The sequence below is a fragment of the Nocardia citri genome (genome assembly GCF_054065835.1).
This window is the reverse complement of sequence record NZ_JBSUQM010000030.1, coordinates 1-57,671: the sequence shown is the minus strand read 5'-3', so window position 1 is coordinate 57,671 and position 57,671 is coordinate 1. Positions and strand designations below refer to the sequence as shown.

Below are 57,671 nucleotides of genomic sequence, written 5' to 3'. Positions count from 1 at the left end.
GGGGTCGCTCGAGCGGCGGCCCCATTCGGCTTTTTCGGACAAATCGTGCTCTGGACCACATCTGTTCGGAACCCGTTGCGCGCCAAGGATTTCCGAAAGAATCACGCGGCCGAGGCGTTCCCGTGCTGCCGATAGGGCTTGGTGCGCCGTGATTTCGGTGTTAGCTTTGATCCCATGTCTTCGAGCCGTCTGACCGCCCTGCGGGTCACCTATGTGACCGCCGCATTGGGGCTGCGACTGCCGTTGACTCGCGAACTGTGTTGTTCCTGCTGCAGCTGAGCCGCTCCTTCGGCTCGTGCGCTGCCCCGCCGCCGCACGTGTATGCACGTCCCGTGCAACGGGACCTCAGCAAGGAATCTTCATATGTCGCTTCCCACCCTTGATCGATCCGCCGCCAGGGTCGTCACCGGTCGTGTCCGTGCCCAGCGTCCCGTCATCGCACCGGAGCTCCGCATCGCCGATAATCCGGCGGCAGCCGTGCTGCGCGCCGCGACCGGCGGTCCGGTTTCTCGTGACAATGCCGCGCGCACAACGGGTTTGAGCATCGCGACGGTCAACCGCCAGGTGTCGGCGCTATTGGCCGCCGGACTGCTGCGCGAGCGCCCTGATCTCACCGCATCGGGTGCGGTCGGACGCCCGCGGGTGCCGTTCGAAATCGACCACGAGGCCTATCTGACCCTCGGCATCCATATCGGTGCCGCGGTCACCAAGATCGTCGCGGCCGACCTGCGCGGGCGCATCCTCGGTGGACTGGCGATCGCGACGCCGCAGACCGGTCAGGACTTCGCGACCATGACCGTCGCGCGCAGCGCCAAGGCTTTCCTGCAGCGTTGGCATCGGCGCAAACCGCTCTGGGCCGGTGTGGCCATCGGCGGGCGGGTCGATACCGCGACCGGTGTCGTCGATCACCCCAAGCTGGCTTGGCAAGGCGCGCAGGTCGGTTCGGTGCTCGGCGAGGTGCTCGAGCTGCCGGTTTCGGTCGCGCCGCATGTCGAGGCCATGGCCGCATCGGAGTTGCTGTTGCCCACCGGCGAGCCGCGTGATGCGGAGCGCGATGGTGTGCGCACCGGTGGTCCGGGTAGCAGCCTGTATTTCTATGTTCGCGAAACCGCCGGTATCGCAGTGACTTTGGACGGTCGAGTGCATACGCCCAGCAGCGGTCCCGGTTCGATCGCGCACTTCCCGACCGGCTCCGATGTCGAATGCACCTGCGGACGGCGCGGCTGCCTCGAGGTGACCGTCGGTGATCGGTCGCTGCACGCCAGAGCCGTTGGGCGCGGGATCATTCCGGCGCACAAGGGCACCGGCGGCACCACCATCGCCGACCTCTATCGCGCCGCCGAGGCGGGCGCGGCCGATGCGCAGGAGTTGCTCGCCGAGCGCGCCACGATCCTCGGGCACACCGTCGCGATGGTCCGTGACATGCTCAATCCGGACCGGGTGATTCTCGGTGGCCAGGCCTTCACCGGCTACCGCCCCGCCATCGCCCACGTTGCCCGCGCCTTCAATCAGTCCTCGCAACTGCCGTCGACAGATATCCGGATCAGTGGGTTCGGCGGCAAGGTCCAGGAATTCGCCGCAGTGGTCACCGCACTCAGCGCCATTTACGCCGATCCCCTCTCCGCCATCCGCCGCACCGCACTGTCCGACTAGCTCTGTCGCGCCGACCGGTCTCCGGGATGACCCCGGCGGCCGGTCGATTGCGTTGTGCCCCTACGACTGCTGGTTCCCATGCGGCCCGGTCGCTCGTGCTGCCGGTCGATTGTGTTGTGCCTCTGGGTATGCTGCTCGCTTTGCCGGCCGCGGCTCGGCCTGTCGGTCGATCAGGTTGGGCCTGCTGTTGATCGTTGTGCTGGGCTTGGCTGGGGCGGCCGCGCTGTTGGTCGATTGCGTTGTGCCCTACCGCTGTTGGTTGCGCCGGTTTCGGCGCGGCCGATCGTGGCGTCGGTCGATCATGTCGTGCCTCTGTGCATGCCGCTGCTTGCGCAGGTCTCGACCCGACTGATCTCGCTGCTAATCATCGCCTCTGTGCCCGCCGCGACGAGCGTGTATCAGGTGGACAGCGCATCGTTCGGATGACCCGGGCCGTCCAGAATGAACGGGGCACCGGATTACCCGAAGAGCGCTTCGAGGGCGGTGATGAAGTAGGGGAAGTGACCGGCGAAGCGTTGCAGGTTTCGATCGCGTTCGAAGGTGCCGAACCAGTAGAGCCCGGGTTGGGAGTCGGCGGCGAGGTCCAGGTCGCGGAAGGCGCGGATCCAGTTGTCGGCGCGGCCGCCGATCACCATGAACGGCAGCGCTCGAGAGAAGACCAATTCCTGCTCGGCGGGCGGGATCTGGTCGCGGGTGGTCGCGTCGAGGCCGCGTTGCAATGCGCGGATCCGGCCGACGAGTTCGCGGCCCTGGGCCGTGCGGACGGGGAGGAATCGGGGCAGCAGTACGGTCGCGATCCCGGCGAGCAGAATCGCGACACCCACCAGGGCGCTGCCCGAGGTGAGCGCCAAGGCGACGGTCGCGGCGATACCACCGACGATCAGTGCCCCACCCGACAGAATCGGTGGTCCGATGCGGGCCCGGTCGATGAAGGCGCCGCGCTCGACCGCATCGGCGAGCATCGCAGTGCGCACCGGCTGGGACTGCACACGGCCCGGCGCGCGCAACTCGCCGACGGTCACCGAATCGGTGCCATCCGGCAGCAGTGCGCGGTAGACCGCCTTCTCGTAGTCGCGCAGTTGGTCATCGGGTGCGTTCACCCGGTCGATACGCCAATCGGTATCGCTGACCGGCGTGATCCAGACATACCGGCGCACCGCGAGGTCGATCACCGTCGCGGCGATATCGCTCGAATCGACATGTTCGTCGAGCAATACGCCCGCCTCACCGGGCAGAATGCCGTCCGGGGAGGTGAACTGAACCTGCTTGCCGTCGCGCAACAGTGGGTCGATCGTCTCCGAACCGGTTGCGGCGGCTGCGTTTTCCCGCCGGGTTTTGAACACGTAGGCCGCCATTGCGGCCAGTGCGAGCAGCAGCACACCGAACGCGACGAGCACCGGAGTCGTGAAGGAGAAGGCACCGACCTCGCGGTTGTCGCGGATGTCGGCATTGGCGGGCACCGTGCCGGGCGGCAGCTGCAGGGTCAGGTCGATGTTGTCGCCCTTACGCAGGTCGGTCTGGCGCCAGTAGAGCACCCCGTCCGCCTCGATCTGCAGATCGGAGCACTGCCGCAGATTGCTGGGCGGGCCCAATTTGCAGTCCACTACGCCCATTTCGTAGCTCGGGCTGATCAGGGACGCGTCGATCGATGCGACATCGGCATTGATGGTGCCGAGCCAGCGGAAGACCTGGGTGCCGGGTGCGTCGCTGACCGTGTTGTGGATCGCGTAGGTGAAGGTCGATTCGCCCGGCTTGGCGTCGATCGTGAACAGATCGTTCGCGACCGTCGCGGTGCCGGTGCCCTTGGTATCGACATCGGTGACCTTGAAGACCCGTTCGACATCGTCGCCGACCTTGAGGCGCAGCGGCAGTGTCATTTTGAAGCCGCCGTCGGCGGGGACGACCACCTTTTCGGTGACCTCCAGCACGCCCTCGCGGCTCAGTTTCAGATCCGCGACAATATCGACGCCGGCGGCTGCGGGCTCGGTGTGGGCAACCGGTGCGGCGGCCAGCATTCCCGCGGCGGCGAGAAACAGCGCGCTCGCGGCGCCCCCCCGTAAAGTCAGCATGACTGCCCACTCTAGACAAGTTGCTAAGCTGCGTCAGCGGCTGTAGGCGATCATGAGATGAGGGGGTGCGGGGGACGTGACTCAACCACCGTACGGCTACGGGCCGGTTCTGCCTGGTGGACAACCGGTTCCGCCGCGTCCTGGATTCGGTTCGCCATATGGTCAGCCCGGATATGGGCCCGCGCTCGGGCAGCCCGGGTATGGCCAGCGGCCGGGTTATCCGCCCGGTTACGGCCAGCCCGGTTATGGCCCGCCGCCTGGTTATGGCCAGCCGCCCGGGTATCCGGCGCCCGGTTACGTCCAGCGCTCACCGATGCCGCCCACTCCCTACGGCCCACCCGGACGTCCACCGCGGAAACGCAAGAGTGGTGGCGGATGGCTCGCGCTGCTGTTGATCATCGTCTTCGTGGTCGCGGGTGGCCTGGTGCGCGGCGCGATTTCGCAGGGCCGGGTCAGCAACACCTCGTCAGGCCCCGGACCGAGCATGACCTACACCCCGGATTCGAATGGCGGCGTCTCGGAGACCGGAACGAATCCGCTGCTGACCGATCCGAACACCACCTTGATCCCGGCGAGGTGCTCATACTCGCCGTGGAGCACGCAGGTGGAGACCGCGCGCAAGTTCTTCGAAACCGCCGCGGCCTGCCTGGAGTCGGCGTGGAAGCCCGTACTGGCGCAGAAGAATCTGCCATTCCAGTCGCCGACGCTGAACGTGAGCGCGACCACAGACGGCATCACAACGCCGTGCACCGGATCCACCAGTAATTTCGCCGCGTTCTACTGCCCGGCGAACAAGACGATCTACATGCCGCTCAGCCAGCTGCAGACCGATCTGTTCAAGGACAACTGGATCGTCTACTTGTCGGTTTTCGCCCACGAGTACGGCCACCACGTACAGGCTATGGCCGGAATCCTGCGTAAGGCCAACAGCGATCGCGTCGACGCGGGTGTGCGCAGTGACCGAGGTCTGGAGCTCTCCCGCCGAATCGAGTTGCAGGCCAACTGCTTCGACGGCATGTATCTCGGCTCCTCGTCCAACGGCGGTTCGCTGACCACATCGCAGATCACCCTCGCCCGCCGCGACGCACACGGCCGCGGTGACCAGCGCGGCGATATGCGCGATCACGGAACCGCGGAGAACGGTGGTACGTGGTTCGAGATCGGTGTGGACAAAGATCGTGCGGCACAATGCAATACGTTTACCGCGTCGGCCAGTGCGGTGTCGTGAGTAGATGACGCAGCCGCCCTACGGCTATGGTGCGCCGCCCACGTACCAGTCGCCGCCCGGCTCTGCGCCTGCCCCCGGAGCCCAGCAGCACGGGTATCAACCTGTACCGGGGTACCAGCCGCCTGGATATCAACCAGTACCCGGATACCAGCCGCCGGGTTATGAGGTGGGATATGGCTCGCCGCAGGGTTATCAGCCCAGCTATTGGGCATCGACCGCGCCGTATGGACCGCCGCTGCCGTACCAGCGGCCGGGTTATCCGCCGCGTCCGTACCCGCCGCGTCGGCGGAGTTCACGTGCGGGTCTCAGTGTCCTGTTCGGCCTGTTGACGGTCATCGTTCTGGTCGTCGGACTGTTTGTCACATCAGCGATTTCGGCCGACAACGCGAAGCAGCGCAATCGCCCGTCGGCCTACACCCCGCCCACGCCGAGTTACACCTATACCCCGCCGACGTCGTCGCCGACTTCATCGCCCAGCCCGACATCACGCGCCGCGGCTGCGACCACAACGCGTGCCACCGCGCCGACCACGACGAAACCCGCTGGGCCGCAACCGGTTGCGAAGCTCGGAGACAATCCGCTGTTCAGCGATGCCGACAATGGGCTGATCAATGACGCGTGCGACTATCCGTCCTGGGCCGCGACGGCCGCGGCGGCCCAACGGTTCTTCGAGGCCGCCGCGGCGTGTCTGGACAAGAAGTGGCGGCCCGCTCTGCAAGGGTCGAATCTGCCGTTTTCCAGCCCGAATGTTCGGGCGCCCGCCCGAGCGGAGGACGAGTCATCGCCGTGCACCTCATCCGGTGGCAACTATGCGGCGTTCTACTGTTCGGCAAACCATACGATCTACATGCCGCTCGATCACATCCAGGTCGAGCGGTACGGCAATGATGTGGTTATCTACCTGGCGGTTTTCGCTCACGAGTACGGCCATCACGTGCAGGCGATATCCGGGATGACACAGCAGATGAATACCGAACGCAGCGCGGCGGGCACCCGCAGCGCCCGCGGGTTGGAGTTGTCACGGCGCTTCGAGTTGCAAGCGCAGTGCTTCTCCGGAATGTACGTCGGCACATCGGTCCACGACGGCGCCTTTACCGATGCGCAAGGGGCTCGGGCCACGCAGGACACGTATGGGCGCGGCGACAAGCAGGGTGACGCGCGCGATCACGGAACCGGGCGCAACGCTGGGGACTGGTTCGCACACGGCTACCAGACCGACCGGACATCCCAGTGCAACACCTGGCTGGCATCCTCGGACGACGTCGCATAGCCGTGTCGTGGGCCGCGACGGCCGCATCCAAACCTCGGGCGCAGCCAGGTGCCGTGGCACCGTCAGTGTTTCGTATCAGTGGTCGCCGCCGTGCGACTGCCCGAAGTGCCCTTCGCCGGGCCGCCGCGGCGCATGTCCGTGCACGCCTTCGGCGTATGCGGTTTCCGCATGCAGTGCGAAGTCTATGCCCGTGATCTCGTCTTCCTTGCTGACCCGGAACCCGAGGAACCGGTCGATGGCCTTGCCGAGCACGAAGGAGACGGTGAACGCGTACGCCGAAACCACCAGCACGCCGACCAACTGCTTGCCGAACTGCGCGAGTCCGCCGCCATAGAACAGGCCTTCGACTCCGCCGGTCATCACCTGGTTGGCCAGCAGCCCGATCAGCAGTGTGCCGACAATGCCGCCGACGAAGTGCACACCGACCACATCGAGCGAATCGTCATAGCCCGCCTTGAATTTCCAGCCGACCGCGAACGAACACACCACGCCGGCCACCAGACCGACGATGAGCGAGCCGAGCGTATTCACCGAACCGCACGAAGGCGTGATCGCGACCAGGCCGGCCACCACACCCGAGGCCGCACCGAAGGTCGTCGGCCGACTGTCGCGGATCTGCTCGACCGCGAGCCACCCGAGCATGCCGAGACAGCCCGCCACCAACGTGTTCAGGAATACCGCTGCGGCAACTCCATTCGCCGACAGCGCCGAACCGGCATTGAAACCGAACCAGCCGAACCACAGCAGACCCGCGCCGAGCAGCACGAACGGCAGGTTGTGCGGACGCATCGCATCGGTCTTGAAGCCGATGCGTGGGCCCAGCACGAGGGCCAGCGCCAGCGCGGAGGCGCCGGAGGCGATCTCGACGACCATGCCGCCCGCGTAGTCGAGCGCGCCGAAGGAGGCCAGCCAGCCGTCCGGACCCCATACCCAGTGCGCGATCGGCACATAGACCGCCAGCGCCCACAGCGGCACGAAGACCATCCAGCCCGCGAATTTCGCGCGGTCCGCGATCGCACCGCTGACCAGTGCCGCGGTCAGGATGGCGAACGTCAGCTGGAAGGTGGCGAACAGCAGTTCCGGAATCGTGCCATGTACCGAATGCGGATCGATGCCCGCCATCCCGAAGTGGTCGAGATTACCGATCAGGCCGCCGCCGGCGTCTTCGCTGAAGGCCAGGCTGTAACCGGCAAGTAGCCACACCACGGTCACCAGTGGAATCGCGATGAAGTTCATCATCAGCATGTTGAGCACGCCGGTCGAGCGCACCATCCCGCCGTAGAAAATGGCCAGCGCGGGCGTCATCAGCAGCACCAGGGCGGTGCTGATGAGCAGCCAGGCGGTAGCCGCGGGATCGATGGTTGGGGACACGGGTAACTCCTTCCAACGCGCGCATGCGTTGCGAAGAAGTTACCGAATGATCACAGCGTCCCGAGCACCGCTGTGGCTATCAGCCCAGACAGTTCAGCGCCGCGCCTTCTTGGCCAAGGCGCGCAGACCGCGTCGACCGGGCACCGGAAGGTCGTCGCGCTCGGCCATCCAATCGGCGGTGGTGAGCCACCTGCGCTGGATGCGCGCGTCGGCGGTGTCGTGAAAGAGCCGGCGGCCGCGGTCGTCGCGCAGATCGTGTGCCAGGGTGGACCAGCGCGGCGGGCGGTCGTGTTCGGCCAGATAGTCGCGCAGGTACATGGCGACGATCGTGCCGATGGTGTTGACCGGTCGCAGCGAGACTCGGTTGCCGTATTTCGCGGAGTAGAAACGTCTTGCGGCACAAAGAGATCCGGGATTGGCATTGGAGGCGATCCAGCCGGCGCGCTGTGCGCGTTCGACCAGCCAGAGGTGCTTCACCGCGGACGGCGCGATATTGTCGATCCGCTCTCGGATCAGTGTCATCACCGGTTCGGACTGCAGCACATCACGCCGGGTGGGGCCGGTGCCGTGCGCGATCCAATGGTCCTCGGCCAGCCGAGCCAGAATGCGGCCGAAATCATCGATGCTGCGTTGGGCGCGGCGGCCGAGGCGTTCGATGCGCTCGGCTTCCCGGCGCATCTCGTTCTGCGCCGTGAGAGTGCGGATCGCGGCCATAGTCGGCACCTGGCCGCGCTCCAATAGTTCGAGGATGGCGGCGGCGGTCGACGGATCGGCGGCCGCGGCCACCGGTAGCGAATCGCGCTTGATCGCGAAGTCCTGGGGACTGATCGCCCGGCTGAGCAGGTCGACGGCGGCATGGTCGTCGGCGAAATCGGTGCTCGAAAGCCAGGCGGCGGCGATGTCGTCACGCGACGGCACGGTGGAAATTTCCTCCGATGGAAGTGGTGTGCGTTCGGCGAAAAGCGCCGGGGAACTGGTGGATTTCAGGTTGTGCCCCGGTCGGGATGAGGGACCGGCCGGGGCCACCAACCTGATGAAGGTTTGGCTACCGAAGTTGCCGATAACCACGGTAGCCAGGCGATTGCGTCGATGTCATGCCGGTTGATTGATTCGTTATCTCCGGGAATAGATCTCGAACCAGGGCGCGAGTTCAAGTAATCGGCGCCAAGTGCACTGGACGGGCGCCAAAGTTACGCATTCGTCCGCTCTCGATCTTCGATTGCTCCGACTTTGCCGCCTTCGGCGCTGAACAGTGGGGGCTAACAAAGATCTGAGCATCTTGTGATATGCATCACAGTTCTGTCGTAAAACGCCCGAAAGCACGCCGCGCCCAGCCTGTCGGTCGAGGGGAATGCGCATTGTCGGTGGGCGCCGGTAACCTCTGGCCGTGGCTCTGTACCGGAAGTACCGACCGGCAACGTTCGCTGAAGTGGTGGGTCAGGAGCACGTCACCGACCCGCTGAGTACCGCGCTCGACACTGGTCGGATCAGTCATGCCTATCTGTTCTCGGGTCCCCGGGGCTGTGGCAAGACCTCCTCGGCGCGCATCCTCGCGCGCTCGTTGAACTGTGTACAGGGCCCGACCTCGACACCGTGCGGTGTCTGCCCGTCCTGTGTTGCGCTCGGTCCGGGTGGGCCGGGCAATCTCGATGTGATCGAACTGGACGCCGCGAGTCACGGCGGTGTCGACGACACCCGCGAACTGCGTGATCGGGCCTTCTACGCGCCCGCGGAGTCGCGCTATCGGGTGTTCATCGTCGACGAGGCGCATATGGTCACCACGGCCGGGTTCAATGCGCTGCTCAAGATCGTCGAGGAGCCACCCGCCCACCTGATCTTCATCTTCGCCACCACCGAGCCGGACAAGGTGCTGCCCACCATCCGCTCCCGCACGCACCACTATCCGTTCCGGCTGCTGCCGCCCGCGACCATGCGCGGACTGCTCGGCAAGATCTGCGAGCAGGAGCAGGTGCCGGTCGAGGAGGCGGTGTACCCGCTGGTGATTCGCGCCGGCGGTGGGTCGCCGCGCGACAGCCTGAGTGTGCTCGACCAGTTGCTCGCGGGTGCCGGTCCCGAGGGCATCACCTATTCGCGGGCGGTTTCGCTGCTCGGTGTCACCGATGTCGCGCTGATCGACGATGCGATCGACGCGCTCGCCGCCGGCGATGGCGCCGCCCTCTTCGGCACCATCGACCGGGTCATGGAGGCGGGTCACGATCCACGCCGCTTCGCCGTCGACCTGTTGGAGCGCCTGCGCGACCTGATCCTGTTGCAGGCCGTCCCCGACGCCGCCGACCGTGGCCTGGTCTCCGGCCCCGGCGATGTCCTGGAACGGATGCGCGAACAGGCCGAACGCACCGGCCCAGCCACCTTGGCCCGGCATGCCGAACTCCTGCACGAGGGCCTCGGCGAAATGCGCGGCGCCACCGCGCCCCGCCTCCTGCTCGAAATCGTCTGCGCCCGCATGCTTCTCCCATCGGTCTCCGACGCCGAATCGGCGACTTTGCAACGCCTGGAGCGCCTCGAACGCGGCATAGCCACCGCAGCGATCACCCCAGCCGCCGCCCCCGCCCAGCCTTCCGACGCTGCACCCGCCACGGCTCAGCCAACGGCGGCCCATTCGACCCCGCCTCGTGCCTCCAACGAACCCCCACGCCGCCGAGGCGCGGAACTCCTCGCCGCCGCCCGCCGCGAAAAGGACGCCAACCGCGCGGGCGTGAGCCCGGCGAGTGCCCTGACGCAGGCGGATGCGCAGTCCGGTGCGCCCGCGCAGGCTGATGGCTCCACACACTCGGATGCCTCCGCGCCGACCGGGCGGGCTGGTGATAATCCTGGGCAGGCGGGTGCCCTCGCGCAGGCCGGTGGCCTCGGGCAGGATCGCGCCGCTCGCCACAGCGCAACCGTCGAGCCCGACATCGACAGCCAAGACTTGGCTGGTGGAGAGGATCCAGCGGTCGCGCAGAGTGCTGCGGCAGCACAGAGTTCGGCGGCGCAGGCCGCGGCCGAGCGTCGGCATTCGGCGGCCGGGCGAGGCGCGGGGCAACTCGATGCGGAGGAGGCTGGATTCGCCGTCGTGCCGGGTGATGCGACTGCGGAGCGTGGTAGCACGCAGACGGGTGCGGCGCGTACGTCCGCCGACCAGGGGGCGAACACCGGGCAGCTCGGTGCGACCGAGCTTGCCGGGGTTGATGCCGCGGCCGGGACGAGCGGCGCACCGGTCGCCGCGGCGCTCGACGGAGAAGCACGTTTTACTGCTGTGTCGGAGCCTGGCGCTGCGCCGGTCGATGCCGCGCGCGGTGCGGCTCCCGCCTCGTCTTCGGTCGTCGAGTCTGCGGATCGAGCCGCTGTGCTCGGTCGGGGTGCGGCCGAGTCCGCTGGTGGTTCAGCTGCCGCTGCTGGTGCCATTGCGCACACGGGTGAGTCGACAACCGGGGCGGGCTCGGGTGATGCGGGCGGGGGTCCTGCCGCCGTGCCGCCGAGTGGTACTGCGCAGCCGGGTGGTGCGCAAGTTGCTGCGGCGGACCAGAGCGGCGCGGACGCGGGGGCGCGGCAGGGTGATGCGGATCTGTTGCGGGCGGTGGAAGGGGCCTGGGGGGAGATTCGGGCGAAGGTTCGGGAGTTCGGGCCTACGGTGCAGGCGTTGTTGTCGGGGGCGTCGGTGGCTCGGATCGAGGGCGAGGTCATCGTATTCGCGCACCAGCATGCGCCGCTGGCGCAGCGGCTGTCGGATCCGCGGAATGTGGAGGCGGTGCGGGCGGCGGTGCGGGCGGTGCTCGGCGGCGATCATCCGGTGCGCTGGGAGGCGGGTGGGGCCGCGCCCAGGCCTGCGGCCGCCGTGCCGAAGAAGAGTCGGGGGCGTGGTCAGGGCGGGCAGCAGAGCGCCAGTGCGGCGGGACGGGAATCCGACAACCCCGGCGCAAGCGGTTCGGATGCGCCCGCGCCACCGCGGTTCTCACGGCCGAGTCAGGCCAGGGCGGCCGCCGATCCGGCGGCGGGCGCTCGGCAGCGGTCCACACCGAGCGGTGACGCACGGTCGTTCCGCGACGGCGACGATATTCCACCGCCCGATTACCCGGATCTACCGGATGACCCGGGACCGATGGATTACGTGCCGATAGATGGCGTCCCGCCGCCCTCCACGCCGGAGGAGGAGCAGGAGATGCTGGCCGAATCCCAGACCCCGGTGGCGCCTGGGGACCGGCGTGACCCGGATGAGGTCGCCTTGGAGTTGCTGAAAAGTGAGCTGGGTGCCACGCGGCTCGATGGTTGACAACCCTCGTTCACAAGACGTTAAGTTAACCGGAGTTCGCACACGACGGTAGTATGAACGGGTGGCCGCGAACTGCGGTGTCACGACGTTTTATCGTATGCCCAGGGCTACTGGCCGGTAGGACTCGCTGTCGTCGCTGCTTATCGGCATTTGTGCAGCGTTAGGACGATCGGGTTCCGGCTCGGTCGGCGAGGTCCCCCGCGGCCACGCCGCAAACGTGGTGTCGCTGCACAACGCGCTCGAACGGATGACGTTCGGACGCCGCATCGAGCGTGGATGGACATACGTTCGCCCCCGCTGCACCCCAAGGAAGGAAACACTCCGATATGACCACAGAGGCCTACATTTACGAGGCCATCCGCACTCCGCGCGGACGCGGCAAGAAGAACGGTTCGCTGCACTCGGTCAAGCCGATCGATCTGACTGTTGGTCTGATCCAGGAGTTGCGCGGCCGTTTCCCGAACCTCGACGAAGACCGGATCTCCGACCTGATCCTGGGCGTCGTCTCGCCGCTGGGTGACCAGGGTGCCGATATCGCCCGTACCGCCGTGACGGTGGCCGGCCTGCCCGACACCGTCGGCGGCTTCCAGCTCAACCGCTTCTGCGCCTCCGGCCTCGAGGCCGTCAACCTGGCCGCGCAGAAGGTTCGCTCCGGCTTCGACGACCTGGTCATCGCCGGTGGTGTGGAGTCCATGTCCCGCGTGCCGATGGGGTCCGACGGTGGTGCCTGGGCAATGGACCCGGCCACCAGCTACGACACCTACTTCGTGCCGCAAGGTATCTCCGCCGACCTGATCGCCACCATCGAGGGCTTCTCCCGCGATGACGTGGACGCCTACGCCGTGCGCTCGCAGGAGCTGGCCGCCAAGGCCACCACCGGCGGCTACTTCGCCAAGTCGATCGTTGCGGTCAAGGACCAGAACGGCCTCGTCGTCCTCGACAAGGACGAGCACATGCGTCCCGGCACCACCGCCGAGGACCTGGCCAAGCTGAACCCGTCCTTCGCCGTGATCGGCGAGATGGGCGGCTTCGACGCGGTCGCACTGCAGAAGTACCACTTCGTCGAGAAGATCAACCACGTCCACCACGGCGGCAACAGCTCGGGCATCGTCGACGGTGCCGCGCTGGTGCTGGTCGGTTCGGAAGAGGCGGGCAAGGCCTCCGGCTTGACCCCGCGTGCCCGCGTCGTCGCGACCGCCACCAGCGGCGCCGACGCCACCATCATGCTGACCGGTCCTACCCCGGCCGCCAAGAAGGTGCTGGCCAAGGCGGGCCTGGCCCTCGACGACATCGACCTGGTGGAGATCAACGAGGCTTTCGCTTCCGTGGTGCTGAAGTTCCAGAAGGATCTGCAGGTCCCGGACGAGAAGCTGAACGTCAACGGTGGTGCCATCGCGATGGGCCACCCGCTCGGCGCCACCGGTGCCATGATCACCGGCACCATGGTCGACGAGCTGGAGCGCCGCAACGGCCGCTACGCACTGCTCACCCTCTGCATCGGTGGCGGCATGGGCGTCGCCACGATCATCGAGCGCGTTTAACCCAACCGACAGCTGAGAATTCGCGCGGCACGAGCGTCAGGCCCGCAGCAGGCAGCTTGCGAAACCACGCAGGGCCAGCGAGTGCCGCCATTGAACAAGGAGACACAGAGCAGTGAGCGAGCGCAGCGAGCGAACCGAAGACACAGCGCGCGTCGCGAACGGCGCAGCCGTTGGCGAAACCAACATGATCGGTTGGGAGCAGGATTCGGACGGCATCGTCGTTTTGACGATGGATGATCCGAATCAGGGCGCCAATACGATGAACGAGCTGTACAAGACGTCGATGACCGCCACCGTCGACCGGCTCGAGGCCGAGAAGGACAACATCACCGGCGTGGTGCTCACCTCGGCGAAGAAGACCTTCTTCGCCGGCGGCGACCTGAAGAACATGATCCAAGTCGGCCCGCAGGACTCCCAAGCCCTGATGGCGGAACTCGGCACCATCAAGTCGGCGCTGCGCAGGCTGGAGACACTGGGCAAGCCGGTTGTTTCGGCGATCAATGGCGCCGCGCTCGGTGGCGGCCTGGAGATTACCCTCGCGACCCATTACCGGATTGCCGCGGATGTGCCGGGCGTACAACTCGGCATGCCCGAGGTGACCCTGGGCCTGCTGCCCGGCGGTGGCGGTGTCGTCCGCACCGTACGCATGTTCGGCCTGCAGGGCGCGCTGCTGCAGTTCCTGCTGCAGGGCAACAAGTACGGCCCGGGCAAGGCCAAAGAGATCGGCCTGATCAACGAGGTCGTCGGCTCGGTCGAGGAGCTGGTGCCCGCCGCCAAGGCGTGGATCAAGGCCAACCCAGACGGTGGCGTGCAGCCGTGGGATAAGAAGGGCTTCAAGATCCCGGGCGGCACCCCGTCCAGCCCGGCCTTCGCCGCCAACCTCCCGGCCTTCCCGGCCAATCTGCGCAAGCAGCTCAAGGGTGCCAACATGCCCGCACCGCGTGCCATCATGTCGGCCGCGGTCGAGGGTTCGCAGGTCGATATCGACAATGCGTCGCTGATCGAATCGCGCTACTTCGTCTCGCTGCTGACCGGCCCGGTCGCGAAGAACATGATCCAGGCGTTCTTCTTCGACCTGCAGTCGATCAACAATGGCGGTTCGCGACCCAACGATGTCCCGAAGAAGGAGATCCGCAAGGTCGGCGTGCTCGGCGCGGGCATGATGGGCGCTGGCATCGCCTACGTCTCGGCCAAGGCGGGTTTCGAGGTCGTGCTCAAGGACGTCACCATCGAGGCGGCCGAGCGCGGCAAGAACTACTCCGAGAAGATCGAGGCCAAGGCCCTGTCCCGCGGAAAGACCTCCGAGGAGAAGTCCAAGGCGCTGCTGGACCGGATCAAGCCGACCGCGGATGCGGCCGACTTCGCCGGTGTCGACTTCGTCATCGAGGCCGTCTTCGAGAACCCCGAGCTCAAGCACAAGGTGTTCCAGGAGATCGAGGATATCGTCACCCCGGACGCGCTGCTCGGCTCGAACACCTCCACCCTGCCGATTACCGGTCTGGCGACCGGCGTCAAGCGGCAGCAGGACTTCATCGGCATCCACTTCTTCTCGCCGGTCGACAAGATGCCGCTGGTGGAGATCATCAAGGGTGAGAAGACCTCGGACGAGGCGCTGGCCCGGGTGTTCGACTACACCCTGGCGATCAAGAAGACCCCGATCGTTGTCAACGACAGCCGTGGCTTCTTCACCTCGCGCGTGATCGGTACCTTCGTCAACGAGGCGATCGCCATGCTCAACGAGGGCATCGAGCCCGCGACCATAGAGCAGGCCGGTCTGCAGGCGGGCTACCCGGCCGCGCCGCTGCAGCTGTCGGACGAGCTGAACCTGACGTTGATGCAGAAGATCGCCCAGGAGGCCCTCGAGGCCGCCGCGAAGGGGGACAACCCCCTCGGCGTGAAGCGGCACCCGGCGCAGGATGTCATCGACTACCTGGTCGAGCAGGGTCGCCCGGGTCGCCTGGGCAAGGCCGGCTTCTACGACTACGACGAGGACGGTAAGCGCCTGGGCCTGTGGCAGGGGCTGCGCGAGCACTTCAAGACGACCTCCGGTTTCGGTGTGCCGCTGCAGGATCTGATCGACCGCATGCTGTTCATCGAGGCGATCGAGACTCAGAAGTGCTTCGACGAGGGCGTGCTCACCACCACCGCCGACGCCAACATCGGCTCGATCTTCGGTATCGGCTTCCCGGCTTGGACCGGTGGTGTGCACCAGTTCATCGTCGGTTACCCGGGCGGTCAGGCGGCCTTCGTGGAGCGTGCGGACTACCTCGCCAAGACCTACGGCCAGCGTTTCGAGGTCCCGGCCTCGCTGCGCAAGTAATTCGCGCGGTAACTCGCAACGGGTCACGGCGGCTGCTTGCAGGTCGCTCGAAAAGGTCAGCCCGCCATCGTATTTCGCGGTGGCGGGCTTTCTTCGTGCCGAATATTCGACGATCACCTTGCGGCGGTCGCCGGGGTACCGGAACGCGCCGCACATAGCCCGCGTCTTCCAGACGATCGATGAGTCGGGTGGTCGGGCAGGTGGTCAGTCCGCTGCGCGCGCCCGCCTTTCCGTGCAGCATGACCGCGCTGAGATAGCGGCGGTAGACCTCGCTCGCGTCCGATCGCATCGGCCACCCAACGCAACAAGCTCATGGAGCGCATCACCTACCTGTCCACCCCCGCCGCCCCGCCCGGCCGCCGAGCGCTGAAGCGGCAGGAGCCGCGCTGTTTCGAAAGCCACCCACTCGGGTTGATACCGCGCTACGTTGGAATATGCGCAGACATTTCGGGCATCGCGAGATCGTTTTTCGCGATGTCCGATGTGCGTGTGTTTCTGGGTCGCCGGTGACGCCGATTCGATGTGAATTCGAGGTGGTCACGTGAATGCACAGATGCGTTCGGGCAAGGTGAACACCGAATCGACTCCGGACGGATCGGACACGCAGCGACATGCGCCCATCGAGATCGTCGACGAGCTGGAGGCGATGGGCCTGTCGAATGCCGTCGAGGTCGGCCGGGGCGGGTTCGGTGTGGTGTACCGCTGTGTCCAGTACGCACTGAATCGGGTGGTCGCGGTCAAGGTGCTGTCCTCGGAGATCGATGCCGAGAGCCGGGAGCGATTCCTGCGTGAGGAGCAGGCGATGGGTCGACTGTCCGGCCATCCGAATATCGTCGACATTCTGCAGGTCGATATCACCCCGACCGGTCAGCCGTTCATCGTGATGCCCTTCTGCACCCGGGGTTCGCTCGAGCAGGTCATTCGGGAACGGGGGCCGCTTACCTGGGCGGATTCCTTGCGTGCCGGGGTCAAGCTGGCGGGTGCGATCGAGAGCGCGCATCGGGCCCAGATTCTGCACCGGGACGTCAAACCGGCGAATGTCCTGCTCAGCGCATACGGCGAACCGCAACTGACGGATTTCGGAATCGCCAGGATCCCGGGCGGTTTCCGCACTTCCAGCAGTTTGATCACGGGCTCACCCGCCTTCACCGCGCCCGAGGTGCTCAAGGGCGACGAGCCGAGCATTGGCTCCGATGTGTACGGACTCGGCTCGACCCTGTTCGCCCTGCTGACCGGCCACGCAGCCTTCGAACGGCAATCGGGGGAGAAGATCGTCGCGCAATTCCTGCGGATCACCACCCAGCCGGTGCCGGATCTGCACGGCCACGACATTCCCGACGATGTCGCCGACGCCATCCAGTACGCGATGGACACCGACCCGGAGAAGCGGCCCGCATCGGCGTTCGAGTTCGGTGAGCTGCTGCGCACGGTGCAGTACGACCACGATCAGATGCCCGATGAGATGGCGCTGTTGGATACCTCGGTGGTGGCCCCGGAGGAGGCGGACCATGCGGAGGTGACCGAGGCGATGGTGACGCGACCGGCGGTGACCGCGCGCCGCAGCTGGCCGTTGACATTGCGGCCCGCCGTTTCGCAGCATCCGGGCAACGCGAGTGCCGTCGCGCCGACCCTGCCGCATACGGCCGCGACGAAATTCCGTCCACCCACTCCGGCTCGCGATCCGGTGCCGCGTCCGCGCCTGCTCGACACGCTGCGCGCCGGTGGTCGCCGCAGGCTCGCGGTGATCCACGCGCCGGCCGGATTCGGTAAGAGCACCGTGGCCGCGCAGTGGCGCAACGAGCTGACCGATGGCGGGGTCCCGGTGGCCTGGCTCGGCGTCGACCGGGACGACGATAACGAGATCTGGTTCCTGGCCCACCTCATCCAGGCGATCCGCCGGGTCCGCCCGGATATCGGCGAGGGTCTGGATCAGGTACTCGAGGAGCGGCCCGGCGATGCCGCCGCCTATGTGATCTCCACGCTGATCGATGAGATCCATGCCAGCGCGACCACCGTTGTGGTGATCGTGGACGACTGGCACCGGGTCAGCGATGCCGCCGCGCGGCGGGCGATGGACGCGTTGCTGGACAATGGATGTCATCATCTGCGCTTCGTAGTGACCAGTCGGGAGCAGTCCGGCCTGCCGACCAGCCGGATGCGGGTGCACGATGAACTGGTCGAGATCGGCTCCTCGGCGCTGCGTCTTACCGCCCCGGAGACCAAGGAAATCCTGGTGCAGCGCCACGGCTTCGCGCTCACAGATAACCAGATCGAGGCGATCCACACCGTCACCGACGGCTGGCCCGCCGCGGTCCAATTGGTGAGTTTGTCGTTGCGCGGCAATGTCGATCCGGATCGTTTGATCGAGAGTCTCGCCGAGGGCAGTAACGGCATCCGCGAATATCTCGCCGAGAACGTTTTGGACACTCTCGAACCCATGATGCTCGACTTCCTGACGTCGATCTCGATCACCGAGCGGGTCTGCGGTTCGCTGGCTGCGGCGCTGTCGGGGGAGCCGGACGGCGAATCGATGTTGGAGCAGGCCGAACAGCGCGAGTTGTTCGTCCGGCGCATTACCCATGATCCCGAGTGGTTCCGGATGCAGCCGCTGTTCGCCGAACATTTGCGGGCGCGCTTGGAGCGGTCCGATCCGGCCAAGTTGAAGGCGTTGCACCGCAAGGCCTCTCGCTGGTACGCCGAACATCAACTGCTGCGCAAGTCGGTCGATCACGCGCTCGCGGCGACGGATCTGAAGATGGCGCTGGACCTGCTCGAGACCGGCGGCATGGACCTCATCGATAGGTCCCGCCTCGCGACGCTGCTCGGCACGGTATCGAAACTGCCGGTGCAGCAGGTCGCTTCGCGATCCAAACTGCTGATGGCAGTGGCCAGGGCGAATGTCAATCTGCAGGAGTCGAGTGCGGCGCGCTCGGCCTTGCACCGATTATCCGGTGTGCTTGCGCACGGGTCGTCCACCGATGCCGAAGATGTGGACCGGCAGCGCTGCCAGGCCGCGGTGCTCGCGGCCTCGGATCAGATCGCGCGTGACCACACCGAGGGCGTGCTCGACCGGGTGGCCGAATGCCTGGAAAAGCCCGATGAACTACCCGCATGGACGGTATCGACTGCCGCGAATCTGACCTCCTTCGTGCGCTTGTGCGAATTCGATTTCGACGGTGCGCGCGAAATCCAGGACTGGGCCGCGCCGTATCACGCCCGCTCCAAGGATCCGCTCGGCGCGGTGTTCGGACTGTGCGGAGCGGGGGCCGCCGCCTACGAACAGCTCGATGTCGTCACCGCTACCAGTTGTTTCCAGCAGGCGTGGGACACCGCGCGGGCGCGGTCCGGGCCGCGCTCCCATGCTGTGCGGGTGGCCGCGGCGCTGCTCGGTGAAATGAATTACCGCCGAGGCGATCTGGATACCGCCGATCGGTTGCTCGACGACAGTCATCAGTTGGTCACCCGGGTCGGTCCGGTGGACTTCCTCATCTCCACCTTCGTGATCGGTGCCAGGGTCAAGGCCGCGCTCGGCGATCTGTATACCGCCACCGCCCGGCTCGACGAGGGTGATCGAATCGCCGCCGATAACCGGCTCACCAGACTCGCCGCGCATATCCGCGCCGAGCGGCTGCGCCTTGGTCTGCTGACCGATACCGCGGCCCGGCGGGCCGCCGACGCCGCGGCCGGATACGAAACGGATATCTCCGGCACCATCCACCAGGCCCACCGGATGAGGGGCTCGGCGGCGCTGGCCGCCGAGGCGGAGGAGATCGCCGCGATCCGCGCGCTGCTGTCCGAAGGTCAGTTGCGCGCCGATGATCGCGCGGTGCGCCGAGCCCGTGCGCTGCACGGCCGCATGGTCGAACAGCGGCGTCCCCGTGCCGAATTGGATACCGTATTGCTGCTCGCCGAATGTCTGGCCGCCTCGGGCTGGGTTGGCGAGGCCACCGGACTGCTGCTGCCCGCGGCCGCCACCTGCGCCGAACATGATTGGACCATGCCGCTTCTGGATGCGGGTCCCGGTGTACTCGGCATCCTGCGCGTGCTTCGCACCGAAATGCGTGCCACACCAGGACAACCTGGCGAAACGATGCTGCCCGCCCTGTACCTGGATGAACTCCTGGGCTAGGACGGGCAGGATCGGTCGCTGATTACGGCTGCCACCACGGGCGCAGCGGTAGACCCGATTCACCGTTCGGACCCAGCTTGACGCCGAGCACCTGATGCAGTTGAACCACATTGCGCTGGAAGCCGAGTCGGCAACCGGCCATGTACAGGCCCCACACTTTCGCGGTGCCCTCCCCGACCTCTTCGACGCAGGCATCCCAGTTGGCGGCCAGATTCTTACACCATTCGTGCAAGGTGAGCGCGTAATGTTCGCGAAGGTTCTCCTCGTGGATCACCTCGAGGCCGACATTCTGGATCTCGGAAATGATCCGGCCCGAGCCGATCAACTCGCCGTCCGGGAAGACGTAGCGGTCGATGAAATCACCGGCCTTGGTGGTCCGGGTGTTATCCGGTCTGGTGATGCAGTGGTTCAGCAACAGGCCGCCCTCGCGCAGCTTGCCCTTGATGTAGTCGAAGTAGAACGGGTAGTTGTGCACGCCGATATGCTCGGTCAGCCCGATCGAGGAGACGGCATCGAAGTCGACCTCCGGAATATCGCGGTAATCCGAATGCCGCACCTCGGCGAGATCGGACAGTCCTTGTTCGGTGATCTTCTGCTGCGCCCACTCTGCCTGCTCGGCGGAAAGGGTCGCGCCGATGACCTTGACGCCGCGCTTGGCCGCGTAGCGCACCATGCCACCCCAGCCACAGCCGATATCGAGCAGCCGGTCGCCCTCCTTCAGCCGCAGCTTGTCGAAGACCAGGCGGTACTTGTTCTCCTGGGCCTGCTCCAGGGTCCAGTTTTCGTCCCCGTAGGCCGCGCAGGTGTAGGTCATCGACGGGCCGAGGACATATTCGTAGAAGGTGTTGGAGACGTCGTAGTGATGGTGGATGGCCTCGGCATCGCGAGTCTTGGAGTGCCGCAGGCCCTCCAGTGCGATCCGGCGCCAGCGCGGCAGCGTCTCCTGCGGTGGCGGCGCGATCGGCTTGAGCCGCTCCCACCCGAGCGAACGGGCAATGGTGACCAGCGCGAGCGCCGACGGACGACGGAACTTCATCCCGTCCATGGCCTCGAGAAATTCATACGGGTCGCCCGGATGCACGCCGGTGGCGGTCATATCGCCGGAGATATAGGCGCGGGCCATACCGAGATCGCCCGGTGCGGTGGCCAGGTAGTTGATGCCGCGCGGGGACTTGATCTCCAGGGTGTATTTCGAATCCTGCGGCCCGGTCGCGCTGCCGTCGTAGGCGGTCAGCCGAATCGGCACCTCGCCGTCGATCAGCGTCTCGAAGATCTCGGCAATGCTGAGTTTGGTCCCGAGGTCCGCGAAGACATCGGAACGGTCCTTGAATGTAGTCATTTGCGTTGCACCGCCTTCGAATACAAATCCAGCAGCCGCTGGTCCGGGTCGTAGCGCTTCTTCACGTCGCTATAGGTCTCGCCGCCGTACAGGGCCGCGAATTCATCCTCGCCGTAATACGAATCCGAGTACAGGGATTTGTGCCCGTCGAACTCGGTGACGGTCTGCTCGATCGCGCGGTTGGCCTTGCCCTCCTGCTGACCTGCGACGGTCGGCACCGCGGACCAGAATCCGACATTGACGTAGGTGCGGTTCGGCTGCAGCGGATACAGCGGCCATGGCCGCCCCGCCTGCGTCGCGCTGGTTTCGCGCAGGCGCAGCGGGCACAGCCAGAGCGGTTCGATCGGAATTTCGCGCAGGAACCATTCGAGGAAATCCGCGGTCCGCTCGACCGGGACTTCGATGTCCTGCACCACACGCTCGCGCGGCGGATTGCCCTTACGGGCCTCCAGTTTGTCGCCGATATCGTACTTGTGATCGAGTGCGATGAGCTTCCAATAGAAGCTGCTGCGCCGGTAGCGCTTCGGCCAGAACCGGCGGATCTTCGGGTTCTGGGTGCCGAAGGCTCGCGAACACCAGAACCAGTCGGTGTCCCAGCGCCACAGATAGTCGTGGATGGTCAGCCGGTCGCGCTTGGGCCGGTCGCAGTCGTGCTGGATGGACCGGTAGTAGATGTTCATGCCGGTGTAATCGCTGACGGGGCCGGGTTCGTCGGTCTGACGACCCAGCGTCAGGTAGTTTTCGTCGGCTGTGAAGACCACACCGTCGAGGTAGTCGACGCGTTCGCCGTCATAGGCCTTATCGGTGACGATCCGGGCGAGGGTGGACTCCAACTCGCGCAGGTCGTGGAATCGAATATGCCGCAGCGCCACATAGGGCTGGACGGTTTCCAGTTCGATCTTCAGGCGAACCGAGTAGCCGAGGGTGCCGTAGGAGTTCGGAAAGCCGCGGAACAGATCCGCGTGCTCGCCATCGGGTGTCGCGGTGATGATCTCGCCCGCCCCGGTCAGCACATCCATCTCCAGCACCGACTCGTGCGGCAGGCCATTGCGGAACGAGGTGGATTCGATGCCCATGCCGGTTACCGCGCCGCCGAGGGTGATCGTCTTGAGCTGCGGCACCACCAGGGGGGCCAGCCCGTAGGGCAATGTCGCGGCTACCAGATCCTCGTAGGTGGTCATGCCGGCGACATCGGCGGTCTTGGCCTCGGCGTCCACCGCGATGACCTTGGCGAGTCCGGAAACATCCAGGCCCGGGGCGGTGCTCTTGGCTCTGGCCCGGAACAGATTCGAGGTCTTCTTCGCCAGTCGTACATTGCCGTTCGAAGGTATCGCGCGGTAACTGGCCAACAACCGCTCCACACCCGCTCGATGCGCCGCGAACCCTGATTCGTGTGCGGCCGATGCGTGTCCGGCCTTCCCCAACAGACTCACTGCCACTCCTCGACGCTAGTACGCACCGCTAACACAAGCCACCGCAAGGTTGCCGACGAGGGATAAATGTCACGCTTCTGTTGCTATCGGGAATACCCAGGACTCGCCGTTTCAGCCCGGCAGTATTCCGGGCGGGTCTCGAACACCCGCTTCGCACGATGTATTGCATGGATCCCCTCCGGCGCAATCTGATCCGGAAGCCTAACAGTGCGGACGGGTCGGCGCGCGGTGATCAACATTGTGCGCCCGGACCCGACCTGGCCGTCACGAACCGGCGGGGACAGGGCAGGATGGGAAGTGGTCGTAGCGATTGTTTGCATATCGCTCGAAAAGGTCAGCAGCCGGACAAGGAGCTTATCGTGGGACAGGTCAGCGCCAGCAGTTCGATCGCCGTCACGGCGGATCCGCACCGCGCACTCGAGGCCATCGCGGATTACGAGAAGGTGCGTCCGCGCATCCTCACCGCGCACTATCGCGACTACAAGGTGGTCGAGGGCGGCCAAGGGGCGGGCACCGTCGCCGAATGGACCCTGCAGGCCACCGAGAAGCGTTCCCGCAACATCCACGCGGTCGTATCGGTTTCGGATTCCATTGTCACCGAGCGTGATTCGAATTCGACGCTGGTCAACACCTGGACGGTGACGCCGGACGGTACGGGTTCGCAGGTCACGCTGCGCACGTCCTGGAAGGGTGCGGGCGGGGTCGCCGGAATCTTCGAGGGGATCTTCGCGCCACTGGGGTTGAAGAAGATTCAGGCCGAGGTGCTCGCGAATCTGCAGCGCGAACTCGCCTGAGATAGCCGGAAAGGCCCGTGTCGGGCCTTTTCTTGTTGGCGGCGTCGGTCGAGAGCGCAATCACACCAGTGCGCGGTGCGCGTCTGTCCAGTTCGAGATCCCACGTACGCTGTGCTGGTGAGCTACGACCACGTCTTGTTGCCGTCCGGTGTCGCGACGACGATCGCGCAGGTCGATGCGTATCTGGCCACCCAACAGGGGAAGCCGAAGACGGAAATGGTGGCGGCGATGGCGGCGGAGCTGAACCGGCGCAATGCCGAACTACCCGAGCAGGACGGATTCCTGAGCACGGTGCCGATCGGCGGTGCGGCGACCGGTGCGGCACTACCCGTACCGTGCCCGTACGACGCGATCGGATTCGTCCGGCAGTTGCTGTTCGAGATCGCGACCCCGATGAACTACGCCGTCTACGATCCGCAGCTGGCCTGGCTGATCGATCCGGCCGGAAGTGTGCCCGCGCTGGTCACTCACGGTGGTGCGGGCGAATTCCCCTATCTGACGAAATCCCTTGCCGACCAGTGGGTTTTCGAGCTCGCCCCGCCGAATCCGTATCTGGTCGTCGAACGGGACGAACAGATCTACATCCAGACCTACCGCGACAAGTCCGGGACATTCACCCTCGAATATCGAGATGGCGCGCCGGAGCGGCACTTCGGCATCACCGTCACCGACCCGCAGACCGTCGCGGATCTGATCTGGGACTGGGCGATCGAGGACCGCACCCGGCTGCAGGCCCTGCCCTGGAGTCGGATCACTGTCTGACGCTGTACTGATTCTGTGCCGCCGGTCGACGCAAGTGGCTACAGTGCGCGGCGACCCGATAGTGCGCGGCCGAGGGTGAGCTCGTCGGCGAATTCGAGATCGCCGCCCATCGGCAGACCGGATGCCAGACGCGTCACCGATAGCCCGGGAAAATCGCGCAGCATCCGCACCAGGTAGGTGGCCGTCGCCTCACCCTCGGTATTCGGATCGGTCGCGATGATCACCTCGCTGACATCGACGCCGTCGGCCTGATTGCCGATGCGCGCCAGCAACTCTCGAATGCGCAGCTGATCCGGTCCGACGCCGCTGAGCGGATCGAGCGCACCGCCGAGCACGTGATAGCGCCCACGGAATTCGCGGGTGCGCTCGATGGCCTGCACATCCTTCGGCTCCTCGACCACACAGATCATGGTGCGGTCGCGGCGCGGATCCGAACAGATGCGGCACATTTCGTTGTCGGAGACCGTGCCGCAGACGACGCAGAACTGCACGCCGTCGCGCACCTTCTGCAACGCGGCCTGTAGCCGGTCGATTTCGGGTGGCTCAACCTGGAGCAGATGAAATGCGATGCGCTGCGCGCTTTTTGGACCGACGCCGGGCAATTTGCCCAACTCGTCGATCAGGTCCTGGACCGGGCCCTCGTACAAAGACGTCCCCGGATCAGAAGTCGGGCAGACCCGGCAGCGATCCGCCGCCGGCCAGCGGGCCCAGGCGCTCGGCAGCCAGCTGCTGCGCGTTGGACATGGCGTTGTTGACCGCGCCGATCACCAGATCCTGCAGCCCCTCGACATCATCGGGGTCGACGATTTTCGGATCGATGCTCAGCGTGACGATCTCACCGGTCGCCTTGATGGTGACCTTGACCAGGCCGCCACCGGCCGCGCCCTCCACTTCGGTCGCCGCGATCTCGGCCTGGGCCTGCATCACCGCCTGTTGCATCTGCTGCGCCTGGGCGAGTAGCTGCTGCATATCGAACTGACCACCGGGCTGCACGGCTTGTCCTCTCTGCGGAAAGTGTCGTTGTCCAGCCTAGTGGGCGTGGCAACAGCGGTGTCCGCGGCCCCGAGCCACCGGATAACAGTTCGATTTTCGACCGGATGTCGGCGCGGCCACCGTCATACCATCGATACACGGTCGGGGACCGGGTGTGGTGAGTTCTGGAGACAGCAATGCACGCAAACCGAGTTCTTTTCATCGGCACCGTGGTGTTGACACTGGGATTTCCCAGCCTGTTCCTCGGGGCCGGCCTCGCTGCCGCTGACTCCGGCATCATCGACCCCGAGGGTACCGATCCCGAGGTTATCGATACGGCGGTGGACTATGGCGGCGGGTGCGTCCTCTATTCCGATAATCCGACCGCGACCATCGATTCGCTGCGGTCGCGCTGCGCGGCCGAACAGCAGGACGCGATCTTCCACAATGCGCCGCGCGGCGAGGTGCCGAGGGGAGTCACGAACGGCTGGGTGACCAGGCCGCCCATCATGGAGGTGGTGGCCCCCGCCTTGTGGATCGGCAAGACCTTCTACACCGGTCCCGATGGCGGCTTTCTGGTGAACCGGGTCACCCAGGCGGGACTGGAGGCCTGGCAGGCCGATGTCTACACCGCACCCGCGATCACCGATGGCGGGCCGACCTGGGCGTTGAACTACGCTCCGTCACCTACCCCGCAGGTCTACGACGAGATCCGCGAGGTCACGCCCAATGTCTGGTTCGGCTACTCCTGGTGGCGCGGCTACGTCCTGACCACCTTGCTGCTCACCTTCGCGCTGACCTACTAGCTTAAGATTCGGAGCTAGGGCCGGCCGATTCGTCTCATGGCAGTGCGCGTGGCATCCGGGGTCGCGCATGCGCAGCCCCCGGCGATGTCACCGCAGTCGACGACGAAGGTGTGCCGTGCGTGTGCGAAATCGATGCAGTCCGCATCGGTGCATTCGGCGGTGCGGCCGAGGTGGACGATGAGGGTGCCGTGGCAGTGGTCGACGACGGATTCGCAAGACGGACAGTTCTGCGCACGCATATGACCTCCAGACGAGATCGGCTCGTGTATCGGTCTTAGCACTCGCCTCGGACAGGTGGTGGGAGATCGCGGCGCGTGTCGCGCGCCGCGTGTCGCGACGGCATCGGCACGGCGACTGTCCGGAAAACCGACTGTTCATGCCGCGCCACGGCCAGCGGCGGTGTGATGAACTTGCTGCATGGGCATCGAGGTGTCGCTCGAAGACCGGACCACCAACACCTTCGACCGGCTGGTGGAGGTCCATCCCCATACAGTGCGAACGCGGCTCGCACCGCATTCGCGGACCAAGATCGAGGCGTATTCGATGCGTGTCGCCCCGGGGCAACGTCTGGCACGGGAAGCGAGGTCGGCGCGGTGACAATGCGCGACGAACCGCTGGGGCCCGGTGCCCGGGACCCCGGTACCGACGGGGATACGACGCTGCTGCATGCTGGACACCTCAGTGTGCGCGAACAGGTCGCCGAACAGTTGGCCAGGTATCGCGCCGAGGGTGCGGATACCGCGGGCTATGACGAATGCGGTCGGCCGACGGGCGGCTATTACGACGAGTTGGTCGATCCCGTGGGTGGGGTGCGGCGCATGTGGTCGGAGCTGTCGGCCGATTTCGTCGAATTGGGCACGACCGGGCTCGGGCGCCTGGACAGCCGGGTGCGCAGACTCATCGATGACGACGGCATCTACTACACCGAAATGGGCGTGGCGGGCGAACCGCCCTTGCCGACGGCGTGGCGGCTGGATCCGATTCCGCTGCTGGTGTCCGCCGACGACTGGACTCGGTTGGAGGCCGGGCTGGTGCAGCGCTCGCGGGTGCTCGACGAGGTACTCACCGATATCTACGGCCCGCGCCGCACCATCACCACCGGTCTGCTGCCGCCGGAGGTGGTATTCGGCAACAGCGGATATGTGCGGGCCGCGCATGGCATCACGATTCCGGGGCGGCACCAGCTGTTCCTGCACGCCTGCGATCTCAGCCGGTGGAGCGACGGACAGTTCCGGGTGATCGCCGACTGGGCGCAGGCGCCCTCGGGGGCCGGATACGCGCTGGCGGACCGGCGAGTGGTGTCGACGGCGATCCCCGAGGCCTTCGAACATTCCAATCCGCGCCCACTGACGCCGTTCGCCCGGGCCATGCGGTTGATGTTGATCGAATCCGCGCCGATGGCCGATGACAATGATCCGGTCGTCGTGGTGCTCAGTCCGGGTGTGCATTCCGAAACCGCCTTCGATCAGGCCTATCTCGCCTCGACGCTGGGTTTTCCGCTGGTGGAGAGCGCGGATCTGGTGGTGCGCGACGGTGCGCTGTGGATGCGTTCGCTCGGCACCTTGAAGCGGGTCGATGTGGTGCTGCGCCGGGTGGACGCCGAATTCTCCGATCCGCTTGATCTGCGGCCGGATTCGCGGCTCGGCGTGGTCGGGCTGGTGGAGGTGCTGCGACGCGGCGCGGTGACCGTGGTGAATACGATCGGCAGCGGGTTACTGGAGAATCCAGCGCTGGCCGGATTCCTGCCACGGATCGCGCGGGCGCTGCTCGGGGAGGAGTTGGCGCTGGAGAGCGCGCCGACATACTGGGGCGGCGATGACAGCGAGCGGTCGCATCTGATCGCGAATCTGGGTCGGCTGATCATTCGTTCGGCGGTCGACGGTGCGACGCTGTTCGGTCCGGAACTATCCGATGCGCAACGCGCGGAACTGGCCGCGCGGATCGAGGACCGCGGCTGGCAGTGGGTCGGACAGGAGCCCGCGCAGTTCTCGGTCGCACCCGCGGTTCAGGGATACGGCGGGCTCGCCTCGGCGCCGGTCGGTATGCGACTGTTCTCGCTCGCCCGTCGCGGTGGTTATACGGCGATGGAAGGCGGCCTCGGTCAACTGCGTCAGCGCCTACATCCGGAGCGGGTGGTCATAAAGGTTGCCGCCAAAGATATTTGGGTCCGCGCCGCGCCGACGGCGGTTGCCGCCATCAGCACCGAACCCGCCCAGGAAGAACGCGAACGCCGCGCCCCGACAATCGAACTGGTCAGCTCCCCCCGCGTACTCAACGACCTGTTCTGGATGGGCCGCTACGGCGAACGCGCGGAAGCCGTTGTGCGACTGCTGATCGCAACACACGAGTGTTATCAGGACTACCGCTACCGCCCATGGCTGCCAGGCGCCGACGCACTGCCCACCCTCATGGCCGCGCTGGCCCGCACCACCGGCACCCTGGCTCCGCTGAGCGTGCTGCCCGATGCGGCGATGGAGGCCAAGGCTGATGATTCGAGTTCTGTTGTGGGAGAGCGAGATTCGAGCGCACTCGGTTCCGATGCGAGCGGCGAGGGTGCGAGCTCGGCGACTGCCGACGCGTCGACTGCCGATGCGGATACGGGGTCGAGGCCGGTTGCGGCCATTACCGGGCGAACGGCGCCGCCGGGGGAGGGGCGGGAGGGGCATGACTACTTGGTGGCGTTGACCGTCAATGGGGATATCCCGGGGTCGATGGCGTTTGCGATCAAGCGGTACGGGTCGGCGGCGCGCGCGGTGCGGGATCAGTTGTCGGTGGATACCTGGATGATTCTGGGTGCGGTGGATCGGGCGCTGGCGGAGTATCGGTTCACCGGTGACGATCAGGAATCGGCATTGTCGGCGGTGCATTCGCTGTCGTTGGCGGCGCTGCTCTCGCTGTCCGGCATCGGTGCCGAATCGCTGGTGCGCGATACCGGTTGGTACGTCATGGATATCGGCAAGCGCATCGAGCGGGGGCTGTCGTCGACGGCATTGCTCGCGGCCGCGCTGACGAATTCCTGTCCACCGGAGACCGAGCGGGTTGTCACCGAAACGGTGCTCGAGGCGACCGAGTCGTCGGTGAGTTACCGTCGGCGGCATCGGGATTCGGTGCGGGTATCGGCGGTGGCCGGGCTGCTGCTGTTCGATGCCGGGAATCCGCGCTCACTGGCCTATCAACTGGATCAGCTCGATGCCGACTTCCGGGCGCTGCCGGGGGCTTCGGGATCCTCACGTCCACAACGGCTGCTGGCCGATGCCCAGCGCATGTTGCACCGGGTGGACCCGAACGATCTGGATATCACCGATGCCGAGGGGCGGCGCACCGAACTGGCCGAGTTGTTGGAGGGCGTGCATTTGCGGTTGCGCAAGATCTCCGAATCGTTCGAGACCACGAAACTGGCGCTGCCGGTCGGCATCCAGCCGCTGTGGGGCAGCACGAGGGTCGTTGGATGATCGCGCGCACCGCCGCCGTCCGGCGCTATCGGGTCGAGCATCGCACCACCTACAAATATTCCGACGAGGTCACCAGCTCCTATGGGCGCGCCTTTCTGACGCCGCGGGAGTTCGCTGGACAGCGCCTGCTCGCGCATGACATCCATATCGATCCGATGCCATCGGACCGCTCGATCGGCGCCGATGTGTATGGCAACACCACCTCGTATTTCCATGTCACGGCACAACATACGAAGCTCGTCGTCACCGGGGAATCCGTCGTCGAGGTCGAGATACCCGATGCGGCGGCGGTGAGCGCGACCGCCGAACCATGGGAGCAGGCCCGGCCGAGCACCGCCAATGGCCCGCTGGCGGTGGAATTCAGCCTCGACCTGCATCCGCCCGAGATCACCCCCGAGGTCACCGCATATGCCGCCGAATCCTTGACGCCCGGCAGGCCGCTGCTGGAAGCGGTGACCGAACTCAACACCCGTATCTTCGCCGACTTCACCTACAAATCCGGTTCGACCACGGTTTCCACCAGGGTTGCCGACGTCTTCGCCGCGCGCGCGGGCGTTTGCCAGGATTTCGCGCGGATCGGCGCGGCCTGCCTGCGCTCACACGGGCTGGCCTCACGCTATGTATCCGGTTACCTGGCCACCGATCCGCCGCCGGGTAAGGAACGCATGATCGGAGCGGACGCGACCCACGCCTGGTCGGCGGTATGGGTGCCCGGCGATACCGCACACGAGGGGACCGGCCACTGGATCGGTTTCGATCCCACCAATGACCAGTTCGCCGACGAGCGGTACGTGACCGTCGCGTGGGGCCGCGATTACGCCGATGTGCCGCCGCTGCGTGGCATCATCTACACCGACGCCAAGGAAAGTTCGATCACCGTATCCGTCGACGTGGCTCCGGTGCAGGTGTAGTCAAATGCGCCTCCTCCACGGCCTCTGCGCCACCCGTGCTCAGCCGACGCCGTTAGTCGCGATGACATGGTCCGCTATCCCTTCCGGTGTCCAGTGATTTTGCGACAGCGCCTCGTATACGCAGATCAGCAGCAAAATCCGGGCCCGCTGTCCGGCCGTCAATTCGGTATCCAGATACGATTCCGGGACCCGCAGGCCCGCGCCGGACACCCGGCGTGGGCTCGGCTCCGACAGCAACCAGAACAACTCCGGCCCGATCAAGGTCGAGCGTCCGCCGGTTTCGGTGAACCACCGCGACGCGTACTCGATCATCAGATCGGTGAATGTTTCCCCGCTGCCGATAGATTCGGCGAACTGGTTCAATGCGCCCGATCGATCGATGCCGCTCTGAATCACCGACGCGAGCCGACCCGCGACCTCCCGGAATTGATCTACGCCCTGGTCTTGCCAAACGGTAAAAGCCATCGCTCACTCCATCGACGTGTCCGATTGTGGCTGAAGCAGTTTCGAGTCAAAAGGGGTTGATCTTTGTCTTGCCGCCCGCGCCGGTGGTCGCGAATGTCGGTGTGATCCGCGGGGATGTCGCTGTTCCTGGCAGTGCGCTGGTCGGCAACTTCTTCGCAGCGACGGGCAACGGGTCGGTATTCTCCCGTATCGCGGTGCGTCGCGTCAGTACGACACGCTCTTGCTGCGATGCCGAATCCTGATCGCCCTCTGTGTTATCCGAATCCTCGTCCGCGCGCTGGCCCCAATCCTCCTCTGCCGCTTGGTCGCGGCTCTCCTGCGCTACCGGTGCAAGGTCCGCTTGCGTTGTTGGTGCGGGGTTTGCCTGCGTTGTTGGTGCGTGGTTTGCCTGCGTTGTTGGTGTGGGGTTCGGTTGCGTTGTTGGTGCGTGGTTTGCCTGCGCTACCGGTGCAAGGTCCGCTTGCGTTGTTGGTGTGGGGTTCGCCTGCGTTGCTGGCGCGGGGTTCGGTTGCGTTGCTGGTGCCGGGTTCGCCTGCGTTGTCGGTATGTGGTCCGTTTGCATTATTGGTCTGTAGTTCGGCCGCGTTGCTGGTGCCGGGTTCGCCTGCGTTGTTGGTGTGCGGTCCGCTTGCATTGCTGGTGTGCGGTTCGCCTGCATCGCTGGTACGTGGTCCGCTCGCATCGCTGATGCGCGATCCGCCTGTACCGCTGCCGCGTTCTCTGCGTTGCGCGCGCGATCTCGTCCGCGCCCGAAGAGCATGAGGGTGAGATGCACCGCGAACAGCATGGTCAGCGGCATACCCGCATACAGTGACAAAGACACGGGGCTACCCCCGATTTCGCGCGCGTACTCGATATTTCCGCCAACCGACACCAGGGTCCAGAAGACGAACAGCGCCGTGGCGTACCACCAGGCGGAGCTGTGCCGCCGGAAGGTGGCGGTGGCGATGATCGAACCGATGACCAGTCCGTCGATGGCGATCGGCACATTCGCGGCGAGCGCAGGCGACACCAGGTTTCGCACCGACAGGTCGTGCAATGCGGCAAACGACATTTCGAATGATGTTAGTGCGACAACGCCGGTGACGACTATCGAAGCATGTAGCGGTCGCGGTCGCCACGCCCACAGGCGGCTGATCAAAAACGGCCGACCATCCGCCGATTCCGACTGTTCTTCGAGCAGTTCCGATTTCGTTGTTGTGATCGTCGCCATAGCGGGAGCGTATCGTGCATCACTCCGTATTCCGCCGAAGCTACCGGCGAAAACTCGGCGCGTTGTCCATATCGGACAACGCGCCCAAATCCGCCATGCCCCTGGGTGACATGGTCACGCCCGCTACGGATCATCCGAATCAGGTGCTCAGGCGCGCAGCCGTTCTCGGCGAAGCTGGTCCACCTCGGGCAGGTGCAGTGGGGGGAGTTCATCCACGCCGAGGACGCGCATGAGCAGCAGATCGGCGAGTTCCGGATTGCGGGCCAGCGCGGGGCCGTGCATGTAGGTGCCGATGGTGGAGCCCTGGACCACGCCCTCGATGCCGTCGCCGACACCATTGCCCACGCCGCGGGTGACGTGCGCCAGCCCGCTGGCATCGCCGCCGAGTTTGGTTCCGCCGCGGTGATTTTCGAAGCCGGTGAGGGCGGCGGTGAGACCCGGGAGCATCGGGGTGGTCGTCACTTCACCGATGGCGCGCTTGGCTTGTGGGGAGGTGGTGACATCGATGAGCCCGACGCCGTCGACGCGCTCACCGGTTGATGTCTCATACCAGTGACCGAGCACCTGGATCGCGGCGCAGATGGCAAGTACCGGAGCGCCTTTCGCGGCGGCCCGCTGCAGTCCCGGATAACGCTGCAGATGCCGGGTCGCCAGGCGCTGCGCCGAATCCTCCGCTCCGCCAAGGGTGTAGATGTCGAGTGACTCGGGAACCGGGTCGGAAAGAGTGATTTCGACGATCTCGGCATCGTAGCCGCGCATGCGCAGTCGCTGTCGTAACACCAGCGCATTGCCACCGTCGCCGTAGGTACCCATCACATCGGGCAGCACCAGGCCGATTCGTACGGTCGATTCGGGCCCGCCCGGCACCCGGCCACCACCCTTGATCGAATCGCTATGCGATGCTGCCATCAGATTCGCTCCTCCAGATCGCGGTTGAGATCGCGGAACGCGGTGTAGTTGGCCAGTACCTCGACCCGGCCCGCCGGACAGGATGCGATGGCGCGCAATGGATCCGGCACCGTGGTGTGCTCGACTCCGGCGTAGGTCAGGCGCACCGCGAGATCGGTGGCGCGCTCACCGGCGGCGACCACCTGGACGCCTTCGAAATGTTCGAACCGCACATCCCACAGCCAGGACAGATCTTCGCCATCGGGCACCTGCCCGTTCACCGCGATCACCAGACCGGCCGAATCAGGCTCGATCATCGACAGCGCCTCCTGCCAGCCCGCGGGATTCTTCGCGAGCAGCAGCCGGGCGGCGTGCTCGCCGACCTGCACCGTCCGATAGCGACCGGCGATCTCGCGCACGGTACCCGCCGCGGTCGTGGCCGCCGCCGGATCCGCGCCGAGTGCGACCGCCGCGGCGACCGCCTGCGCGGCATTGCCTTTATTGGCCCGCCCGGGCAGCGCCAATTTCAGCGGCAGCCGAATACCGTTGGGTCCGACCAATTCCTCGCCGTCCAACCACCAATTCGGTTCGGGCCGTTCGAAATCCGTGCCGGTGCTGCGCCAATGCGCACCCTCCCAGACGATCGGCTCCCCGCTGCGCGGACAGCTGGTCGCATCCATCGACCAACCGCTGCCCGCCGCGACCCACACCACATTCGGATGGTCATAGGCGATGGAGGTGACCAGTACATCGTCGCAGTTGGCGACCACCACGGTCTGCGGATGCCGGGCCAGTCCGGCTCGCAGCTTGCGCTCGATCATATTGATCTCGCCGACCCGGTCCAGCTGGTCGCGGCTGAGATTCAACAGGACCACCACGGACGGATTCAGCGAATCGGTGACATGCGGCAGATGCAGTTCGTCCACCTCGATCGCGGCCAGCGGCGTCCCGCGGTGCGCACTCAGCGCGGCCACGATGCCGGCGTCCATATTCGCGCCGTCGGCCTGCGTGGCGACCTTGCCGAGGGTGCTCAGTGCGGCGGTGGTCATCCGGGTGGTGGTCGACTTACCGTTCGTGCCGGTCACCAGGACCGTGCGCCGTCCGCGGCCCAGCTGATCCATGATCGTCTTATCGATCTGCAGGGCGATCAGCCCGCCGATCATCGACCCCTTGCCGCGGCCCGCCTTCTGCGAGGCCCACGACGCTGCCGCCGCCGCTCGCAGCGCGAGTCGACCGCGCACCGTTATGTCTGCCACGCCGCGAGTCTATGTGTTCTGCTCGGCGGCGCATTCGCTGCGGCCCAGCTCCCCCGCCTCCCCGGAACTTTTGCCGGTCATCGAACACGGGTAGATTCCCGTTCCGGGCCGCCGGGTACGTGATCAACGACTTTTGGGCGTACCCGACGAGTTACCCGTGTGCTGACGAAATCAGTGCTTACGTTTGTCTAATACAGCTTGGCGTTGTAATTTTCCGGCGAGTAGTGGCGCTCCAGCTCCTCGACCGACTCCGTCACATTGGGCTGGACCTCTTTGACGAGCCGGGCCGGACTCGGCAGATTGTCGACCGGCCACTGCTCCGGTTCCCACAGCTGGCTGCGGATGAACGCCTTCGCACAGTGGAAGAAGATCTGCTCGATATCGACCTCGATCGCCAGGATCGGTCGATGACCCTTGACGACCATATCGTCGAAATAGGGTGCATCGCGGACCAAGCGGGCCCGGCCGTTGATGCGCAGCGTCTCGCGGCGGCCCGGAATCATGAACAGCAGCCCGACGTGCGGATTGCTGAGGATATTCAGGTAGCCGTCGGCCCTGCGATTGCCCGGCCGTTCCGGAATGGCGATGGTGGTGTCGTCGAGGACCTGCACGAAGCCGGCCGGATCGCCCTTCGGTGAGGTATCGCAATTGCCATCGGCATCACTGGTGCTCAGGGCAATGAACGGGGTGGCCGCGATCCAATCGCGGTCGCGGGGATGCAGTGCGACGCGCTCCTTCGTAGCGGCTCGCGGCACGACCTCCCCGAGCAACTGCCGCAGCTCGGCCGGGTCGGTGATCGTATTGCTATCGGTGATCTCACCCATAGTTCGATCAAAGCACCGGCACGGCCTCGCGGACGATCGAATTATGTTCCCGCGAGGGGAGATCGATCACAGTCGGACATCGAACAGGTTGGGCTGGCCCGCGGCGTAGCGGTCGGCATCGATGCGGCGCAGCGGCTCCAATTCGGGAGCCCGGTACAGGGTGAACTTGCGGCAGCGTTCGGCATTCGAATCCGAAACGTCGAGAATGGCATTGACCGCGTCGCGCGCGGATTCGTTGGCGCCCTCCATGGTTGCCAGATCGACATTGGTTCGCACGTAATCGCCCGCCAGGAACAGGTTCTCGAGTGCGCCGTGGGTCTGCGGCCGGCACTCCCAGGATCCGGCGGTATTGATCAGCAGCGGATCCGCATTGGCATTGCGCCGCTGGGATTCCTGCCAGCTGATGCCGGGATCGAGGAACCAGGAATGCAGATCGGCATCGCGCAACAGGTCGTCGCGATCGTTGAGATGCGCCTCGAGCTGCGCCCAGACCTCACGCGCGATCTCCTCGCGCGTGCACTCCTTGGCGGGCTTGCCGTAGAGCATGCCGGGGGTGTTCCAATCGGAGATATCGACCGAAAGACAGTCCCGCACCGTACCGTCACCGAATTCGGTGAGTTTGCGCGTCCACAGCTGATTCTGGGTGATCGAGGTGAGCGCCCACGGTGCGTCGATGTAGGCGGTGTGACCGTGCGCAATATCCATCGGCCTGCGCAGATAGAACTGGATGCCGTTCATCCAGTCGACGACGAGCCGATCCATGGCGGCCAGTTCCGGGCGCACCTCGAGCACGTCGGGCGACCACAGGGCACGGGCCTGTTCGGCGGGCAGCGCGACGACGAAATAGTCGGCGTCGATGCCGCGCTGGGCGCCGGTTTCATCGACGATGCGGGCCGAGGCGATCCGCCGGTCGCGCACCTCGAGTCCACGCACCTCGGCCCCGAGCGCGAATTGCACGCCGAGCTCGCGTAGCCGCTGCACCCATGGATCGATCCACACCGAATTGGTCGGCCCGTTCAGCACCCGGTCCAATGAGCCGTCATTGCCGATTTCGAAGGGGTTGCCGAGGAACTGCTCGCCCATGGTGCCGATGGTGCGGACGCTGGCGATATCTTCCTTCGCGGCCACCATGATGCTGGTCAGTGTGCGCGAGAGCAGGGTGCGGAATTCGTGGGAGCGCTGGCGGCCGCCGACGAAGTCGTGCCATGAGGTGTGCTCCCACTGCCCTAACCGGCGGGCGTCGCAGCTGGAGTTGAATACCAGTAGCCGATCGGCGAAGTAGGCGCCCTCGCCGGCGGGCATTTTCAGGGCCGTCGCGATTGCCGCGCCGACGGTCTCACGGAACGCGTCCGGGGTGAAATTCGTGCGGGCCTCGAGGCCGAGGGGAAGTCGGAAATCATCGCCGCCGAGACGGGCGAAACGCACCTCCGGCACGCCGATCAGATTATTCCAGACGCCATTCGGATTGCCCGCGAACGGAATTCGCCGCATGGTGTCCGGAATGTGTTGGTAGAAGCCGGGAAAGAAGCGGAAGCCGTGCTCGCCCGGCAGGTCCGGCCGTCCGGCTGAGCCGCTGCCCGGCACCGGAATGCTGCGCGCCTTGCCCCCGAGCGCACGTCTGTCGAATACGGTGACTTGGAATCCACGCTCGGCCAATTCGTGTGCCGCGGTCAAGCCCGCGACCCCACCGCCGAGTACCGCGACCCGCCTGCCGCCGGAACTGCCCGCGGCAGGCACCGGCCTCGATCCACCGGCCACTACTGCCCCCGCCGCGACGCTGCTGCGAAGCAGTGTTCGTCGCGACACCGTCGATCGCTGATCTACCATGCGCTTCTTTGCTGCCTATAGCGCGTCGAACAAACCGTTCGACGCTACCCTTCCGAGCACCGACAAGTTTCTCGACAATGTTCCAGCCTCCGGACACCCTGTCGCCGCAAACACTGTAAAGCGACTATCGGTGGGGAGCCGACCCACCCCTGACGCCGCCCGCCGGAACCCGGTTTTACCCTGGCGTGTGCCCGGTCGGCTCAGGCGTCCACCATTCGGGGTCGCCTGCCGAAATCTTGCTCCGGCATCGGCGGCAGGGTCGAATCCGGTACTGCCGCTGTCGCATTCGCATCGCGGCGACCCACCTTTGTCGCAGCGAATGCACCCGCGATCACGACGGCGCCACCGAGCAGCGACAGCGGCGTCGGGTCCTCGCCGAAGGCGGCCTGGGCGGCGAGGATGCCGACCACCGGGACCAGCAGGGATATGGGTGCGACAGTGCTGGCCGGGTACCGGCTCATCAGGTAGGTCCACAGGCCCGAGCCCGCGATCGTGCCGAGCGCGACGATATAGGCGAGGCCGAGCAGCGCGTGCCAGCCGCTTGGGGAAGCGACGTCGGTCAATGCGCGCAAACCGGTTGTCGGTCCCTCGACGACTGCGGACAGCGCGAACATCGGGATCGGCGGCACAACCGTCATCCACAGCGTCAGATGCAGCGGGTTGACATCGCCGGACGCCGCGGCCAAGCGCGAGCCGACATTGCCGAAGGCCCAACTCAGACCACCCGCCAGTGTCAGCAGCACCGGCAACAGGGCCGCATGCTGTGCGCGATCGAGTCCGATCACCACAATGCCCGCCACCGCGACCGCAATGCCGAGCAACTGGGTCATCCGCAGCCGCTCCCGCAGGAACAACGCCCCCAGAACCACCGTGAACGGCGCGGACGATTGCAGCACCAATGCGGACAACCCGGTCGGCATACTCGCCCGCATAGCGGTGAACAGAAACGCGAACTGCAGAATCCCGAACCCGATTCCGTACAACAGCAACCACCGCAACGGCACCTGCGGCCTCGGCACGAACATCAGCACCGGCACCGCGATAACCGCGAACCGCAGCGCGGCGAAAAAGAACGGCGGAAAGTGGTTCAGCCCCACCCGAATCGCAATGAAGTTCAGCCCCCACAGCACGACAACGGTAAGCCCGAGCACACGGTCGCGATTGGTCATGCTCTTTATCGTCGGTAGTAAAACTACTAAGCACAATCGAATAATTTTGCACTAATGATGTAGCATCGCTTAATGGTTTCCCGTAGCCATCCCTCGTGGTCTTCCGACGCCCCGCAACCGTTGCCCCAAGCCGGCGAGCCAAGGGGTACCTCGCAGTCGGTCGAAGTATCACCGTCAACCGCGTCGGCGGCCGGGTCGACGGCATCGGCAGGGGTGGCGGAGGCTGCGAGACCGGCGCACACCGATTCGTCCGGTGGCGCGGGGACCTCAGTTCACGCAGCCGTATCACCACCCGCAGGGACGGAGCCGACCGAAGCGGCGGGCGGCCGGGTTGGGCCGCCGATGGCGGTTGAACGGCTGCGGGTGCTGCGGGAGTTCGCGGATCGGGGGACTATCGCGGCTGTGGCCGGGGCGCTTTCGATGACTCCTTCGGCGGTGTCGCAGCAGCTCAAGGTGCTCGCCAAGGAGGCGGGTGTCGCGTTGCTCGAGCCTGACGGGCGGCGGGTTCGGCTCACCGATGCGGGGCAGGCGCTGGTGGTGCGCGCCGATGAGGTACTTGCCGCGATGGACCGGGCGGTGGCCGAGATGGCGCACTATCGCGGGTCTGCACGCGGACGCGTCCGGGTCGCGTTGTTCCCGTCCGGCGCCGCATTGCTGCTGCCGCGGGTGCTGCCCGCGCTGGCCCACAGTGGTGTCGAAGTCGTCGCCCGTGACGAGGACGTGCCGCCGAGTGAAGTACCGCGCCTGCTCGCCGACTACGACATCGTCCTCACTCACCGCGACGAGCGCTCACCCGGCATCGCGGGCCCGCGCGTCAGTACCACGGTCATCATGCGCGAACCCACCGATGTCGTTGTCGCACCGACCCATTCGCTCGCGACCCGCACCGAGGTGACTCCGGCCGAACTCGCCGAGGAGACCTGGCTCAGCGTCCGCGGCGGCTTCCCGGTCGACGACGTGCTGCGCTCCATCGCGACCATGACCGGCGTCCAACCCCGTATTGCCCAGCGCCTCAATGACTTCCGTGTCATCGAAACCCTCGTCGCCGCGAACTACGGCGTGGCACTGATGCCCCGCTGGGCCGTCGCCCACCCGAACCTCGTCGTCCTGCGCCTGTCCGGCGTCCGCGCCGCCCGCCTCTACGAACTGGCCACGCGTCCCCGCGCCGCAACCCGCCCCGCCATAGCCACCGTCCTGCAAGCCTTTCGCACCGCCGCCACCCAAATCACCGCCACATAGCGCACCCGAGCGCCCGATCATTACGGCTAGCTGCGGCACACCCATTCACTATCTCGCAAAGCGAGCAGCACACATTGTGCGAGAGTGCGAGTTCCTATGCGGCAGAGGCAGTCTCGAGGGTGCGGCGGCAGGCTTCGGGCCCGGGCGCGCCCCCGATGACGCAACCGGATGCTAGTGGTGCCTCGGCGGACCGGGGCGGTACTGCTGGGATCCGATGTAGCCGAAATCGTCGGCGACCATGGCGGCCAGTTCCAGGAGGGCGCGGCGGGTTGGCTTGCTCACCAGTTCCAGGTCGATTTCCGCGCCTTCGGCGAGGTGGTCGTCGAAGGGCACCACCTGGACCGCGCGGGTGCGGTCGAGGAACAGTTTGCGTAGCTGGTCCAGGTCAACGGTGGAGGCACCGCGGCGAGATGCGTTGACCACTACCACGGTTCGCTCGACCAGCTTGCCGTAGCCGTGGTGGTCCAGCCAGTCCAGGGTGGCCGAGGCGCTGCGGGCGCCGTCGATGGCCGGCGAGGTCACCAGCACCAGTGAGCTGGCCATATCGAGTACACCGGCCATGGCCGAATGCATCAGACCGGTACCGCAGTCGGTGAGGATGATGTTGTAGAACGACTGCAGGATACCGATGGCCTGGCGGTAATCGGCCTCGCTGAAGGCCTCGGAAACCGCCGGATCCTGTTCACTGGCAAGCACTTCCAGTCGGCTCGGTGCCTGGGAGGTATGCGCCCGCACATCGGAGTACCTGGTGATGTGCTGATCCTCGAGCAGATTGCGCACGGTGGAGCGGGTCTGCCGCGGCACGCGGTGCCCCAGGGTCCCGAGGTCGGGATTGGCGTCGATCGCGATGACCCGGTCACCACGCAGCGAGGAGAACGTCGAGCCGAGCCCGACCGTGGTCGTGGTCTTGCCGACGCCACCCTTGAGCGAGAGGATCGCGATCCGATAGTCCCCGCGCACCGGCTGATTCACCCGATCGATGAGATCGCGGTAGACCACATCCGCCGCGGACTCACCCGGATTGATCATGCCGCCGGACGCCTTGTGCACCGCGCGCCGCCAGCCACCGCGCGGGGCCTTGCGGGCACGCTTGAGCAGGTTCAGGTCATTGACCGAATGCCCCGGCTGGCCGGGCTGTGGCACATGCTGCGGCTGGAACGGCTGCTGCGGATTCGGCGGTCCGCCTTGCCAACCCGGCGGCGGCCCCTGCTCGGTGTACGGCATCGGACCAGGGCCTGGCCCCTGCTCGGCATACGGCAGCTGTCCGGTGGGCGGTTGTTGGCCCATGGGCGGTTGCCCCATCGGGGGCTGTTGCCCCGTGGGCGGCTGTTGATACATCGGTGGCTGCTGCACCGGCGGTGGCGGTGGCGGCGCCCAACTATAGATCGGCCCGCTCTGCGGCTCGGCCTGGCTTTCCATCGGGACCCGTCGAACCAGCCCATCGGGGCCGATCTCTTGCCGGTACTCGGCATAGGACGGGTCGGGCTGTACCGGATGACTACCGCTGTGACCGGGATTCGGCTGATACGGCTGCGCGAATTGACCGGTGCTGTACGGCCCCGACGCACCGGGCGGCGCGAAAACCTCGGCCGCCGCGTACTGTTGCGGCGGCACCCCGGCCTGTGGGTAGATGGTGGTCTGATCCGTCGGACCGGCCGGATATCCGGTGAACCGCTCTGCGGGGTCATCGGGCTGTTCGGCCTGGTCGGTGGGCTCGGCGGTGCCCTGCTCACCATCCGGGTGCTCGGATCCCGCATCGGCGGACGCGGATTCGGCCGCTTCATCCGGCGCCGAGGAGTCGGTGGTGACCTCGGCCGTATCCACCGCATGACTCTGCAGCCAGGGCGGAGAAGTCGGATTGTGGTCGTTAGTTGTCACAGTTCCCCCATCTGCTCGGAATTCGAGCAGAGAGCTCGGCGCTTGAATGCGAATCAACGCTAGCACGGGGTACTCGGCCGCGCGTCGTGGTATACGCGGCCGCCACGGCGAGTGCTGCACCGCGACCAGCCGCAACTCGAAAACGCTGTCCAACAGCGAGTTCGAGAATCAGACGCCCCGGTCGGCGACAAGTCGTCATCTGTTGGGCATCGTGCGTTCACCGTACTTCGCGGTCTCAGCCGAGGTGCCGGATCACTCGGACCGACCCGAACGACCTCGGCCCCAATGGATCCGGCTCACATATCCCGCTCAACGAACGTGAAGGAGTCCGGCTCGAGGGGCCCGGTCCGAACGAGCGCGATCCAATGAGCCTGGCCCGAACGAACCCAGCCCGAGGCGCCCGGCCCGAACGGGTCCGGCCGCAGGGAACCGGACCCGACGAGTCCGGCCCCAACGACATCCCGGCCGTGTCGAACTCGGCCTCAGTGCGCCCGGTTGACCGCCGACACCACGGCCCGCAGCGACGCCGTCGTAATCGACGTGGCGATGCCGACACCCCACACCACCTTGTCCCCGATCGCGCACTCCACATACGCCGCGGCCTGCGCGTCGTCACCCGCGGACATCGCATGCTCGGAGTAATCCAGCACCCGCACATCGAATCCGACCGCCGCGATCGCGTCGACGAATGCGGCGAGCGGCCCATTGCCCGCGCCGGTGATCTCCTGCTCGACGCCGTCGACCTTCACCACCGCCGTGATCGCGTCCACGCCGCCGTCGGTCTCCGAGGCCGTTACCTTCTGCCGCATCCGCTCCAGCGGCCGGATCGGGCTCAGGTACTCCTCGGCGAAGACATCCCACATCTCCTTCGGCGAAACCTCGCCGCCTTCACCGTCGGTGATCTTCTGGATCGCCTGGGAGAACTCGATCTGCAGCCGCCGCGGCAGCACCAGCCCGTGATCGGTCTTCATGATGTAGGCGACGCCGCCCTTACCGGACTGCGAGTTGACCCGGATGACCGCCTCGTAGGTGCGGCCCACATCCTTTGGGTCGATCGGCAGATACGGGACCTCCCACACGATGTCGTCGACATCGGAATCGGCCGCGTCGGCCGCTGCCTTCATCGCGTCCAGCCCCTTGTTGATCGCGTCCTGGTGCGAACCGGAGAACGCGGTGTAGACCAGATCGCCGCCGTAGGGGTGGCGTTCGTGCACGGGCAGTTGGTTGCAGTATTCGACGGTGCGGCGGATCTCGTCGATATCGGAGAAGTTGATCTGCGGATCGACCCCGCGAGAGAACAGATTCATCCCCAGCGTCACCAGGCAGACATTGCCGGTGCGCTCACCGTTGCCGAACAGGCAGCCCTCGATGCGATCGGCGCCGGCCTGGTAGCCCAGTTCAGCGGCGGCCACCGCGGTGCCCCGGTCGTTGTGCGGATGCAGCGACAGCACGATCGAATCGCGGCGGGCCAGATTGCGGCTCATCCACTCGATCGAGTCGGCGTACACATTCGGGGTCGCCATCTCGACGGTCGCGGGCAGGTTGATGATCATCGGCTTGTCGGGGGTGGGCGCGATGATCTCGGTGACCGCGTCGCACACCTCCTTGGCGTAGGACAGTTCGGTGCCGGTGTAGGACTCCGGGCTGTACTCGTAGCGCCAGTTGGTGTCCGGGTACTTCTGCCCGATTTCCAGGCACAGCTTCGCGGCATCGGTCGCGATCTTCTGCACTGCCGCCTGGTCCGCGCGGAAAACCACACGCCGCTGCAGAACCGAGGTCGAGTTGTAGAAGTGGACGATCACATTGGCGGCACCGGCACATGCCTCGAAGGTGCGCTCGATCAGTTCGGCGCGACACTGGGTCAGCACCTGGATGGTGACGTCCTCGGGGATGGCCCCGTCCTCGATGATCTCGCGGACGAAGTCGAAATCGGTCTGGCTGGCCGACGGGAAGCCGACCTCGATCTCCTTGTAACCCATCCGCACCAGCAGATCGAACATGCGGCGCTTGCGGGCCGGGCTCATCGGGTCTATCAGGGCTTGGTTGCCGTCGCGCAGGTCGACGGCGCACCACCCGGGGGCGCGGTCGATGATTCTGTCCGGCCAGGTGCGGTCGGGCAGCGTGATCGGCTCGACCTCCTCGGCGAAGGGCCGGTAGCGGAAGGTCGGCATGGAGGAGTTCTTCTGCCGGTTCCAGGCGGCCTGGTCGGCCGGGGCCGGCTTGCTCGGGGGCGTGATAGTGCGCGAGCTGGATACGAAGGCGTCAGCAGGGGACATGCGATTTCTCCAGGTGTCGTGAATCCCAGTTATCGGGTCGACCGGCACGGCAGAACCCCGCGACGGGAGGCCAGTCCGATCAGACCCCGCCGCGGCGGCCGAGAAGAAGTGCCCGCTGCATGATGTCGGCGAGCTTACCGTGCCGTGCCGCACCTTCGAAAGCCCGGTCCCCATCGTCGGGTCATCCGACCTGACGATTAGCGTTCCGACCGGGCTGGAGGTACTTCATATGACTTGGCTGGAGCAACTGGCGGTCTTCGGCGCGGGCATCGCGGCGGGCGGCATCAACACCATTGTGGGATCGGGCACCCTGATCACCTTCCCAGTATTGCTCGCCTTCGGGATTGCGCCGGTCACGGCGAATGTGTCGAACACCATCGGCCTGGTCCCCGGCGGTGTCAGCGGTGCCTACGGCTACCGGCGCGAACTCGGGGGACAGCGGGCCAGGTTGGTCCGCCTCGGCTCCGCATCCCTGCTCGGCGGCATCACCGGTGCGATCCTGCTGCTCGTCCTGCCCGCCGCGGCCTTCAAGGCAATCGTGCCGGTACTGATCATCGCGGCGCTGATCCTGGTCGTGGTTCAACCGCGGTTGGCGCGCTGGGTGAAACGGCGTCGCGCGGCCGATACCGGTCCGGCACCCGAACACGGCGGTCCGATCCTGTACGTCGCGATATTTCTCTGCGGCATCTACGGCGGCTATTTCGGCGCGGCCCAGGGGGTGTTGTTGATCGGATTGCTCGGGGTGTTCGTGCATGAGGACATCCAGCGGCTCAATGGGGTCAAAAATGTGCTCGGCCTGCTGGTTAACGCGGTTTCCGCGATGGTGTTCACGCTGATCGCCGATGTGGACTGGCGCGTTGCCGCGCTGATCGCCGTCGGTTCGATCATCGGCGGCGTGCTCGGCGCGAAGCTGGGCAGGCGGATGCCGCCCACCGTATTGCGCGCGGTAATCGTCGTGGTGGGCAGTATCGCCGTCGTCCGGCTGCTGATGTCGTAGTCGGGTCGGATGCGTCGGCGCAATAGTCTGTGTGACCGGCAGTTGTCGTGGACCGGCGAAGGAGGAGCATGGCGCTCGAGATGCGGACCGTATGCGAGCGCGGCGATGCGGCCCTCGCACTCGACGGCATCGCGTATATCTGCGGCTACGAACGCACCTTCTGCGCACCGTGCGCGACGACGATTGATGCGGTCTGCCCGAACCGCGGCGGTGAGCTGACACCTCGTCCGCGGCGGACCAGACCGGTCTAGTGCGGGTCTCGGGAGCGCGTCGAGTGGATCCTCTACCGCACGGCGCTGGGCGATCAGGGTTGTGGCGGAGCGGGTTTGGTCCCAAAGGAGGACGACGAGGGCCGGGTCCGCAACGCAGGATGATCGGTATGCGCGGGTGGAAGATCGTCGGGTTGGCACTGATTGTCCTGGTGCCGTCATTGGTCGCGTGCGCCCGGCAGAGCCAGGCGGTATCGCAGATCGCCGAACTCGTCGCGCAAGCTGATGCGGCGCCGACCCCGACGCTCGATTGGGTGCGGTGCACCGAACCGGAGTTGAGCAACTATCAGTGCGCGACGGCTGCGGTCCCGATCGACTACGCGCGGCCGAACGGTGCGACGCTGTCGCTGGCCGTCCTCAAACAGCCCGCCACCGATAGTGACCGTCGCATCGGCACCCTGTTCACCGTGGTCGGCGGGCCGGGCGGTTCGGGATTGCAGTGGGCCGGTCATGGCGAGCTGTTCTCCGGCGAGCTGGCCCGCCGATTCGATGTGATCACCTTCGATCAGCGTGGCATCGGCCGCAGCGGGCAGCTGCGCTGCTTCCCGAATGCCGAAGAGCAGCACCGGTTCTGGTCTGGATTCTTATTCCCGCCGACCAATGCCGAACAGGAGGGCATCGCCGCGCGCAACGCCCGCGAGCTGGCTGCCGCCTGCGCGACGAACAGTCCGGAGCTCCTGGCGCATCTCACCACCGTCGATGCCGCCCGCGACCTGGATCTGCTGCGTCGCGCGGTCGGTGAGGCGACGATGACCTACCAGGGCGGGTCTTATGCGAGTTATCTGGGCGAGGTCTACGGCGCGCTGTTCGGCGACCGGGTCCGGGCGCTGCAACTCGGTTCGATGATCGACCCGGATGCCTACACCAACGACACGCGCGGCCAGGTCGCGGACTCCGCGGCGGGCACCGAGGAGGTGCTCACGGAATTCCTGCGGCTGTGTGCCGAAGCGGGACAGCCACGCTGCGCGTTCGCGGGCCCGGCCAAGACCGACGCCGCTGCGCTGCGCACCCGCGACGATGCCGTGCTCGAGCGGCTGCGTCAGGGCCCGATCGAGGTGGGACAGGGGGAGCGCGTGCGAACGGTGACCCTGACCGAGGTGCTGCCCGCCCACGCCACCATGCTCTACGACCCGAAGCAAGGCTGGCCCGCGCTGGCCGAGCTGCTCACCGAACTCGAGCGCGGTCCGGCGGGCAATCCTGATGCCGTACAACAGATTCTGGCCGCGGGCGGTTTCACTGAAAGCTTCCTCGAGGCCTTCACCGCGATCAGCTGCGCGGACAACAACTTCGGTCGCGAACCCGAGCAATGGCCAACGCTGGCAACCGAACTCGCGGATACCGCCCCGCATTATGGCGCCATGTGGCTGTATCTGCGCCAGGCCTGTGGGGCCTGGACGGCATCCACCAGGGGGTATCCGCAGCGCATTACCGGTCCGTGGATTCTGCGCTCGGATAAGCCGGCCCTGCTGTTCAACAACCGATTCGATCCAATCACCCCGCTGACGGCTGCTCGTCGGGCCCAGCAGGAAATGGTCAACGCCAGACTGGTGGTGATCGAGAACGGCTATGGCCATTCGGTGGTAAGCGACTGCGCGACTCGTCTCCAGGAGCACTATCTCGTCGACCTGCAACTTCCCGCCCCTGGTGCGACCTGTAAGCCGGATGGGGCCCCTTTCGCGGACTGAACAGGCTGCGCGTTCTTCCGGCTTCGGGGTGCTCGGGCATGCTCGACAACCACTGTCGCCGACTGTGCATCCGCTGGTCGACCAAGATCATTGCCAGCACTGTTCAGCACGGCCGAATCCCGGTAGTCTGCGCTCGGCCATGCGTGTAGAGGGAGGTGGCCCGGGTGCAGAGACGTGCCTTTTTCAAGGCATCCGGTGTGGCCGCGATGTTGGGTGTCGCGGGTATTGCGGTGAGTGCCGGACCATCCAGTGCCGCAGATCCCCTGTGGGACAACCTCTTCCGCATGTGGGTACCGGAAATCTTTGCGCCACTTCCCGATCCGCCGGATCATTCGCCCGCGATCGTCATCGGCTCCGGTTTCGGCGCCTCGGTCACCGCGCTGCGCCTGGCCGAGGCCGGCATCGCCAATATCGTGCTGGAGCGCGGTTCGCGTTGGCCCAACGATCCGTGGCGGGAGATCTTCACCGGTGACGATCTGCCCGACGGCCGCGGGTTCTGGCATCGCACCACCTTCACCGGCGTCACCAAGGTGCCGATGCATTTCGCCAGCTTCGGCGGGGTGCTCGATTGCACCCAGTACCCGGGCATCGACGTGTGGCGAGCGGCCGCGGTCGGTGGCGGCTCGATCATCTTCTCCGGTGCGATGGTCGCGCCCGAGCGCCGCTTCTTCGACCACGTCTTCGGCGGCATCGTCGATTACAGCGAAATGGAGCGCGTCTATTACCCGCGCGTGCGGGAGATGTTGCGGCTCAGCCCTATTCCGGCGGATCTGTACGCCGCCGCGCCGTTCACGCATTCCCGGGCCTGGGACGAGCAGGTGTGCCGAGCGGGCTATGAGCCGGTCGCCAATGACTCGATCTTCAACTGGGATGTGCTGCGCGGCGAAATCGCGGGCACCACAAGGCCGTCCGCGACGGTGGCGCGCAGTAATCTCGGCAACTCCAACGGCGCGAAGTTCGATCTCAACCAGAACTACCTGCGGTATGCCCAGGACACCGGCAAGTCCACCGTCTATCCGGGGCACCGCGTCGATGCCATCGCACAGGAATCCGGCGGCCGCTATTCGGTGTCCGTGACAAAACTCGCGCCTACCGGCGAGGTGATCCGCACCCGCACTCTCACCTGTGACCGCCTGTTCCTCGGCGCGGGTTCGGTCGGCACCTCGGAGTTGCTGGTGCGGGCCCAGGCGACCGGCGCACTGCCGAATCTCAATGAGCACATCGGCGATGGCTGGGGCACCAATGGTGATGTGGTGCTGGCTCGTGGTGCCAGCCAGGTGGCCGGTCTCGGTCAGGGCGTGCCGAGCGCGAGCCGGATCCTCGACGAATCCGCGGTGCCGCTCACACTCGAAAATTGGTACATCCCAGGCATTCCGTTCGAGACCGGCGCGCTCGCCTCATTGGGAATGGTGCTCGATCCGGCCCGCGCACGCTTCGGCTACGACCGCGTCCGCGATGCGGTCGGGCTGTCCTGGTCGAGCGAGAATCGTGACGATATCGTGGCGGCCGCCCGCGCGGTCGATCACCGGATCGCCGAACGCTCCAATGCCCTCGTCGAATACGGTGCACTCGGCTACGACGCGAACGCATTGTTCACCGCGCATCCGCTGGGCGGTGCGGTGCTCGGCCGGGCCACCGACGGCAATGGTCGCGTGTACGGCCATCCGGGCCTCTACGTGATGGACGGTGCGGGCATTCCGGGCAGCACCGGCACGGTCAACCCCTCGCTCACCATCACCGCACTGGCCGAACGCAATGTCGAGGCGATCATCCGCGCTGGGAACTAACCCCGGCCGAACGCGTATTACCCTCGGCGGGACCGTTCGGCGTCGAAGGGATCCTCAGGTGGCAACTCCAACCAGGCCGACCACACCCGGTCTCGACGACGGGCCGAAGCTGGATTTTCCGCGCAAACCGCCTGCGCTGTGGTCGGACCTGGTGATGCTTGCGCTCGCCATCGTCGCGGTCGTGCTGGTCACCTGGGTCAGCTTCTTCCATGTGTCCGCGCACACCTACCGCGTGATCGTGCTGCTCGATTATTCGGTCTGCGCGATATTCGCCGCCGAATTCCTCTGGCGCTGGCGTCGTGCGGGCTGGCCGTGGACGTTCCCGCTCATCTATTGGTACGAAGTGCTCGGCATGATTCCGGTGACCAGCCCGTTCTTCCGTGGGTTCCGGTTACTGCGCATCGTGGTGATCGCCGTGCGCGTCGGCCGGGTCGCCGATCGGGCACTCGGCGAACGGGTGACCGCCGCGGTGGTGAACCGGTTCGTGACGACCATCGTCGATGTCATCAAGCGCCCCATGACCATCGCCATCCTGGACGAGGTCGCGCAGGTGCTGCGCGCGGGGCACTACACCCGCAATATCGCGGCGGCGCTGGAGGAGAACCGCGCCGAAATGGACGAGATGATCCTCGAACTCATCAAGAACGATCCGCAGGCCGGACGGGTCCGCTACATCCCGTTTCACGATGAGATCATCCGGCTTATCGCCGACACCACATTTCGGATCGTCTTCCAGGTGCTCGCGGATCCGCGCACCGACGAGCTGGTCTCGGACATGATCCGCGAGAACGTGGATCAGATCCGGGACGCGGTACACGCCGGGGTGCGCGTCGAGCCGTCCAACCTTGGGCCGACGCCGCACGAACAGACCGTGCACTACCACCTCAGCCGTGTGCCGCGTGCCTGATCTCGTCGCGCGGCTGCGCGTAACGCATTGTCTCCCAGATGATCAGCAGCATCAGTACACCGCACAGTAGGGCGAGTGCGGCCAGCGCGGGTAGCGCACAGGCCGCCGGAATCAGCGTAAGCAGCACCGCGGCGGCCACCAGTCGCGGCACCGTGATGCTTCGAGTCGCGTAGTGCTTGAACCCGACCAGGGCGATCAGATACAGCACCACACCGCCGTACAGCGCGAACAGCGGTATCCCGGACAGCGCGTCCGTCAGCTTGTGTGCCGATTCGTCGCCGACGTAGTAGAGCACCTTCTTCAGTCCGAGCGAGAGTCCGATGATCCCGGCGATCATCGGGAAATGCCAGAAGGTGTAGGAGTTGCGGGCGATCTTGATCTGTTGCTCGCCGACGGCCTGCCGTAACTCGTGCTCCACCGACAGCGCCGCCACATCGAAATACGCCCACCACAGCAGGCCCGAAACCGCGAGCCCGAGTAGCGATCCGACCGCGATCGGCCACGAAATGGGGAGTCCGGCAACGCCGATGCCGATCGAGACGATCGATTCACCTAGCGCCACAATAATGATCAGCCCATAGCGTTCGGAGAAATGGCTGGCCGAATTCAACCGCCAGTCCTCACCCGCCAGCAGGGTCCACCCCATATCGCCGACGATCGCGGCGATCCACAGCACGAACTGCGCCGTCCCGGAGGTCATCGCGGCGATCACGAGCAGTGTGGTGCCAATGGTGATGGAACCCAGACTCCAGCGCAGCACCTGGTTGCGCAGCTGCGAATCCTCGGCGCTGGCCAATAAGAACATGCCCAGGTGCACGAGGCGCACGATCAGATACGCGATCGCGAAGACCAGCGGGCCGAACCAGCCGCCGGGCAGATCCTGGAAAGCCTCCGGAATGGTAAGTGCCGCAAGGAAACCGCCGCCCATCGCGATGAACATGCCGACGCGCGCGATGCCCTCGTCCGCGCGCACGACATTGCCGAGCCAGGAGTAGGCGATCCACAGCCACCACATGACTGCGAGTACCAGCAGCGCGCGCAGCATGTTCTTGGCGCTGGTGTCGTGTGCGACCAGGCCGGTAACCATCGTGAACGCGAATACGAGCACCAGGTCGAAGAACAACTCGAGCTGAGTTACCGACGCATCGTCGGCCGTTGGCAGCAGCCGTGCCCGTTTGGAACCGATCATGATTCACATAGTGGCATCCGAATGCGACAGGTGCGGTTCTAGACGGCCTGATAATTCTCGTTCTCGGTGAAGCCCTCGGCGAACTCGATGAAGTTCTGCACGACGACTTCGTTCGAGCGCCGGATGGTCCGGCTCACCAGCATGCCTGGAATGGGAATCGGGATGTAGAGCTCGACGTGGTACCAGACATCGGTGCCCTCCTCGCCCTCGGTCACCTCGAACCAGCCGCTACCCTTCACCCCGCGGGTGCTGTCGGTGACCTCCCAGGAGGAGCGGTTCTCGGTCCATTTGTACTCCAGGACCTGTAGATCCGAACTCCCCAGCTGTTGCGCTTTGACGAACACCCGGCGCGGTCGCAGATCGTCGTCGCGGCTGGCGACCCTGGCGTCGCTGTAGGAGGTGGACCACTCCGGGAGCATCTCGACAGCGGCCAGTGCATCCATTACCTGCTCGGGATCGACGTCGACGACGAAACGGATATCGGTCTTTGTACGCATTCCATACCTCCGCGCCCGCCCAACTACACCGGCAAATTGTGCCCAGCGGCACAATCGCAAGTCAACCGAGCGGGCGCTGCCCTGAGCCACATCGGCTGCTGCATATCTCGGGGGGATCACGGTCGATTATCTACGCCGAGAACGAGTTACGGCTCGATATTCTCGACGAAAAGCGATATCGACCGGTCCAGTGGCCTTGCCCTCGAAGAGGGCGGGGCGGGGCGTAAGGGTTCCGTGAAATGCAACACGTTGCCGAACCCGGCGTGAGTTCGGCTGCGCAGGGGGTAGCGGGCCCGCAGCCAGCGGGCCCTGGGCTACCTCGGCTCAGTGGGGCGTTGGTTCGATGATCGCGTCCGGGCCCGGGTAGACGAGCGATTCGTGCCCGTCATCGAATCGCACCACATACGGCGGTGCGCCCTGGGGTCCGCGGACTTCGACGATTTCGCCGTGGCGATCACCCTGTCCAACCACGTGGCCGTGCACGAGGAGCCGGTCTCCGACATTCGCCATCATCGCCCCATTATCGACTGACGGTGACATGTGTCACAAGGGTTCCCGTACGACGCGGCGTGTCACTCGAGGCCGACGAGCCGATCGACCGCGGCCTCGATCAGTTCCCGGCTCTGTGTTTCGGTGAAGATTCCCGGCAGCGTCAGCCGGTCCACGATCAGCCAATTCAGCGCCAGATACAGCAGGATCACCGAATTTTCGTCGCCGGGCAGTTGTGCTTCGACATGGTTGCGCACATTGAAGTCGAGATCCGCCCGCACGGCCGCGGTCATCACCGCGCGTAACTCCGGTCGGCGCGTCGCCTCCAGACGTAGTTCGAGCATGGCCAGGTAGCCGGTGCGGAACGCCTCGATGCGACCGACCGTCTCCCGCATCAGCTCGGTGATATGCGCCCGCGTCTTCGGGCCCGTCGCCAGGTCGGCCATGGTCGCCTCGCTCGGCGCCAAACGTTCGTAGAATCGCCCGCCCGCCTGGGTCAGCAGATCGTCGCGGTTGGTGAAGTAGTTCGACGCCGTACCTGCGGGAACTCCGGCCTCCCTGTCCACCGCGCGGAAGGTGAGCCCACGCGCCCCTCCTTCGCCAATACCTCGATCGCCGCGTCGAGCAGCGCTTGTCGAAATCGACGAGATGATCGTCAAGAGCTATCCGGTCGTCGCGGGCGGCGGCATATCCGCTTTCTCGGGTGCGTTCAACCCGACCCTGTTCACCCTGACCGAGCGCCGAGAGTTCGGCAACGGCGCCCAGGTGACCTGGTTCTCCCGGGTCTGATGATCCAGCGGCACGAAAGAGGTGGTCATATGCGAAACTCGCCCGCTTCGCGCCGAGCCTTCGCCTCGACCAACCGCGCAGACATGACATGCGCGCTCGACGACGCGCAGAACTCGTTCGCTCGTCCCGACTAACCGGGCAGCAATGACAGGCGCACTTGCCGATCCGGATTGTCGATATTGAGATCGACCAGCGCGATCGACTGCCAGGTACCCAAGGTCAGCGCGCCGCCGATGACCGGGACAGTGGCGTAGGGCGGGATCAATGCGGGCATCACGTGAGATCGGCCGTGCCCGCGTGAGCCGTGTGCATGCCGCCATCGATCATCGGCGGGCAGCAGATCGCGCAGTGCCGCGAGCAGATCGTCATCGCTGCGCGCCCCGAGTTCCATGATCGCGATCCCGGCCGTGGCATGCGGCACGAAGATATGCAGCAGTCCGTCCTGTCCCGCGTCCCGCGCGAACGACGCGCACTGCGGGGTGATGTCGTACACGACTTCGGATCGTCCCGTGGTCACCTCGATCACCGTGCTGTTCATGGGCTACATCGTCCTCTCACTCGGTCTCCGCTGCCCGCAGCAGCGCCGGGTCATCCGCGCCGACGTCTCGTGCAAGATCGACTACGGCGGGAATCCGTTTCGGCCGAGCACGATTCGCGCACGGCCCCGTTGATACTCGTTGGCCGAGGAGGTAGGAACAGCTCCGTCGGACCTCGGCCGGTACGCTGGGGTGCTGTTAGCAGCTGATTGTCGATCTTGGAGGACCCTGTCGTGGCTCTCGTTGTTCAGAAGTACGGAGGATCCTCGGTAGCGACCGCCGAGCGCATCCGGCGCGTCGCTGAACGGATCGTCGAGACGAAGAAGCAGGGCCACGATGTGGTGGTCGTCTGCTCGGCCATGGGCGATACCACCGACGAGCTACTCGACTTGGCGCAGCAGGTTGCGCCGGCGCCGCCGGCTCGGGAAATGGACATGCTGCTCACCTCGGGTGAGCGCATTTCCAATGCGCTGGTCGCCATGGCCATCCATTCGCTCGGCGCCGAGGCTCGTTCGTTCACCGGCTCGCAGGCGGGTGTGATCACCACCGGATCGCACGGTAACGCCAAGATCATCGACGTCACCCCGGGCCGGGTGCGTGCCGCGCTGGACGACGGTCTGGTTGTGCTGGTCGCCGGTTTCCAGGGCGTCAGCCAGGACAGCCGTGACGTCACCACGCTCGGTCGCGGCGGCTCCGATACCACCGCGGTCGCACTGGCCGCGGCGCTGGGGGCCGACGTCTGCGAGATCTACACCGACGTGGACGGCGTTTTCACCGCTGACCCGCGGATCGTGCCCGACGCGCAGCAGCTCGAACAGGTCTCCTATGAGGAGATGCTCGAGCTCGCGGCCTGCGGCGCGAAGGTACTCATGCTGCGCTGCGTGGAATACGCGCGACGCTACAACGTTCCGGTGCATGTGCGCTCGTCGTATACCGACAAGCACGGCACCTACGTCTCTGGATCGATGGAGGACATCCCCTTGGAGCAAGCAATCCTCACGGGCGTCGCGCACGACCGCAGCGAGGCCAAGGTGACCGTGGTCGGCCTGCCGGACGAACCTGGCTACGCCGCCAAGGTTTTCCGCGCGATCGCCGACGCCGAGATCAATATCGATATGGTCCTGCAGAACATTTCCAAGGTCGAAACCGGTAAGACCGATATCACCTTCACCCTGCCCAAGACCGAGGGCGCGCGTGCGGTGGAGATGCTGACCAAGCGTCAGGGCGAGATCGGCTTCTCGCAGGTGCTCTACGACGACCATATCGGCAAGGTCTCCCTGGTCGGCGCGGGTATGAAGAGCCATCCGGGTGTCACCGCGACCTTCTGCGAGGCGCTGGCGCATGCGGGCGTGAATATCGATCTCATCTCCACCTCCGAGATCCGGATCTCGGTGCTGGTCAAGGACACCGAACTGGACGAGGCCGTGCAGGTGCTGCACAAGGCCTTCGATCTGGGCGGCGACGAGGTCGCCGTCGTCCACGCGGGAACAGGACGCTGACGTGGCCGGGGCAAGCGCGCAGGCGGCAGCGCCGTGTAACCACGCAGCGCTCCCGGTCGAGTCGAAAGGGGCACAGCCATGGGTGTACGGGTAGGAGTCGTCGGCGCGACCGGGCAGGTCGGCGCCGTCATGCGAAAACTGCTGGAAGAGCGCGACTTTCCGGCCGACGAGGTGCGTTTCTTCGCCTCGGCCCGCTCGGCGGGTAAGACCCTGCCGTGGCGCGGCCGCGAAATCGTGGTCGAGGACACCGAGACCGCCGATCCCACCGGCCTGGATATCGCGCTGTTCTCCGCGGGCGCGACCATGTCCCGGGTGCAGGCCCCGCGTTTCGCGGCGGCCGGTGTCACGGTGATCGATAACTCGTCGGCCTGGCGTAAGGATCCCGAGGTCCCACTGGTCGTCAGCGAGGTGAATCCGGAACAGACCCGCAATCTGGTCAAAGGCATCATCGCCAATCCGAACTGCACGACCATGGCCGCGATGCCGGTGCTCAAGCCGCTGCACGATGTGGCCGGTCTGCAGCGCCTGGTCATTTCGAGCTACCAGGCGGTCTCCGGCAGCGGCTTGGCCGGTGTCGAGGAGTTGGTCTCGCAGGTGCGCGCCGTGGTCGACGATGCCGAAAAGCTGGTGCACGACGGCGGTGCGGTGCGGTTCCCGGCCCCGAACAAGTACGTCGCGCCGATCGCCTTCGATGTGATCCCGCTCGCCGGTTCGCTGGTCGACGACGGTTCCTTCGAAACCGACGAAGATCAGAAGCTGCGCAACGAGAGCCGCAAGATTCTCGGCCTGCCCGACCTGCTGGTCAGCGGCACCTGCGTGCGCGTCCCGGTCTTCACCGGCCACTCGCTGTCGGTGAATGCCGAATTCGCCGAGCCGATTTCGGTCGAGCGCGCCAAGGAAATCCTCGCCAAGGCGCCCGGCGTCCAGCTCACCGACGTGCCGACCCCCTTGGCTGCGGCGGGCAACGACGACTCCCTGGTCGGCCGCATCCGCCAGGATCCGGGCGTTCCGGAAGGTCGTGGCCTGGCACTGTTCATCTCCGGCGACAACCTCCGAAAAGGTGCCGCCCTCAACACCATTCAAATCGCCGAAGTCCTGTTGGCGCAGCGCTGACAGGTGAATTGCACGGGCCGTTCCGATCGTGAGATCCGAACGGCCCGTTCGCTTGCCGGTCATCCGATATCCGAACCCTGACCGGCCGGACCGAAGCTGCTGGGGTACTGGTCGAGTATCACGAGGCCCGAGCGTGCCGCACGACTACGCGCTCATACCCACTTCTGAAGGATTCGTCGGACGGGGAGGCGAATCCGGCGGCACAGCGGGCGAGATCGTGCCCGGTAGCCGGATACATCGCCACCAGTACCCCTCGCCTGCGCGATCGAGCGGCGCAGCTCCGGAAAAGACCGTGGTGATGGGCGATTCGGCAGGCGCACTGCCGCGCTCAGCGGGCGCGCAGTCCGTCGAACACGATCGCGAAGGTGCGGCGGCGTTGGTCGGCGGTGGTGTTGGTGCTATTGGCTGCCAGGAAGGTGCCCTTCACGACGCGCATCAGGTCGTCGATATCGATATCGCGGCGCACGGCACCGGATTGTTGTGCGCGGGTGAGTAATTGGGCGATGGCGGCCCGCAGATCGTGGGCGGGTTTGAGATATTCGGGGGTGTCGGCGCCGATGGCTTCGGCCAGGTCGCGTTTGACGGTGCCCTCGGCGGCCATGCGGTCGAGGAAGTCGAAAAAGGCTTTGTCTGGTTCGGGGGCGGCGGCCAGTTCGCGGGCGTAGGCGATCATACGCTCGACGCGGTCCACGATTGCCGCTTCGAACAGGGCTTCCTTGGTGGGGAAGTGGCGGTAGACGGTGCCCGCGCCGACGCCCGCGCGGCGCGCTATCTCGTCGAGCGGTACCGAAATGCCCTCGGCGGCGAAGGCCTCCTGGGCGGCGGCGAGCACACGGTCGCGGTTGCGGCGTGCGTCGGCGCGCAGCGGGCGTGGTTCCGCGCGATCGGTCAACGGCTGTACCTGGCCGGCGGTCGACTCCGCCGCGGCCGGTGGTGCTGTGTTTTCGCTTGTTTCGGTCAACGACCGCGCCTCGCTGGCGCTCGGCACCGCTGCGACCGTCGGTGCTGTGTCTTCGGTTCCCTCGGTCACGGGCTGAGTTTACTGGAGGCATTGACAAGCGGGGCGGCCGTTCCGGATCATAAGCGGGGTTAACGTTCCGCTTATCTGAAGTAGGTGCATGCATGGTGGAAAATTCGCTGGAAAGTCCTCGTGAGCTGGTTGAACGCATGTTCCGAGAGCTGCCCGCTCGCGATGCCGACGCATTCGTCGAACTGCTCGCGCCGGATGCGGTATTCGAGATCCCCTTCGTCATACCCGGGATGCCGACCCGGTTGGTCGGGCGCGAGGAGATCCGGGCGCATCTCGCGCAGCGCTGGTCCGGTGCCGGCACGGCCATCGAGGTGCACGGGATCTATCCACAGGTGTACGAAACAGCCGATCCCGAAGTGGTCTTTGTGGAGAACGAGGTGGATATGACGGTGCCCGGCGCCGAGCGGACCCGAGTTCGCACCTCCGTCAATGTCATTCGGGTCCGTGACGGCAAGGTCACGCTGTTCCGCGACTACATGGATACGGCGCGCTTCGCCAGGGTCGTGGCGAACTGACCGGCGGTCCGGGCGGTCCGAAATACCCTCGCCCCGCCCGGGTTCCGACTGCTAGCCTGCGCCGATGGCGAATCCTTATCCACAGGTGTATTTCGGGGACCAGATCATTGACGCGCGGGCGGCGTCGGTTGGTGTCGCATCCTCGGCGGTGTTGTACGGGCTCAGCGTGTACACCGTGTTCCCGGTGCATGTGGATGGCTCGGCTCGCACCGCATTCCGGCTCGACGACCATTTCCGGCGACTCGAGGAATCCTGCAAGATCATCGGCATCGACCGGTTCGCCGCCGAGTGGGACTTCGCGCGCTTCCGAACGGCGATCATCGATCTGATCTCGGCCAACGCGCCGACCGAGGACGTATTCGTCCGCGCGACTGTGCATGTCGTCGAATCGATTCCGGGCACCCGGGTCCGCGGCTGCGCGATTGCGGTCAGCATCTTCGTCTACGACGCGGTCCCGATCGTGCCCCAGGACGGCATGCGCCTGAAATCCAGCCCGTGGCGGCGCATTCCTGATAATGCGATTCCCTCGCGCGCGAAAGTCAATGGCGCGTACGTCAATTCGGTGCTTGCCAAACAGGATGCCATCGACAGCGGCTACGACGACTGCATCTTCCTCGACGGCAACGGCCACGTCTGCGAGCTCAGCGCCGCCAATATCTTCCTCGTCCGCAACGGTACCCTGATCACCCCGGATGTGTCCTGCGACATCCTCGACGGCATCAACCGCCGCACCATACTCACCCTCGCCGCCGAAGATGGGATCCCGATCGTCGAACGCACCATCGACCTCACCGAGCTCTACATAGCCGACGAAGTCTTCGTCACCGGCACCTCCTCCGGCACCTCTCCGGTCACCGAAGTAGACGGCCGCCTCATCGCCGCCGGCCACCCCGGCCCCCTAACCCAAACGCTCCGCAAACGCCACACCGCCGCCCTCCGCACCGACACCCACCACAACTGGCTCACCCCTCTGACCTGACCCTTCCCACAGTTCCACGTTGTCGTGCACGATCG

General features: G+C 65.9%; 44 protein-coding genes and 1 pseudogene. 23 read left to right on the top strand and 22 right to left on the bottom strand.

Annotated features, from left to right (window positions below):
- Positions 1 to 363 precede the first annotated feature (363 nt).
- The gene (locus ACW2Q0_RS27570; protein WP_457193831.1) at positions 364 to 1,653 is read left to right on the top strand and encodes an ROK family protein; all 1,290 of its coding nucleotides are present in this window, start codon (positions 364 to 366) and stop codon (positions 1,651 to 1,653) included.
- A gap of 458 nt (positions 1,654 to 2,111) precedes the next feature.
- Here the strand turns inward: ACW2Q0_RS27570 and ACW2Q0_RS27565 are convergent, their stop codons facing one another.
- Positions 2,112 to 3,722, bottom strand: a complete 1,611-nt coding sequence (locus ACW2Q0_RS27565) for a DUF2207 family protein (RefSeq protein WP_457193830.1) — start codon at positions 3,720 to 3,722, stop codon at positions 2,112 to 2,114.
- A gap of 76 nt (positions 3,723 to 3,798) precedes the next feature.
- Between ACW2Q0_RS27565 and ACW2Q0_RS27560 the strand changes: the two genes are divergently transcribed.
- Positions 3,799 to 4,950: a neutral zinc metallopeptidase gene (locus ACW2Q0_RS27560; RefSeq protein WP_457193829.1), complete on the top strand. Its 1,152-nt coding sequence runs from the start codon at positions 3,799 to 3,801 to the stop codon at positions 4,948 to 4,950.
- A gap of 166 nt (positions 4,951 to 5,116) precedes the next feature.
- The gene (locus ACW2Q0_RS27555) at positions 5,117 to 6,220 is read left to right on the top strand and encodes a neutral zinc metallopeptidase (RefSeq protein ID WP_457193828.1); all 1,104 of its coding nucleotides are present in this window, start codon (positions 5,117 to 5,119) and stop codon (positions 6,218 to 6,220) included.
- Between the two features lie 75 nt (positions 6,221 to 6,295).
- On the opposite strand, the gene ACW2Q0_RS27550 is transcribed toward ACW2Q0_RS27555, so the two are convergent.
- Entirely contained in the window at positions 6,296 to 7,591 is a 1,296-nt protein-coding gene (locus tag ACW2Q0_RS27550) for an ammonium transporter (RefSeq protein ID WP_457193827.1), read from the bottom strand.
- A gap of 93 nt (positions 7,592 to 7,684) precedes the next feature.
- On the bottom strand, positions 7,685 to 8,509 hold the full coding sequence (locus ACW2Q0_RS27545; protein ID WP_457193826.1) for a hypothetical protein: 825 nt from the start codon (positions 8,507 to 8,509) through the stop codon (positions 7,685 to 7,687).
- A gap of 469 nt (positions 8,510 to 8,978) precedes the next feature.
- Here ACW2Q0_RS27545 and ACW2Q0_RS27540 point away from each other — a divergent pair, with 469 nt between their 5' ends.
- From ACW2Q0_RS27540 to ACW2Q0_RS27525, 4 genes are all read left to right on the top strand, one after another.
- Positions 8,979 to 11,861: a DNA polymerase III subunit gamma and tau gene (locus tag ACW2Q0_RS27540; protein WP_457193825.1), complete on the top strand. Its 2,883-nt coding sequence runs from the start codon at positions 8,979 to 8,981 to the stop codon at positions 11,859 to 11,861.
- A 326-nt stretch (positions 11,862 to 12,187) separates the two neighbouring features.
- Positions 12,188 to 13,402 (top strand): acetyl-CoA C-acetyltransferase, encoded by a 1,215-nt coding sequence (locus ACW2Q0_RS27535; RefSeq protein ID WP_457193824.1) that lies wholly within the window; start codon positions 12,188 to 12,190, stop codon positions 13,400 to 13,402.
- A 184-nt stretch (positions 13,403 to 13,586) separates the two neighbouring features.
- Positions 13,587 to 15,722, top strand: a complete 2,136-nt coding sequence (locus ACW2Q0_RS27530) for a 3-hydroxyacyl-CoA dehydrogenase NAD-binding domain-containing protein (protein WP_457193839.1) — start codon at positions 13,587 to 13,589, stop codon at positions 15,720 to 15,722.
- A 541-nt stretch (positions 15,723 to 16,263) separates the two neighbouring features.
- On the top strand, positions 16,264 to 19,851 hold the full coding sequence (locus ACW2Q0_RS27525) for a protein kinase domain-containing protein (protein ID WP_457193823.1): 3,588 nt from the start codon (positions 16,264 to 16,266) through the stop codon (positions 19,849 to 19,851).
- A gap of 22 nt (positions 19,852 to 19,873) precedes the next feature.
- Here the strand turns inward: ACW2Q0_RS27525 and ACW2Q0_RS27520 are convergent, their stop codons facing one another.
- The gene (locus ACW2Q0_RS27520; protein ID WP_457193822.1) at positions 19,874 to 21,190 is read right to left on the bottom strand and encodes a class I SAM-dependent methyltransferase; all 1,317 of its coding nucleotides are present in this window, start codon (positions 21,188 to 21,190) and stop codon (positions 19,874 to 19,876) included.
- On the bottom strand, positions 21,187 to 22,623 hold the full coding sequence (locus ACW2Q0_RS27515; RefSeq protein ID WP_457193821.1) for an FAD-binding oxidoreductase: 1,437 nt from the start codon (positions 22,621 to 22,623) through the stop codon (positions 21,187 to 21,189). The genes ACW2Q0_RS27520 and ACW2Q0_RS27515 overlap by 4 nt, the downstream gene beginning before the upstream one ends.
- 359 nt (positions 22,624 to 22,982) lie before the next feature.
- Between ACW2Q0_RS27515 and ACW2Q0_RS27510 the strand changes: the two genes are divergently transcribed.
- Both ACW2Q0_RS27510 and ACW2Q0_RS27505 read left to right on the top strand, forming a co-directional pair.
- Positions 22,983 to 23,417 (top strand): SRPBCC family protein, encoded by a 435-nt coding sequence (locus ACW2Q0_RS27510; RefSeq protein WP_457193820.1) that lies wholly within the window; start codon positions 22,983 to 22,985, stop codon positions 23,415 to 23,417.
- A gap of 117 nt (positions 23,418 to 23,534) precedes the next feature.
- Positions 23,535 to 24,179: a hypothetical protein gene (locus ACW2Q0_RS27505; protein WP_457193819.1), complete on the top strand. Its 645-nt coding sequence runs from the start codon at positions 23,535 to 23,537 to the stop codon at positions 24,177 to 24,179.
- A 38-nt stretch (positions 24,180 to 24,217) separates the two neighbouring features.
- Here ACW2Q0_RS27505 and recR read toward each other — a convergent pair whose 3' ends face one another.
- Positions 24,218 to 24,826 (bottom strand): recombination mediator RecR, encoded by a 609-nt coding sequence (recR, locus tag ACW2Q0_RS27500; RefSeq protein WP_457193818.1) that lies wholly within the window; start codon positions 24,824 to 24,826, stop codon positions 24,218 to 24,220.
- 13 nt (positions 24,827 to 24,839) lie between these two features.
- Positions 24,840 to 25,172: a YbaB/EbfC family nucleoid-associated protein gene (locus ACW2Q0_RS27495; protein ID WP_457193817.1), complete on the bottom strand. Its 333-nt coding sequence runs from the start codon at positions 25,170 to 25,172 to the stop codon at positions 24,840 to 24,842.
- A gap of 176 nt (positions 25,173 to 25,348) precedes the next feature.
- Here ACW2Q0_RS27495 and ACW2Q0_RS27490 point away from each other — a divergent pair, with 176 nt between their 5' ends.
- The 3 genes from ACW2Q0_RS27490 to ACW2Q0_RS27480 all read left to right on the top strand — a co-directional run bounded on the left by ACW2Q0_RS27490 (position 25,349) and on the right by ACW2Q0_RS27480 (position 30,320).
- Positions 25,349 to 25,957, top strand: coding sequence for a hypothetical protein (locus ACW2Q0_RS27490; protein WP_457193816.1), 609 nt, complete (start codon positions 25,349 to 25,351; stop codon positions 25,955 to 25,957).
- 599 nt (positions 25,958 to 26,556) lie between these two features.
- Positions 26,557 to 29,409, top strand: coding sequence for a circularly permuted type 2 ATP-grasp protein (locus tag ACW2Q0_RS27485; protein ID WP_457193838.1), 2,853 nt, complete (start codon positions 26,557 to 26,559; stop codon positions 29,407 to 29,409).
- The gene (locus ACW2Q0_RS27480) at positions 29,406 to 30,320 is read left to right on the top strand and encodes a transglutaminase family protein (RefSeq protein ID WP_457193815.1); all 915 of its coding nucleotides are present in this window, start codon (positions 29,406 to 29,408) and stop codon (positions 30,318 to 30,320) included. The genes ACW2Q0_RS27485 and ACW2Q0_RS27480 overlap by 4 nt, the downstream gene beginning before the upstream one ends.
- A 39-nt stretch (positions 30,321 to 30,359) precedes the next feature.
- Here the strand turns inward: ACW2Q0_RS27480 and ACW2Q0_RS27475 are convergent, their stop codons facing one another.
- The 7 genes from ACW2Q0_RS27475 to ACW2Q0_RS27445 all read right to left on the bottom strand — a co-directional run bounded on the left by ACW2Q0_RS27475 (position 30,360) and on the right by ACW2Q0_RS27445 (position 37,962).
- Positions 30,360 to 30,785, bottom strand: a complete 426-nt coding sequence (locus ACW2Q0_RS27475) for a hypothetical protein (RefSeq protein WP_457193814.1) — start codon at positions 30,783 to 30,785, stop codon at positions 30,360 to 30,362.
- 46 nt (positions 30,786 to 30,831) lie between these two features.
- Complete coding sequence (locus ACW2Q0_RS27470; protein ID WP_457193813.1) at positions 30,832 to 31,998, bottom strand: DUF2637 domain-containing protein; 1,167 nt, start codon at positions 31,996 to 31,998, stop codon at positions 30,832 to 30,834.
- Positions 31,999 to 32,145: 147 nt separating this feature from the next.
- Positions 32,146 to 32,907, bottom strand: a complete 762-nt coding sequence (locus ACW2Q0_RS27465; RefSeq protein WP_457193812.1) for a type 1 glutamine amidotransferase — start codon at positions 32,905 to 32,907, stop codon at positions 32,146 to 32,148.
- Entirely contained in the window at positions 32,907 to 34,142 is a 1,236-nt protein-coding gene (locus ACW2Q0_RS27460; RefSeq protein WP_457193811.1) for a MurT ligase domain-containing protein, read from the bottom strand. Before ACW2Q0_RS27460 ends, ACW2Q0_RS27465 begins: the two co-directional genes overlap by 1 nt.
- Before the next feature lie 188 nt (positions 34,143 to 34,330).
- Positions 34,331 to 34,966 carry a pyridoxamine 5'-phosphate oxidase family protein gene (locus ACW2Q0_RS27455; protein WP_457193810.1) on the bottom strand — a complete coding sequence of 212 codons (636 nt, stop codon included), beginning with the start codon at positions 34,964 to 34,966 and terminating at the stop codon, positions 34,331 to 34,333.
- A 66-nt stretch (positions 34,967 to 35,032) separates the two neighbouring features.
- Positions 35,033 to 36,793 (bottom strand): hydroxysqualene dehydroxylase, encoded by a 1,761-nt coding sequence (locus ACW2Q0_RS27450; protein WP_457193809.1) that lies wholly within the window; start codon positions 36,791 to 36,793, stop codon positions 35,033 to 35,035.
- A 200-nt stretch (positions 36,794 to 36,993) separates the two neighbouring features.
- Complete coding sequence (locus ACW2Q0_RS27445) at positions 36,994 to 37,962, bottom strand: EamA family transporter (protein WP_457193808.1); 969 nt, start codon at positions 37,960 to 37,962, stop codon at positions 36,994 to 36,996.
- A 342-nt stretch (positions 37,963 to 38,304) separates the two neighbouring features.
- On the opposite strand from ACW2Q0_RS27445, the gene ACW2Q0_RS27440 reads away from it, so the two are divergent.
- A complete protein-coding gene (locus ACW2Q0_RS27440) occupies positions 38,305 to 39,201 on the top strand; it encodes a LysR family transcriptional regulator (RefSeq protein WP_457193807.1) in 897 nt (298 codons plus the stop codon).
- 171 nt (positions 39,202 to 39,372) lie between these two features.
- Here ACW2Q0_RS27440 and ACW2Q0_RS27435 read toward each other — a convergent pair whose 3' ends face one another.
- The gene (locus tag ACW2Q0_RS27435) at positions 39,373 to 41,079 is read right to left on the bottom strand and encodes a nucleotide-binding protein (RefSeq protein ID WP_457193806.1); all 1,707 of its coding nucleotides are present in this window, start codon (positions 41,077 to 41,079) and stop codon (positions 39,373 to 39,375) included.
- Positions 41,080 to 41,561: 482 nt separating this feature from the next.
- Complete coding sequence (gene leuA / locus ACW2Q0_RS27430; protein WP_457193805.1) at positions 41,562 to 43,355, bottom strand: 2-isopropylmalate synthase; 1,794 nt, start codon at positions 43,353 to 43,355, stop codon at positions 41,562 to 41,564.
- Between the two features lie 229 nt (positions 43,356 to 43,584).
- On the opposite strand from leuA, the gene ACW2Q0_RS27425 reads away from it, so the two are divergent.
- The 5 genes from ACW2Q0_RS27425 (at position 43,585) to ACW2Q0_RS27405 (ending at position 49,000) form a co-directional block, all read left to right on the top strand.
- A complete protein-coding gene (locus tag ACW2Q0_RS27425; RefSeq protein ID WP_457193804.1) occupies positions 43,585 to 44,352 on the top strand; it encodes a sulfite exporter TauE/SafE family protein in 768 nt (255 codons plus the stop codon).
- 68 nt (positions 44,353 to 44,420) lie between these two features.
- The gene (locus ACW2Q0_RS27420; protein WP_457193803.1) at positions 44,421 to 44,603 is read left to right on the top strand and encodes a DUF1272 domain-containing protein; all 183 of its coding nucleotides are present in this window, start codon (positions 44,421 to 44,423) and stop codon (positions 44,601 to 44,603) included.
- 128 nt (positions 44,604 to 44,731) lie between these two features.
- Positions 44,732 to 46,306 (top strand): alpha/beta hydrolase, encoded by a 1,575-nt coding sequence (locus ACW2Q0_RS27415; protein WP_457193802.1) that lies wholly within the window; start codon positions 44,732 to 44,734, stop codon positions 46,304 to 46,306.
- Positions 46,307 to 46,470: 164 nt separating this feature from the next.
- Positions 46,471 to 48,093, top strand: coding sequence for a GMC oxidoreductase (locus ACW2Q0_RS27410; protein ID WP_457193801.1), 1,623 nt, complete (start codon positions 46,471 to 46,473; stop codon positions 48,091 to 48,093).
- A 58-nt stretch (positions 48,094 to 48,151) separates the two neighbouring features.
- Positions 48,152 to 49,000: an ion transporter gene (locus ACW2Q0_RS27405; RefSeq protein WP_457193800.1), complete on the top strand. Its 849-nt coding sequence runs from the start codon at positions 48,152 to 48,154 to the stop codon at positions 48,998 to 49,000.
- On the opposite strand, the gene ACW2Q0_RS27400 is transcribed toward ACW2Q0_RS27405, so the two are convergent.
- From ACW2Q0_RS27400 to ACW2Q0_RS27385, 4 genes and pseudogenes are all read right to left on the bottom strand, one after another.
- Entirely contained in the window at positions 48,978 to 50,189 is a 1,212-nt protein-coding gene (locus ACW2Q0_RS27400; RefSeq protein WP_457193799.1) for a low temperature requirement protein A, read from the bottom strand. The two genes, ACW2Q0_RS27405 and ACW2Q0_RS27400, sit on opposite strands and share 23 nt — an antisense overlap.
- A gap of 38 nt (positions 50,190 to 50,227) precedes the next feature.
- Entirely contained in the window at positions 50,228 to 50,686 is a 459-nt protein-coding gene (locus tag ACW2Q0_RS27395; RefSeq protein ID WP_457193798.1) for an SRPBCC family protein, read from the bottom strand.
- A 324-nt stretch (positions 50,687 to 51,010) separates the two neighbouring features.
- Positions 51,011 to 51,199, bottom strand: coding sequence for a DUF1918 domain-containing protein (locus tag ACW2Q0_RS27390; protein ID WP_457193797.1), 189 nt, complete (start codon positions 51,197 to 51,199; stop codon positions 51,011 to 51,013).
- A gap of 59 nt (positions 51,200 to 51,258) precedes the next feature.
- Positions 51,259 to 51,803: pseudogene (locus tag ACW2Q0_RS27385) on the bottom strand (TetR/AcrR family transcriptional regulator).
- 20 nt (positions 51,804 to 51,823) lie between these two features.
- Here ACW2Q0_RS27385 and ACW2Q0_RS27380 point away from each other — a divergent pair.
- Positions 51,824 to 51,964: a hypothetical protein gene (locus ACW2Q0_RS27380; protein WP_457193796.1), complete on the top strand. Its 141-nt coding sequence runs from the start codon at positions 51,824 to 51,826 to the stop codon at positions 51,962 to 51,964.
- 130 nt (positions 51,965 to 52,094) lie between these two features.
- On the opposite strand, the gene ACW2Q0_RS27375 is transcribed toward ACW2Q0_RS27380, so the two are convergent.
- Positions 52,095 to 52,502: a secondary thiamine-phosphate synthase enzyme YjbQ gene (locus ACW2Q0_RS27375; protein WP_457193795.1), complete on the bottom strand. Its 408-nt coding sequence runs from the start codon at positions 52,500 to 52,502 to the stop codon at positions 52,095 to 52,097.
- A gap of 231 nt (positions 52,503 to 52,733) precedes the next feature.
- Between ACW2Q0_RS27375 and ACW2Q0_RS27370 the strand changes: the two genes are divergently transcribed.
- Both ACW2Q0_RS27370 and ACW2Q0_RS27365 read left to right on the top strand, forming a co-directional pair.
- On the top strand, positions 52,734 to 53,999 hold the full coding sequence (locus ACW2Q0_RS27370) for an aspartate kinase (protein WP_457193794.1): 1,266 nt from the start codon (positions 52,734 to 52,736) through the stop codon (positions 53,997 to 53,999).
- 78 nt (positions 54,000 to 54,077) lie between these two features.
- Positions 54,078 to 55,112: an aspartate-semialdehyde dehydrogenase gene (locus ACW2Q0_RS27365; RefSeq protein WP_457193793.1), complete on the top strand. Its 1,035-nt coding sequence runs from the start codon at positions 54,078 to 54,080 to the stop codon at positions 55,110 to 55,112.
- 328 nt (positions 55,113 to 55,440) lie between these two features.
- Here the strand turns inward: ACW2Q0_RS27365 and ACW2Q0_RS27360 are convergent, their stop codons facing one another.
- Entirely contained in the window at positions 55,441 to 56,142 is a 702-nt protein-coding gene (locus ACW2Q0_RS27360) for a TetR/AcrR family transcriptional regulator (RefSeq protein WP_457193792.1), read from the bottom strand.
- A gap of 92 nt (positions 56,143 to 56,234) precedes the next feature.
- On the opposite strand from ACW2Q0_RS27360, the gene ACW2Q0_RS27355 reads away from it, so the two are divergent.
- Complete coding sequence (locus ACW2Q0_RS27355; RefSeq protein WP_457193791.1) at positions 56,235 to 56,657, top strand: nuclear transport factor 2 family protein; 423 nt, start codon at positions 56,235 to 56,237, stop codon at positions 56,655 to 56,657.
- 64 nt (positions 56,658 to 56,721) lie between these two features.
- Positions 56,722 to 57,636: an aminotransferase class IV gene (locus tag ACW2Q0_RS27350; protein ID WP_457193790.1), complete on the top strand. Its 915-nt coding sequence runs from the start codon at positions 56,722 to 56,724 to the stop codon at positions 57,634 to 57,636.
- The last annotated feature ends 35 nt before the right edge of the window (positions 57,637 to 57,671 follow it).

Excerpts from the sequence above, each read along its gene's own strand:
- ACW2Q0_RS27395 (WP_457193798.1), bottom strand. The coding sequence starts at position 50,686 with ATGCGTACAAAGACCGATATCCGTTTCGTCGTCGACGTCGATCCCGAG.
- ACW2Q0_RS27450 (WP_457193809.1), bottom strand. The coding sequence starts at position 36,793 with ATGGTAGATCAGCGATCGACGGTGTCGCGACGAACACTGCTTCGCAGC.
- ACW2Q0_RS27350 (WP_457193790.1), top strand. The coding sequence starts at position 56,722 with ATGGCGAATCCTTATCCACAGGTGTATTTCGGGGACCAGATCATTGAC.
- ACW2Q0_RS27425 (WP_457193804.1), top strand. The coding sequence starts at position 43,585 with ATGACTTGGCTGGAGCAACTGGCGGTCTTCGGCGCGGGCATCGCGGCG.
- ACW2Q0_RS27565 (WP_457193830.1), bottom strand. The coding sequence starts at position 3,722 with ATGCTGACTTTACGGGGGGGCGCCGCGAGCGCGCTGTTTCTCGCCGCC.
- ACW2Q0_RS27465 (WP_457193812.1), bottom strand. The coding sequence starts at position 32,907 with ATGGCAGCATCGCATAGCGATTCGATCAAGGGTGGTGGCCGGGTGCCG.
- ACW2Q0_RS27415 (WP_457193802.1), top strand. The coding sequence starts at position 44,732 with ATGCGCGGGTGGAAGATCGTCGGGTTGGCACTGATTGTCCTGGTGCCG.
- ACW2Q0_RS27470 (WP_457193813.1), bottom strand. The coding sequence starts at position 31,998 with ATGGCGACGATCACAACAACGAAATCGGAACTGCTCGAAGAACAGTCG.
- ACW2Q0_RS27475 (WP_457193814.1), bottom strand. The coding sequence starts at position 30,785 with ATGGCTTTTACCGTTTGGCAAGACCAGGGCGTAGATCAATTCCGGGAG.
- ACW2Q0_RS27380 (WP_457193796.1), top strand. The coding sequence starts at position 51,824 with ATGATCGTCAAGAGCTATCCGGTCGTCGCGGGCGGCGGCATATCCGCT.
- ACW2Q0_RS27365 (WP_457193793.1), top strand. The coding sequence starts at position 54,078 with ATGGGTGTACGGGTAGGAGTCGTCGGCGCGACCGGGCAGGTCGGCGCC.
- leuA (WP_457193805.1), bottom strand. The coding sequence starts at position 43,355 with ATGTCCCCTGCTGACGCCTTCGTATCCAGCTCGCGCACTATCACGCCC.
- ACW2Q0_RS27400 (WP_457193799.1), bottom strand. The coding sequence starts at position 50,189 with ATGATCGGTTCCAAACGGGCACGGCTGCTGCCAACGGCCGACGATGCG.
- ACW2Q0_RS27375 (WP_457193795.1), bottom strand. The coding sequence starts at position 52,502 with ATGAACAGCACGGTGATCGAGGTGACCACGGGACGATCCGAAGTCGTG.
- ACW2Q0_RS27490 (WP_457193816.1), top strand. The coding sequence starts at position 25,349 with ATGCACGCAAACCGAGTTCTTTTCATCGGCACCGTGGTGTTGACACTG.
- ACW2Q0_RS27485 (WP_457193838.1), top strand. The coding sequence starts at position 26,557 with ATGCGCGACGAACCGCTGGGGCCCGGTGCCCGGGACCCCGGTACCGAC.
- ACW2Q0_RS27455 (WP_457193810.1), bottom strand. The coding sequence starts at position 34,966 with ATGGGTGAGATCACCGATAGCAATACGATCACCGACCCGGCCGAGCTG.
- ACW2Q0_RS27530 (WP_457193839.1), top strand. The coding sequence starts at position 13,587 with ATGATCGGTTGGGAGCAGGATTCGGACGGCATCGTCGTTTTGACGATG.
- ACW2Q0_RS27420 (WP_457193803.1), top strand. The coding sequence starts at position 44,421 with ATGGCGCTCGAGATGCGGACCGTATGCGAGCGCGGCGATGCGGCCCTC.
- ACW2Q0_RS27535 (WP_457193824.1), top strand. The coding sequence starts at position 12,188 with ATGACCACAGAGGCCTACATTTACGAGGCCATCCGCACTCCGCGCGGA.
- ACW2Q0_RS27445 (WP_457193808.1), bottom strand. The coding sequence starts at position 37,962 with ATGACCAATCGCGACCGTGTGCTCGGGCTTACCGTTGTCGTGCTGTGG.
- ACW2Q0_RS27390 (WP_457193797.1), bottom strand. The coding sequence starts at position 51,199 with ATGATGGCGAATGTCGGAGACCGGCTCCTCGTGCACGGCCACGTGGTT.
- ACW2Q0_RS27570 (WP_457193831.1), top strand. The coding sequence starts at position 364 with ATGTCGCTTCCCACCCTTGATCGATCCGCCGCCAGGGTCGTCACCGGT.
- ACW2Q0_RS27355 (WP_457193791.1), top strand. The coding sequence starts at position 56,235 with ATGGTGGAAAATTCGCTGGAAAGTCCTCGTGAGCTGGTTGAACGCATG.
- ACW2Q0_RS27440 (WP_457193807.1), top strand. The coding sequence starts at position 38,305 with ATGGCGGTTGAACGGCTGCGGGTGCTGCGGGAGTTCGCGGATCGGGGG.
- ACW2Q0_RS27520 (WP_457193822.1), bottom strand. The coding sequence starts at position 21,190 with ATGACTACATTCAAGGACCGTTCCGATGTCTTCGCGGACCTCGGGACC.
- ACW2Q0_RS27480 (WP_457193815.1), top strand. The coding sequence starts at position 29,406 with ATGATCGCGCGCACCGCCGCCGTCCGGCGCTATCGGGTCGAGCATCGC.